Source organism: Streptacidiphilus cavernicola (assembly GCF_042510955.1).
Taxonomy (GTDB): domain Bacteria; phylum Actinomycetota; class Actinomycetes; order Streptomycetales; family Streptomycetaceae; genus Streptacidiphilus; species Streptacidiphilus cavernicola.
In genome coordinates, this window is the sequence record NZ_JBHFAB010000009.1 from 56,261 (window position 1) to 112,611 (window position 56,351).

Annotated in this window: 51 protein-coding genes, 1 tRNA gene, 1 other RNA gene and 1 pseudogene (2 of these 54 running past the window's edge); 18 read left to right on the forward strand and 36 right to left on the reverse strand. The window is 71.7% G+C overall.

Translation table 11 applies throughout. The annotated features are described in order from the left end of the window. Positions 1 to 171 carry the beginning of a hypothetical protein gene (locus ACEZDE_RS14335; RefSeq protein ID WP_380536257.1) on the reverse strand. It extends 558 nt beyond the left edge of the window, so the window shows 171 of its 729 coding nt (coding positions 1-171); the start codon lies at positions 169 to 171; its stop codon lies off the left edge, out of view. A 182-nt stretch (positions 172 to 353) separates the two neighbouring features. Between ACEZDE_RS14335 and ACEZDE_RS14340 the strand changes: the two genes are divergently transcribed. The 3 genes from ACEZDE_RS14340 to ACEZDE_RS14350 all read left to right on the forward strand — a co-directional run bounded on the left by ACEZDE_RS14340 (position 354) and on the right by ACEZDE_RS14350 (position 7,715). Continuing rightward, positions 354 to 3,575 carry an N-acetylmuramoyl-L-alanine amidase gene (locus ACEZDE_RS14340; protein ID WP_380536259.1) on the forward strand — a complete coding sequence of 1,074 codons (3,222 nt, stop codon included), beginning with the start codon at positions 354 to 356 and terminating at the stop codon, positions 3,573 to 3,575. A gap of 188 nt (positions 3,576 to 3,763) precedes the next feature. Beyond that, entirely contained in the window at positions 3,764 to 4,219 is a 456-nt protein-coding gene (locus ACEZDE_RS14345) for a tellurite resistance TerB family protein (protein ID WP_380536261.1), read from the forward strand. Positions 4,220 to 4,541: 322 nt separating this feature from the next. Continuing rightward, on the forward strand, positions 4,542 to 7,715 hold the full coding sequence (locus ACEZDE_RS14350) for a S53 family peptidase (RefSeq protein WP_380536263.1): 3,174 nt from the start codon (positions 4,542 to 4,544) through the stop codon (positions 7,713 to 7,715). A 129-nt stretch (positions 7,716 to 7,844) separates the two neighbouring features. On the opposite strand, the gene ACEZDE_RS14355 is transcribed toward ACEZDE_RS14350, so the two are convergent. From ACEZDE_RS14355 to ffs, 9 genes are all read right to left on the reverse strand, one after another. Next, positions 7,845 to 8,723: an SURF1 family protein gene (locus tag ACEZDE_RS14355; RefSeq protein ID WP_380536265.1), complete on the reverse strand. Its 879-nt coding sequence runs from the start codon at positions 8,721 to 8,723 to the stop codon at positions 7,845 to 7,847. 243 nt (positions 8,724 to 8,966) lie between these two features. Beyond that, positions 8,967 to 10,301, reverse strand: coding sequence for a hypothetical protein (locus tag ACEZDE_RS14360; protein WP_380536267.1), 1,335 nt, complete (start codon positions 10,299 to 10,301; stop codon positions 8,967 to 8,969). Continuing rightward, entirely contained in the window at positions 10,298 to 10,939 is a 642-nt protein-coding gene (locus ACEZDE_RS14365) for a SigE family RNA polymerase sigma factor (protein ID WP_380536269.1), read from the reverse strand. The genes ACEZDE_RS14360 and ACEZDE_RS14365 overlap by 4 nt, the downstream gene beginning before the upstream one ends. A 266-nt stretch (positions 10,940 to 11,205) precedes the next feature. After that, complete coding sequence (locus ACEZDE_RS14370) at positions 11,206 to 12,474, reverse strand: aspartate kinase (protein ID WP_380536271.1); 1,269 nt, start codon at positions 12,472 to 12,474, stop codon at positions 11,206 to 11,208. 196 nt (positions 12,475 to 12,670) lie between these two features. Next, positions 12,671 to 13,369, reverse strand: a complete 699-nt coding sequence (locus ACEZDE_RS14375) for a DUF5063 domain-containing protein (protein ID WP_380536273.1) — start codon at positions 13,367 to 13,369, stop codon at positions 12,671 to 12,673. Next, on the reverse strand, positions 13,362 to 13,961 hold the full coding sequence (gene recR / locus ACEZDE_RS14380) for a recombination mediator RecR (protein ID WP_380536275.1): 600 nt from the start codon (positions 13,959 to 13,961) through the stop codon (positions 13,362 to 13,364). Before recR ends, ACEZDE_RS14375 begins: the two co-directional genes overlap by 8 nt. A gap of 295 nt (positions 13,962 to 14,256) precedes the next feature. Continuing rightward, entirely contained in the window at positions 14,257 to 14,598 is a 342-nt protein-coding gene (locus ACEZDE_RS14385; RefSeq protein WP_380536277.1) for a YbaB/EbfC family nucleoid-associated protein, read from the reverse strand. A 196-nt stretch (positions 14,599 to 14,794) separates the two neighbouring features. Then, positions 14,795 to 17,197 (reverse strand): DNA polymerase III subunit gamma and tau, encoded by a 2,403-nt coding sequence (locus ACEZDE_RS14390; RefSeq protein WP_380536279.1) that lies wholly within the window; start codon positions 17,195 to 17,197, stop codon positions 14,795 to 14,797. 46 nt (positions 17,198 to 17,243) lie between these two features. Then, an RNA gene (gene ffs / locus ACEZDE_RS14395) (signal recognition particle sRNA small type) lies at positions 17,244 to 17,342 on the reverse strand. 142 nt (positions 17,343 to 17,484) lie between these two features. Between ffs and ACEZDE_RS14400 the strand changes: the two genes are divergently transcribed. Continuing rightward, positions 17,485 to 17,569: transfer RNA gene (locus ACEZDE_RS14400), tRNA-Ser, on the forward strand. 168 nt (positions 17,570 to 17,737) lie between these two features. On the opposite strand, the gene ACEZDE_RS14405 is transcribed toward ACEZDE_RS14400, so the two are convergent. From ACEZDE_RS14405 to ACEZDE_RS14415, 3 genes are all read right to left on the reverse strand, one after another. After that, on the reverse strand, positions 17,738 to 18,142 hold the full coding sequence (locus ACEZDE_RS14405) for a type II toxin-antitoxin system VapC family toxin (RefSeq protein ID WP_380536281.1): 405 nt from the start codon (positions 18,140 to 18,142) through the stop codon (positions 17,738 to 17,740). Next, entirely contained in the window at positions 18,139 to 18,417 is a 279-nt protein-coding gene (locus tag ACEZDE_RS14410) for a type II toxin-antitoxin system Phd/YefM family antitoxin (protein ID WP_380536283.1), read from the reverse strand. Before ACEZDE_RS14410 ends, ACEZDE_RS14405 begins: the two co-directional genes overlap by 4 nt. 638 nt (positions 18,418 to 19,055) lie before the next feature. Next, positions 19,056 to 19,682 (reverse strand): dihydrofolate reductase family protein, encoded by a 627-nt coding sequence (locus tag ACEZDE_RS14415; protein ID WP_380536631.1) that lies wholly within the window; start codon positions 19,680 to 19,682, stop codon positions 19,056 to 19,058. Between the two features lie 682 nt (positions 19,683 to 20,364). Between ACEZDE_RS14415 and ACEZDE_RS14420 the strand changes: the two genes are divergently transcribed. The 6 genes from ACEZDE_RS14420 to ACEZDE_RS14445 all read left to right on the forward strand — a co-directional run bounded on the left by ACEZDE_RS14420 (position 20,365) and on the right by ACEZDE_RS14445 (position 27,825). After that, positions 20,365 to 21,321, forward strand: coding sequence for a GlxA family transcriptional regulator (locus tag ACEZDE_RS14420; RefSeq protein WP_380536285.1), 957 nt, complete (start codon positions 20,365 to 20,367; stop codon positions 21,319 to 21,321). A gap of 458 nt (positions 21,322 to 21,779) precedes the next feature. Next, positions 21,780 to 22,796, forward strand: coding sequence for a type I glyceraldehyde-3-phosphate dehydrogenase (gene gap / locus ACEZDE_RS14425; protein WP_380536287.1), 1,017 nt, complete (start codon positions 21,780 to 21,782; stop codon positions 22,794 to 22,796). Positions 22,797 to 22,828: 32 nt separating this feature from the next. After that, positions 22,829 to 24,115 (forward strand): phosphopyruvate hydratase, encoded by a 1,287-nt coding sequence (eno, locus tag ACEZDE_RS14430; protein ID WP_380536288.1) that lies wholly within the window; start codon positions 22,829 to 22,831, stop codon positions 24,113 to 24,115. A 295-nt stretch (positions 24,116 to 24,410) separates the two neighbouring features. Beyond that, positions 24,411 to 25,562 carry a metallophosphoesterase gene (locus tag ACEZDE_RS14435; RefSeq protein ID WP_380536290.1) on the forward strand — a complete coding sequence of 384 codons (1,152 nt, stop codon included), beginning with the start codon at positions 24,411 to 24,413 and terminating at the stop codon, positions 25,560 to 25,562. A gap of 245 nt (positions 25,563 to 25,807) precedes the next feature. After that, entirely contained in the window at positions 25,808 to 26,572 is a 765-nt protein-coding gene (locus ACEZDE_RS14440) for a hypothetical protein (RefSeq protein ID WP_380536292.1), read from the forward strand. A 257-nt stretch (positions 26,573 to 26,829) separates the two neighbouring features. Beyond that, a complete protein-coding gene (locus tag ACEZDE_RS14445) occupies positions 26,830 to 27,825 on the forward strand; it encodes an FUSC family protein (RefSeq protein WP_380536294.1) in 996 nt (331 codons plus the stop codon). Here the strand turns inward: ACEZDE_RS14445 and ACEZDE_RS14450 are convergent. Both ACEZDE_RS14450 and ACEZDE_RS14455 read right to left on the reverse strand, forming a co-directional pair. Beyond that, complete coding sequence (locus ACEZDE_RS14450) at positions 27,806 to 28,453, reverse strand: class I SAM-dependent methyltransferase (protein WP_380536295.1); 648 nt, start codon at positions 28,451 to 28,453, stop codon at positions 27,806 to 27,808. The genes ACEZDE_RS14445 and ACEZDE_RS14450 overlap by 20 nt on opposite strands. A 20-nt stretch (positions 28,454 to 28,473) precedes the next feature. After that, entirely contained in the window at positions 28,474 to 29,700 is a 1,227-nt protein-coding gene (locus ACEZDE_RS14455) for an ATP-grasp domain-containing protein (protein WP_380536297.1), read from the reverse strand. Positions 29,701 to 30,082: 382 nt separating this feature from the next. Here ACEZDE_RS14455 and ACEZDE_RS14460 point away from each other — a divergent pair, with 382 nt between their 5' ends. Continuing rightward, on the forward strand, positions 30,083 to 30,967 hold the full coding sequence (locus ACEZDE_RS14460; RefSeq protein WP_380536299.1) for a helix-turn-helix transcriptional regulator: 885 nt from the start codon (positions 30,083 to 30,085) through the stop codon (positions 30,965 to 30,967). Here ACEZDE_RS14460 and ACEZDE_RS14465 read toward each other — a convergent pair. The 15 genes and pseudogenes from ACEZDE_RS14465 to ACEZDE_RS14535 form a co-directional block, all read right to left on the reverse strand. Further along, a complete protein-coding gene (locus tag ACEZDE_RS14465) occupies positions 30,957 to 31,427 on the reverse strand; it encodes a hypothetical protein (RefSeq protein WP_380536301.1) in 471 nt (156 codons plus the stop codon). The genes ACEZDE_RS14460 and ACEZDE_RS14465 overlap by 11 nt on opposite strands. 19 nt (positions 31,428 to 31,446) lie before the next feature. Continuing rightward, a complete protein-coding gene (locus tag ACEZDE_RS14470; RefSeq protein ID WP_380536303.1) occupies positions 31,447 to 32,487 on the reverse strand; it encodes an aminotransferase class I/II-fold pyridoxal phosphate-dependent enzyme in 1,041 nt (346 codons plus the stop codon). Next, a complete protein-coding gene (locus ACEZDE_RS14475) occupies positions 32,484 to 33,860 on the reverse strand; it encodes a nucleotidyltransferase family protein (RefSeq protein ID WP_380536304.1) in 1,377 nt (458 codons plus the stop codon). Before ACEZDE_RS14475 ends, ACEZDE_RS14470 begins: the two co-directional genes overlap by 4 nt. A 518-nt stretch (positions 33,861 to 34,378) precedes the next feature. After that, positions 34,379 to 35,017: pseudogene (locus ACEZDE_RS14480) on the reverse strand (HAD family hydrolase); the annotation flags it as partial. An 8-nt stretch (positions 35,018 to 35,025) separates the two neighbouring features. Further along, a complete protein-coding gene (locus ACEZDE_RS14485) occupies positions 35,026 to 35,694 on the reverse strand; it encodes a hypothetical protein (RefSeq protein WP_380536306.1) in 669 nt (222 codons plus the stop codon). Continuing rightward, on the reverse strand, positions 35,691 to 36,365 hold the full coding sequence (locus tag ACEZDE_RS14490) for an MOSC domain-containing protein (protein ID WP_380536307.1): 675 nt from the start codon (positions 36,363 to 36,365) through the stop codon (positions 35,691 to 35,693). Before ACEZDE_RS14490 ends, ACEZDE_RS14485 begins: the two co-directional genes overlap by 4 nt. Continuing rightward, complete coding sequence (locus ACEZDE_RS14495) at positions 36,362 to 37,624, reverse strand: MFS transporter (RefSeq protein WP_380536309.1); 1,263 nt, start codon at positions 37,622 to 37,624, stop codon at positions 36,362 to 36,364. Before ACEZDE_RS14495 ends, ACEZDE_RS14490 begins: the two co-directional genes overlap by 4 nt. Further along, the gene (locus ACEZDE_RS14500; RefSeq protein WP_380536311.1) at positions 37,621 to 37,884 is read right to left on the reverse strand and encodes a PqqD family protein; all 264 of its coding nucleotides are present in this window, start codon (positions 37,882 to 37,884) and stop codon (positions 37,621 to 37,623) included. The genes ACEZDE_RS14495 and ACEZDE_RS14500 overlap by 4 nt, the downstream gene beginning before the upstream one ends. Continuing rightward, positions 37,881 to 38,756, reverse strand: a complete 876-nt coding sequence (locus ACEZDE_RS14505) for a hypothetical protein (protein WP_380536312.1) — start codon at positions 38,754 to 38,756, stop codon at positions 37,881 to 37,883. Before ACEZDE_RS14505 ends, ACEZDE_RS14500 begins: the two co-directional genes overlap by 4 nt. Before the next feature lie 51 nt (positions 38,757 to 38,807). Next, positions 38,808 to 40,049: an ATP-grasp domain-containing protein gene (locus ACEZDE_RS14510; RefSeq protein ID WP_380536313.1), complete on the reverse strand. Its 1,242-nt coding sequence runs from the start codon at positions 40,047 to 40,049 to the stop codon at positions 38,808 to 38,810. Next, positions 40,046 to 40,969 carry a hypothetical protein gene (locus ACEZDE_RS14515; RefSeq protein ID WP_380536315.1) on the reverse strand — a complete coding sequence of 308 codons (924 nt, stop codon included), beginning with the start codon at positions 40,967 to 40,969 and terminating at the stop codon, positions 40,046 to 40,048. Before ACEZDE_RS14515 ends, ACEZDE_RS14510 begins: the two co-directional genes overlap by 4 nt. 27 nt (positions 40,970 to 40,996) lie before the next feature. Continuing rightward, positions 40,997 to 41,968, reverse strand: a complete 972-nt coding sequence (locus ACEZDE_RS14520) for an acetylxylan esterase (RefSeq protein ID WP_380536317.1) — start codon at positions 41,966 to 41,968, stop codon at positions 40,997 to 40,999. Then, complete coding sequence (locus tag ACEZDE_RS14525; RefSeq protein ID WP_380536319.1) at positions 41,958 to 42,161, reverse strand: (2Fe-2S)-binding protein; 204 nt, start codon at positions 42,159 to 42,161, stop codon at positions 41,958 to 41,960. The genes ACEZDE_RS14520 and ACEZDE_RS14525 overlap by 11 nt, the downstream gene beginning before the upstream one ends. Next, on the reverse strand, positions 42,158 to 43,102 hold the full coding sequence (locus tag ACEZDE_RS14530) for a hypothetical protein (protein WP_380536320.1): 945 nt from the start codon (positions 43,100 to 43,102) through the stop codon (positions 42,158 to 42,160). The genes ACEZDE_RS14525 and ACEZDE_RS14530 overlap by 4 nt, the downstream gene beginning before the upstream one ends. A 37-nt stretch (positions 43,103 to 43,139) precedes the next feature. Beyond that, positions 43,140 to 44,405: a hypothetical protein gene (locus tag ACEZDE_RS14535; RefSeq protein ID WP_380536322.1), complete on the reverse strand. Its 1,266-nt coding sequence runs from the start codon at positions 44,403 to 44,405 to the stop codon at positions 43,140 to 43,142. A gap of 348 nt (positions 44,406 to 44,753) precedes the next feature. On the opposite strand from ACEZDE_RS14535, the gene ACEZDE_RS14540 reads away from it, so the two are divergent. From ACEZDE_RS14540 to ACEZDE_RS14550, 3 genes are all read left to right on the forward strand, one after another. Beyond that, positions 44,754 to 45,014, forward strand: a complete 261-nt coding sequence (locus ACEZDE_RS14540; RefSeq protein ID WP_380536324.1) for a hypothetical protein — start codon at positions 44,754 to 44,756, stop codon at positions 45,012 to 45,014. Positions 45,015 to 45,027: 13 nt separating this feature from the next. Beyond that, positions 45,028 to 46,188: a flotillin family protein gene (locus ACEZDE_RS14545; RefSeq protein WP_380536326.1), complete on the forward strand. Its 1,161-nt coding sequence runs from the start codon at positions 45,028 to 45,030 to the stop codon at positions 46,186 to 46,188. 182 nt (positions 46,189 to 46,370) lie between these two features. Beyond that, positions 46,371 to 47,423 (forward strand): hypothetical protein, encoded by a 1,053-nt coding sequence (locus tag ACEZDE_RS14550; protein ID WP_380536328.1) that lies wholly within the window; start codon positions 46,371 to 46,373, stop codon positions 47,421 to 47,423. Positions 47,424 to 47,467: 44 nt separating this feature from the next. Here ACEZDE_RS14550 and ACEZDE_RS14555 read toward each other — a convergent pair whose 3' ends face one another. Both ACEZDE_RS14555 and ACEZDE_RS14560 read right to left on the reverse strand, forming a co-directional pair. Continuing rightward, positions 47,468 to 48,031: a hypothetical protein gene (locus tag ACEZDE_RS14555; RefSeq protein ID WP_380536330.1), complete on the reverse strand. Its 564-nt coding sequence runs from the start codon at positions 48,029 to 48,031 to the stop codon at positions 47,468 to 47,470. A gap of 174 nt (positions 48,032 to 48,205) precedes the next feature. Next, positions 48,206 to 48,634, reverse strand: coding sequence for an anti-sigma factor antagonist (locus ACEZDE_RS14560; protein WP_380536332.1), 429 nt, complete (start codon positions 48,632 to 48,634; stop codon positions 48,206 to 48,208). Between the two features lie 228 nt (positions 48,635 to 48,862). Between ACEZDE_RS14560 and ACEZDE_RS14565 the strand changes: the two genes are divergently transcribed. Further along, on the forward strand, positions 48,863 to 49,834 hold the full coding sequence (locus tag ACEZDE_RS14565) for a magnesium transporter CorA family protein (RefSeq protein ID WP_380536333.1): 972 nt from the start codon (positions 48,863 to 48,865) through the stop codon (positions 49,832 to 49,834). A gap of 35 nt (positions 49,835 to 49,869) precedes the next feature. Here the strand turns inward: ACEZDE_RS14565 and ACEZDE_RS14570 are convergent, their stop codons facing one another. The 4 genes from ACEZDE_RS14570 to ACEZDE_RS14585 are packed head-to-tail and all read right to left on the reverse strand — an operon-like array spanning position 49,870 to position 53,639. Next, the gene (locus tag ACEZDE_RS14570) at positions 49,870 to 50,514 is read right to left on the reverse strand and encodes a GTP-binding protein (RefSeq protein ID WP_380536335.1); all 645 of its coding nucleotides are present in this window, start codon (positions 50,512 to 50,514) and stop codon (positions 49,870 to 49,872) included. Next, on the reverse strand, positions 50,498 to 50,872 hold the full coding sequence (locus ACEZDE_RS14575) for a DUF742 domain-containing protein (RefSeq protein WP_380536337.1): 375 nt from the start codon (positions 50,870 to 50,872) through the stop codon (positions 50,498 to 50,500). Before ACEZDE_RS14575 ends, ACEZDE_RS14570 begins: the two co-directional genes overlap by 17 nt. Beyond that, a complete protein-coding gene (locus ACEZDE_RS14580; protein ID WP_380536338.1) occupies positions 50,869 to 51,300 on the reverse strand; it encodes a roadblock/LC7 domain-containing protein in 432 nt (143 codons plus the stop codon). The genes ACEZDE_RS14575 and ACEZDE_RS14580 overlap by 4 nt, the downstream gene beginning before the upstream one ends. Next, the gene (locus ACEZDE_RS14585) at positions 51,297 to 53,639 is read right to left on the reverse strand and encodes a sensor histidine kinase (RefSeq protein ID WP_380536340.1); all 2,343 of its coding nucleotides are present in this window, start codon (positions 53,637 to 53,639) and stop codon (positions 51,297 to 51,299) included. Before ACEZDE_RS14585 ends, ACEZDE_RS14580 begins: the two co-directional genes overlap by 4 nt. 329 nt (positions 53,640 to 53,968) lie before the next feature. Between ACEZDE_RS14585 and ACEZDE_RS14590 the strand changes: the two genes are divergently transcribed. From ACEZDE_RS14590 to ACEZDE_RS14600, 3 genes are all read left to right on the forward strand, one after another. Then, positions 53,969 to 55,138, forward strand: coding sequence for a hypothetical protein (locus tag ACEZDE_RS14590; protein ID WP_380536341.1), 1,170 nt, complete (start codon positions 53,969 to 53,971; stop codon positions 55,136 to 55,138). 204 nt (positions 55,139 to 55,342) lie between these two features. Then, positions 55,343 to 55,639: a type II toxin-antitoxin system VapB family antitoxin gene (locus tag ACEZDE_RS14595; protein ID WP_030253738.1), complete on the forward strand. Its 297-nt coding sequence runs from the start codon at positions 55,343 to 55,345 to the stop codon at positions 55,637 to 55,639. A 178-nt stretch (positions 55,640 to 55,817) separates the two neighbouring features. Further along, positions 55,818 to 56,351, forward strand: the 5' portion of a protein-coding gene (locus ACEZDE_RS14600) for a LytR C-terminal domain-containing protein (protein WP_380536344.1). Its footprint extends 240 nt past the window's final position; the window shows 534 of its 774 coding nt (coding positions 1-534); the start codon lies at positions 55,818 to 55,820; its stop codon lies off the right edge, out of view.

Consider the following 56,351-nt stretch of genomic DNA (forward strand, 5'->3'; position numbering starts at 1 on the left):
GTAGCGCCAGAAGTCCAGCACGGTGAACGGCTCCGCCGTACCGACGAACGTCTCGTCGCCGAGCAGTGCCGGGAGGGACGGCGCGGTGGTCCAGGTCGAGTCGGCCCCGGCCCCGGGCTGCGGCTGCGTCTGCGTCGGAGGCTGTGACTGCGGCGGAGGCTGTGACTGCATGCCGGTCAGCTTTCCACCCCCGCCCCCGGCCCGAGGGCAGCCCCGCCGGGTGCCCCCGCTGTCGGGGCGCGCGGGTCCCGCTGCTAGCCTGGCCCACCATTTGGCATCAGCACGTGTGCGATCGGCCCGGGGGGTCGATCCAGGACGCCCGCGCACAGGGCGTACGAGGTAGGGGCATCGCGTTGACAGCAGCACGGCACGGTCGTAAGAAATCGCGGATCTGGGCCGGGGCCGCCGCGGCGCTCGTGGCCTCCGCACTGGTGGTGGGGGCGGTCGCCGAGGCGGCGACCGGGGGTGACTCGGCCGCGGCGAAGACCGCCGACGGCGCGTACACGCTGCAGGGCGAATTCACCGCCGCGGCGGCCGAGTTCCACGTCCCGGCGAGCGTGCTGCTCGCGGTCTCCTACCAGGAGACGCTGTGGGAGTCGCACGGCGGGCAGCCCAGCAGCACCGGCAACTACAACGTCATGGGCCTGACCCAGGTGACGCCGACCGACCTGAACCCGGTCAGCAAGGCGGAGAAGCTCGCCGACCTGAACGCCTTCGGTGACGGGAGGAAGCACCACGAGCCGTCCGCCGCCGTCCTCGCCAAGGTCGACACGGTGGACACCACCGTCCCGGCCCTGCACACCCTGGACGCGGCGTCGGGCCTGCTCAAGGTGTCCGGCTCGGAACTGCGCACCAGCACGAAGCAGAGCGTGCGCGGCGGGGCGGCGCTGCTCGCCTCGTACGAGAAGAAGCTGCACGGCTCGCTGCCGACCGACGCCGGCTCCTGGTACGCGGCGGTCGCCGAGTACGACCAGGCCACCGACAGCGCGACCGCGCAGCAGTTCGCCACCCGGGTGTTCGACACGATCCGCACCGGCGCGGCCCGGACCACGAACGACGGCCAGGTGGTGACCCTGGACGCGACGCCCGCGGTCGCCCCGCAGACGACCCAGCTGCGCTCGCTCGCGCTGGCGCCCGCCGCCGCGGGCACCGCCACGGCGAACGCCGCCGCGGCGACCCCGAAGCCGTCCTGCCCGAGCGGGATGGCGTGCACCTTCGTCCCCGCGAACGCGGACAACTACGACGCGGCGAACCGCCCGGCCGACAACGACGCCATCCGCGACATCGTCATCCACGACACCGAGGCGTCCGCCTCCTCGACGATCAACACCTTCCAGCAGGACGTCGGCCTCAGCGCGCACTACGTGATCTCGGCCACCGGCGCGGTGACGCAGATGGTGCCGCTCACGGACACCGGCATCCACGCCGACAACAAGACGATCAACATGCACTCGATCGGCGTGGAGCACGAGGGCTACGCCCTGAAGAACGGCAGCTGGTTCTCGGTCCAGGAGTACGAGACGTCCGCGCAGCTGGTGAAGTACCTCGCCGGGCTCTACAACATCCCGCTGGACCGCGACCACGTCATCGGCCACGACGAGGTGCCGTACGTCTTCAACGATCCCTCCCTCGGGAAGGACAACCCGGTCGTCAGCCAGCACTTCGACCCGGGCACCTACTGGGACTGGCGCTACTACCTCGGCCTGCTGGGCGCGCCGATCAGCGGCAACGGCCAGGCCGTGGTCGGCGGGACGGTGACCATCGCGCCGCCGGACACCAGCGCCAACGAGCCGGTCGTCACCGGCTGCGTCACCTCCACCGCGACCTGCACGGCGCACCCCACGAACTTCGTCTACCTGCGCACCTCGGCCTCCGCCAGCGCTCCGCTGATCGGCGACGCGCTGCTGAAGTCGGTGGGCATGTCCTCGGGCAGCACCAACGGCGGTGACGTCAGCGACAAGGCCGACTACGGGCAGACCTTCGTGGTCGCCGGGGTCTCCGGCGACTGGACCGCGATCTGGTTCGGCGGCCAGAAGGCCTGGTTCTACAACCCCGGCGGAGTGAACGCCTACGCCAACAGCTCCGCCTCCCCGACCCTGGTCACCCCGGCCGGGAGCGCGGCGGTCCAGGTGTACGGGCGCACCTACCCGGAGCAGGGCGCCTACCCCGCGTCGCAGGCCGCGTTCGGCGCCACGGCCGGGCAGGGCATCGACTACAAGAAGCTGCCCTACACCATCCCGGTCGGCCAGGCGTACACGGCGCTGACGACCCAGATCCCGGGCGACTACTACCAGTACAACGGCGTCTACACGGCCTCGGACACCACCTGCGCCGCCGCGGCCGACCAGTGCATGATCACCGGCAGCACCATGTACTACCAGATCCGCTACAACCACCGGATCGGCTACGTGAAGGCGTCCGACGTGACCACGGTCGCCGCCGCCACCCCGCCGACCGGGACGTACGTGTCGGCGGGTCCGCAGCGCATCCTGGACACCCGGTCCGGGCTCGGCGCCCCGAAGGCCGTGGTCGGGCCCGGCAAGCACGTCACGCTGAAGATCGCCGGGGCCAACGGCCTGCCCGCCTCCGGGGTCACCTCGGTGGTGCTGAACGTCACCGTCACCAACCCGACGGCGACCGGCTACGTCAGCGTCTACCCGGACGGGCAGAGCCTGCCCACCGTCTCCAACCTCAACTTCACCGCCAAGGAGACCATCCCCAACCTGGTGACCGTCCCGGTCGGCGCCGACGGATCGGTCGACCTCTACAACCGCGCGGGCACCGTCAACCTGCTGGCCGACCTGAACGGCTACTACACCAACGGCGGCGGCGGGTCGAAGCTGGTCAGCACCAGCCCGGCGCGGATCCTGGACACCCGGTCCGGGCTCGGCGCCCCGAAGGCCGTGGTCGGGCCCGGCAAGCACGTCACGCTGAAGATCGCCGGGGCCAACGGCCTGCCCGCCTCCGGAGTCACCGCGGTGGTGCTCAACGTCACCGTGACCAACCCGACCCTGGCGAGCTACGTCAGCGTCTACCCGGACGGGCAGAGCCCGCCCACCGTCTCCAACCTCAACTTCACCGCCAAGGAGACCATCCCCAACCTGGTGATCGTCCCGGTCGGCAGTGACGGATCGGTCGACCTCTACAACTACCGGGGCAATGCCGACCTGCTGGCCGACCTGAACGGCTACTTCACCAACACGGGCAGCGGCTCGGTGTTCCACACCGCCGGTCCGGTGCGGGTGATGGACACCCGGTCCGGGCTCGGGGTCCGCAAGGGCGCCGTCGGTGCGGGTGCGACGGTGACCCTGCCGGTGGGGGCAGCCAACGGGGTGCCGCTGAACGCGACCGCGGTGGTCCTCAACGTCACCGCGACCGTGCCCACCAGCAGCGGGTTCGTGACCGTCTACCCCAACGGCAGCAGCCTGCCGCAGGTGTCGAACCTCAACTTCAGCAAGGGCGAGACCATCCCCAACCTGGTGGTGGTGCGCGTGGTGAACGGAAAGGTCAACTTCACCAACAAGGCCGGCAGCGTCCAGCTGATCGCGGACCTGACGGGGTACTACACGGGGTGAGAATCGCGCGAGAATCGCGCGAGCGGTGCCACTGACCACGGGATCGCTGGAACGGCCTTCGGGGGCCGCGCCCAACGGCGCGGCCCCCGAAGCTTTTTCCCTCTTTTCGCCGGGCACGTCGCGACGCAGCCGACCGTTGTCGCTGCGGGCAGCAGTTTCCGCGACAGACGCGACAGAGGAGAGCACGGATGGCCCTGTGGGACCGCATCAAGGACTCCGCCAACACGATGCAGACGCAGCTCAACGCCAAGAAGAACGATCTCAAGAGCGGCGCCTTCCGCGACGCCAGCATGGCGATGTGCGCGTTGGTCGCCGCTGCCGACGGCTCCATCGACCCGTCCGAGCGGCAGCGGGTCGCCTCGCTGATCGCGACCAACGAGGTGCTGAAGAACTTCGCCGCCGACGACCTGCAGACCCGGTTCAACGACTACTGCGCCAAGCTGACCGCCGACTTCGACTTCGGCAAGGTAAGCGTGCTGCAGACGATCGGTAAGACCGGCAAGAAGCCGGTGGAGGCCCGTGCGGTGATCCAGATCGGCATCGTCATCGGCGGCGCCGACGGCAACTTCGACAAGACCGAGCAGGCGGTCGTCCGCGAAGCCTGCTTCGCGGTGGGGATCGCGCCGTCGGAGTTCGATCTCTGAGCCGGAGTGGGGAGTGGGGTTGGGGAGTTGGGGTTGGGGAGTTGGAAAGTCGGGGGGAGGTCTCCGGCAAGGGGCGCCTCCCCTCCCCCTCCCGTCCCTCTTCAGCGCTGACCCCCGGCGACAGCAGTTGACCGCTACTGATAGAAAGTGCCTGTAGTCCGTCATGCTCGGGGGTTGTTCCGGTGCGCTTCTGCGCACCGAAGCGAACAGATCGCATGCAGCTGCGCCAGTCTCGCGGGCGTTCCGACGCCGGTGATCGACGGCGCCTGCCTACGTACGCTCTCGTTGCACGGCTCCAGGCCAGCAATCAGGAGACAACTGCATGACCGACCAGGTCACTGCTGCCGAGAGCAGTCGAATAGACGAAGCCGCGCCGAAGCGCGCGGCAACCGGACCGGGCCGCCGCCTGGGCAGGACCGGCGTGATCGCCGTCGCCGCCACCGCGGCGCTGCTGGCCGGAACCATCGCCGCGGGGGCGACCCCGCTCGCCGGTGACGGCGCGGGCGGCCACGGAGCGTCGGCCTCCGCCACGCCCCAGCGCCTCGGCGCGGTCCCGCACCCGCCGAAGGGCGCGGTCAGGATCGGCGCCACCCCCGCGGACACCGCGGTGAAGCTCAGCGTCGGCCTGGTGCCGCGGGACGAGCAGGCGCTCAAGGACTTCATCACCGCGACGACGACCAAGGGCAACGCCCAGTACCACCACTACCTGGCCAAGGGGCAGTTCGCCTCGGTCTTCGGCCCGACCCCGGACACCGTCGCCAAGGTGACCGCCGCGCTCAGGGCCGAGGGCCTGAAGCCGGGCAAGGTCAGCGCCGACGGCCTGGCCATCCCGGTGACGACCACGCTGGCCAAGGCAGCGCAGGTGTTCAGCACCGGCTTCACCTCGTACCGGCTGAGCGACGGCAGCACCGGCTTCGTCAACACCGCCGCCCCGCAGGTGTCCGGCAGCATCGCCGCAGACCTGTCCGGCATCACCGGGCTGGACACGGTCGCCCGTCGGCAGACCATGAACAGCACGGCGGCGCCGTCGGCCGGGACCGGGACGAGCGGCACCGGCGCCGACACCGGCACCACCGTGAAGCGCCCCGACCTGACCACCGGCGGCCCGCAGCTCTGCGGCGGCGCCGTGACCGCCCTGGCCGCCAACCCGCGGTACAAGGGCGCGACCGACGGCAACGGCTACCTCAGCGCAGCCACCCTCGCCGACACCTACGGCATGGACCACACCGGCACCAGCGGCGCCGGGATCACCGTCGGCGTCCTGGAGCTGGAGAACTTCTCCAGCACCGACCTCGCCGCCTACCAGGCCTGCTACGGCACCCATGTGACCGTCACCAAGCGCACCGTGGACGGCGGCCCCAAGGAGCCGGTCTACCCCGCCAAGATCGGCGGGAAGGTCACCGAGAACGGGATCGAGTCGCTGCTCGACCTCGAGGACATCGCCTCGCTGGCCCCCGGCGTCAAGATCATCGCCTACCAGGGCGTCGACGTCGACAAGGCCACCGAGGCCAACTGGCTGCACACCTACCAGGCCATGGTCACCGACGACACCGCCCCGGTGCTGTCGATCAGCTGGGGCAGTTGCGAGAAGGACACCCCGCTCGCCGACATCCAGGCCGAGGGCATCTACAACGAGGAGGCCGCGGCCCAGGGCCAGACCATCCTCTCCTCCTCCGGTGACGACGGCGCGACCACCTGCATCAACGACACCGGCTCCAGCTACCAGAACGTCGCCTCGGTCAGCGACCCGGCCAGCCAGCCGTATGTGACCGGCGTCGGCGGGACCACCCTGTCCGGCGGCAGCACCGGCAGTGCGGCTACCAAGCGCAGCGCCTGGGGCATCGCCGACAGCGCCACGGTCAACGGCGAGGGCAGCGGCGGCGGTACCTCGGCCGTGTGGTCGATGCCCAACGCGGGCAACTTCCAGAGCGGATTCACGGGCAGCGGCTTCAGCAGCACCGCCTGCAAGCACGACACCGGCTACACCTGCCGCCAGGTTCCCGACGTCTCGGCGGACGCCGACCCGCACTCCGGCTACCCGGTCTACTACGGCGGCGCCTGGCAGCTCATCGGCGGCACCAGCGGCGCCAGCCCGACCTGGGCCGCACTGCTCGCCATCGCCAGCGCCCAGCCCGCCTGCCAGGCCGGCGGCCGACTCGGCCTGATCAACTACGCGCTCTACCAGGCGGCCAGAGACGACTACACGGCGAACTTCACCGACATCACCACCGGCAACAACAAGGCGTTCAAGAACATCGGCTTCAACGCCGGCCCCGGCTACGACCTGGCGACCGGCCTGGGCGAGCCCAAGGCGGCGGCGCTTTCGGCGACGCTGTGCGCCGGGCTCACCCCGGCGGCGACCGGCCCCGGCACGTTCCACTCGGTCGCCCCGACCCGGCTGCTCGACACCCGCAACCGCAGCGGCAACGACAAGGGCCCGCTGCCCGCTTCGTCCGTCTCCGGGGTCCAGATCGAGGGCAACAAGGCCATCGCGGGCGTGCCCGCCACCGGCGTCACCGCGGTGGTGCTGAACGTCACGGTCACCCAGACCAGCAGCGGCGGCTTCCTGACCGCCTGGGGTGACAACACCCCGCGTCCGACCACGTCCAACCTCAACTGGGTCAAGGGCCAGACGGTCTCCAACCTGGTCACCGTCGCGGTGCCGGGGGACGGCGCGATCGACTTCCTGAACAGCGCGCCCGCCCAGGTGATCGCCGACGTCCAGGGGTACTACACCGCCGACACCAGCGGGCAGACCTTCACCGGACTGAGCCCGCAGCGGCTGATGGACACCCGCACCAACCACAAGACCGCGCTGCAGAACGCGACGGTCAGCCTGCCGGTCAGCAGCGGCAGCAACCCGCGGGTGCCGGCCGGCGCCACCGCGGTGGTGCTCAACCTCACCGCGGTCAACACCGTCAACGCCGGCTACCTGGAGGCCTGGCCGGAGCTGAAGGGCTCCAAGCCGCCGACCGTGTCCAACGTCAACTGGAGCGCGAGCAAGTCGGTCCAGGCCGGTCTGGCCGTCGTGCCGATCGGCTCGGACGGCAACGTGAGCATCATGCTGCACGGCACCGGCCAGTTCATCGCGGACGTCTTCGGCTACTACACCCCGAACAGCAGCGGCAAGGCGTTCAACGCCACCACGCCGACCCGGATCCTGGACACCCGCGCCGCGGTCGGGATCGGCACCAAGACCCCCATCGCGGGCGGACAGACGGTCAAGCTCCAGGTCGTCGGCAGCCCGGCCGGCGTCCCGGCCGGGGCCAAGGCCGTGGTGCTCAACGTCACCGTCGCCAACGTGGTGAAGGGCGGCTTCCTGACCGCCTGGGCCGACGGCTCCAGCACGCCGAACACGTCCAACCTGAACTGGTGGGCCGCGGGTCAGGCCATGCCGAACCAGGTGATCGTGCCGATCGGGGCCGACGGGAAGGTCGACCTCAAGGTCAGCTCCTCGGCCGCGGTCATCGCGGACGTCTTCGGCTACTTCAACTGAGGGACGTCCCGGGGGTCCGGGCCTGATCCCGGACCTGGGCCTGATCCCCGGGCGGCACCACTGACGGGAGCCCCGTCGACCGTGAGGTCGGCGGGGCTCCCGTGTCTGTCCGTGTGTCTTGTCCGCGGCTCAGGTCGCGGTGAGGCCGAGGTCGCGGTCCCGGGCCACTTCCACCTCGCGGCGCACGAAGCGGGCCCACATGAAGATCACGAATCCGGCGAAGACGAACCACTGGAGGGTGTAGCCGAGGTTCTGGAACGCCCGCAGGGTCAGTCCGGCGCCGCCGGTCGGCTGGTAGGTGGGGACGGCGGTCAGCCCGTCAGTGCTGGTGGCCGCGGCCGAGCTGCCCGCGGGAGCGGCCGGGGCGGCCGTGACCGCCGGGGCGGCCGTGCCTGCGGGCGCTACCGCGTCGCTGCTGGTTTCGCCGCCCTTGTCCAGGGCGATCCAGCCGTCGTAGACGGTGTACGGCAGCACGTTGACCAGGGTGGACGGGCTGATCATGCCGACCTGCCCGGCAGGAAGGCCGCCGCTGCCGATGACCTCGGGCGAACTCGCGTCCTCGGAGGTCTGCAGCCGCCCGCGCAGCTCGACGGTGCCGACCGGCGCGGCCGGGACCGCGCTCGCCCTGGCCGTCCAGCCGCGGATCACCGGGATCGGCAGTCCCCCGTCGGCCGGGCGCAGCGGCGTGAGCACGTAGTAGCCGGAGCGGCCGTCCACCGTGCGCTTCGGGACCAGCAGCTGGTGGGCGGTGTCGTACCGGCCGCTGACGGTGATCTCCCGGCCGACGTCGGCGGCGGTGACCGTCTGCGCGTCCGGCCCCTTGAGCAGTGGCGCGAGCGGGACGGCCCGGTTCAGCGCCGCGACCTCGGTCGCGGCGTGGCTGCTCGCGTGGCTGTGCAGCTCGAAGCGGCTCAACTGCCAGACGCCCAGCCAGATGCACGCAGGCACGGCCAGCACGGCGAACAGGTGGATGCCGAGCCAACGCGGGGTGAGGAGGAACCGGTACACACCCACCACGGTAACCAGCCACCCCCGGCCCCCGGCACGGGGGTCCGCCCCCACGGCAGCCCGGCCGGTGAGGGCAGGCACGGGCCCGCGGCGGTGGCCCGCCGGGGGTGGCGGGCAGCGTCTGGGTGCGTCGGCCTTCTTACGTCGGCGCAGACTCAGCCCCACCTGCGTGGTCCGCCCGGTGCGTGGCCCAGCCCTGCCGCGGGCCTCACCCCGCCGTGGGGTTCAGCTCACCCGCAGGACTCACCCCGCCGGGGGGAGGGGGTCGGTGCGGTAGACGGTGCCCGCGCAGGCGTTGGCGATGACCGCGCTGGCCGCGGTGCTGCCGCCGGCGCCGGGGGTGTGGCCCAGGGTGATCGACGGGGAGGTGCCGCCGCCCGGGGCCGGGGTGCCGGTGTCGCCGGTGCCCGTGTCCGAGCCGGTGCTGGCGTCCTGCGCCGCGGGTGAGGGGCTGCCGGGCGCGGAGGAGGCGGCGCAGCTGGGCGCCCCGGCACCGGTCGTCGGCACCCAGGCGAACTCGACCAGGTAGGAGCCGCCCGGGGCGAGCAGCACCGGGTACGGCGTCGCCGCGGGCTGCGGAAGCCCGCCGGCCGGGTCGCCGACGGTGTGCTGGGTCACCGAGACCCAGGACTTGTCGGTACCGGACACCGCGAGCACCGAGACCGCCCCCGGCGTCGAGACCTTGCAGCTCGTCGTGGAGATGTTGGTGACCTGGAACGTGCCGTAGACCACCCCGGCGGCGTCCGGTGTGCCCACCGTGTCCGCGCCGTCGCCCAGTTGGCCCCGGACGCACTCGGCGACCGGGGCCGAGGCCCCGCCGGACGTGCCCGCCGAGCCGCCCACGGTGAACCCGCCGCCCGGCGCGGCGCCGGGCGGACGCGTCAGCGACGGATCCGGGTGCCCGGACGACTCGGGCCCGGCGGAGTCGCCGCCGCCCTGCCCGGCCGCACCCGCGCCGAAGGAGCTGCCCACCCCGGGCAGCAGCTGCCCGGGACCGATCGGGACCTGCGTCGGGCTGGCGGTGAGGTCCACGCCGGGACGGTTGGGCGCGGCGCTCGACGAGTCGCCGTAGGGACTGCCCTGCGGACCCGCGGCCGAGTCGATGGACACCCCGGCCGAGTGCAGCGCGAGGGTTCCGAGCGAACAGAGCGCGACCGTGGCGACGACCGACCCGACCGCTCGCCGCCTGCGCTGGCGTCGGCGCGGGACGGCACGTCGCAGGTGCTCCAGCGCGCCCGGCATCGGCGCGAGGTCGGCCACGGACCGGTGCAGCAGGTCGCGGATCTCGCGCTGCTCGGAGGTGAGTTCGGCCTCGGGGTCCTCCGGCCGGGTCCCGGACTCCGGCCGGATCCCGGTGCCGAAGCCCGGGTCGCCGGGGGCGGCAGCTCCCGGAGCTTCCGAACCTCCTGAAGCACCTCCCGACCCCGCGCTTCCCAGCCACGGCGGGAGCGACGTCGGCGGGGCCATCGGCATCGGCGGCGGCGCCTGCGGTGCGGCTCCCCGCCCGGAGGCGTTGCCACCCGGGCGGACGACCCGGACCGCGGCCCGCGGTTCAGGGGACAGGTCGTTGCCGCTCATGACGTGCTCTCCATCGCGATCCGCAGCGCCGCAAGACCCCGCGAACCGTAGGCCTTCACCGACCCGATCGAGATCCCCAGGCTGTCCGCCACCTGGGCCTCCGTCATATCGGCGAGGTAGCGCAGCACCAGTACCTCGCGCTGGCGCCGCTGCAGCCCGCGCAGCGACCGGCGCAGGTGGTCCCGCTCCAGCGCGTCGTACGCGCCCTCCTCGGCGCTGGCCATGTCCGGCATCGGCTTCGGCAGCAGCCGCAGGCCCATGATCCGGCGGCGCAGCGTCGACCGGGAGAGGTTGACCACGGTCTGCCGCAGGTAGGCGAGGGTCTTCTCGGGGTCGCGGACCCGGCTCCGGGCGGCGTGGACGCGGATGAACGCCTCCTGGACCACGTCCTCGCAGGAAGCGGTGTCGTCCAGGAGCAGCGCGGCGAGGCCGAGCAGTGAGCGGTAGTGCGCCTGGTAGGTCTCGGTGAGCTGGTCGACGCTGGTGCCCTCGGCGGCTGCGGTCACCACCGAGGCGGCGTCGATCCGGTCGGTCGCGTGGCGGTCGCTCGCATGCCGGTCGGCCGCGTGGCGGCCGGTGTGCCGATCCGTCGCATGGTCGGCCCCGGCTCGGCGTATGTTCGGGAAAGGCGCGGTCACAGCACTGCCCCCCAGTGCTGCCAAGCTTCCCATCCGTTCCGCCAGGATTGTCGCCACGAAGGTTTGACGTGCGACTCCGGGTGAAGGTTGTACGGAACCGCGGAGCAATTGTCATGCCCGCTGCTCATCCGTCGCCCTCCCGTATCCGTTGACGGTCCCAAGGTACGGGTCGGCGCTACCCGCGTCACCGGATTCCCGACGACTTGCACAAAGCCCACCCGCAAAGGAGCGGGTGGGCCTGTTCATGCCATTTCTACGTGTGCGTTCTAGCGGCCGGTGCCGCCGTAGACCACGGCCTCGTCGGTCGCGCTGTCCAGGCCGAATGCCGAGTGCACGGCGCGTACCGCCTCGTTGACGTCGTCGGCGCGGGTCACCACCGAGATGCGGATCTCCGAGGTGGAGATCAGCTCGATGTTGACGCCGGCGTCGGACAGCGCCTCGAAGAAGGTGGCGGTGACCCCGGGGTTGGACCGCATCCCGGCGCCGACCAGCGAGATCTTGCCGATCTGGTCGTCGTAGCGGAGCGACTCGAAGCCGATCCCGCCCTGCACCCGCTCCAGCGCCTCGATGGCCTTGCGGCCGTCGGCCTTGGGCGCGGTGAAGGAGATGTCGGTTAGACCGGTCGCCGCGGCGGACACGTTCTGGACCACCATGTCGATGTTGACCTCGGCGTCGGCGATGGCACGGAAGATCCGCGCCGCCTCGCCCGGCTTGTCGGGGACTCCGACGACGGTGACCTTGGCCTCCGACGTGTCGTGGGCGACCCCGGAGATGATGGCGTGCTCCATTGCGCCCCCTTCGGGCTGGTTGCGGACCCACGTCCCGACGTGTCCGGAGAAGGACGACCGTACATGGATGGGCATGTTGTAGCGCCGGGCGTACTCGACACAGCGGGCGAGCAGCACCTTCGAACCGGACGAGGCCAGTTCGAGCATGTCCTCGTAGCCGATCTCGTCGATCTTCTGGGCCTTCTTCACCACCCGCGGGTCGGCGGTGAACACGCCGTCCACGTCGGTGTAGATCTCGCAGACCTCGGCGTGCAGCGCGGCGGCCAGCGCGACCGCGGTGGTGTCCGAGCCGCCGCGGCCCAGCGTGGTGATGTCCTTGCCCTCCAGGGAGACACCCTGGAACCCGGCCACGATCGCGATGTTGCCCTCGTCCAGGGCGGTACGGATCCGACCGGGCGTCACATCGATGATGCGCGCCTTGTTGTGGACCGAGTCGGTGATGACCCCGGCCTGGCTCCCGGTGAAGGACTGGGCCTCGTGACCCAGCGATTTGATCGCCATCGCCAGCAGGGCCATGGAGATGCGCTCTCCGGAGGTCAGCAGCATGTCGAGCTCGCGGCCCGCAGGGAAGGGCGACACCTGCTCCGCGAGATCGATGAGCTCGTCCGTCGTGTCGCCCATGGCCGACACCACGACGACGACCTCATGGCCGGCCTTCTTGGTGTCGACGATTCGCCTGGCGACTCGCTTGATGCCCTCGGCATCAGCGACGGAGGAGCCGCCGTACTTCTGCACGACAAGGCCCACGTGCGCTCCTCGTTCTGTACCTGGTTGTGCGGTCGGCCCAGTCTATCGAGCAGGCAGGAAGACCCTAGTGCATTCCGCATGGTGGGATTTGGTGCCCATCAGGCGAGATCACCGGGAATTTTGCGGTCCGGGGCGGATTCGGAGGCCGTTACGGCGCCGCGCGGAGATCCGGGGCCGCCTGGGGATCCCGCCGCGCTCAGTTCCCGTGCAGGCCGAGTTCGGCGGCCATCAGCGCGCCCGCCTGCTGCTCCAGCTGCTCGTCGGTCAGGCCGTCGTCGTCGGTGTCCGCGCCGTCGACCGGGGCGCCGATCGGGCTGTCCAGCCGGACGTGGGCGACCAGCGAGTGCAGCGCGCGCAGCACAGCGGCGGTGGTGGAGCCCCAGTTCGCCAGGTAGGAGAACTGCCACCACCACAGGGCCTCGGAGATCCGGCCGTCCCGGTAGTGCACCAGGCCGTGCTCCAGGTCGGTGACCACGCCGGACAGGTCGTCGGAGATCCGGCAGGCCACCGGCTTGTCCACCGGCCCGTACGGGTCGAAGACCTCGTGGTAGACGTCGATCGGCGCGAGCAGCTCGGACAGGCGCTGGCGCAGCTCGTCCTCGTCGGCGTCGGGGCCGGTGTCCGGCTCGTAGCGGTCGTCCGGCAGCACGTCGTCGATCGCACCGAGCCGACCGCCGGCCAGCAGCAGCTGCGAGACCTCCAGCAGCAACAGGGAGATGGCGCTGCCGGGCTCGTCGCCCTTGGCGATCTCGTGGACGGACAGCACGAAGCTGTCGACCGAGTCCGCGATCTGCACCGCGAAGTCGTCCGGCTCCTCCGGGCGGAAGGATGCGGTCACGTCAGCGGCGGTGCCGGCGGCGGCCGTGGTGCTGGTGTCCGTGGTGATGTCAGACATCGAGAAGTCGTCTCCCTTCGAAAGCGCGCCCGAGGGTGACCTCGTCGGCGTACTCCAGGTCTCCCCCGACCGGCAGCCCACTGGCCAGACGGGTCACTTTCAGGCCCATCGGCTTCAGCAGCCGGGCCAGGTAGGTCGCGGTCGCCTCCCCCTCAAGGTTGGGGTCGGTGGCCAGGATCAGCTCGGTGACCACGCCGTCGGCGAGACGGGTCATCAGCTCCCTGATCCGCAGGTCGTCCGGGCCGACGCCGTCGATCGGACTGATCGCCCCGCCGAGCACGTGGTACCGGCCGCGGAACTCGCGGGTCCGCTCGACCGCCACCACGTCCTTGGGCTCCTCGACGACGCAGATCACCGTCGGATCGCGGCGCGTGTCCAGGCAGACCCGGCAGCGCTCGGACTCGGAGACGTTTCCGCAGACCGCGCAGAAACGCACCTTCTCCTTGACCTCGTTCAGCGCGTTCGCCAGCCGGCGGACGTCCACGGGGTCGGACTGCAGGATGTGGAAGGCGATCCGCTGCGCGCTCTTGGGACCGACGCCGGGCAGCCTGCCCAACTCGTCGATGAGGTCCTGGACCACGCCTTCGTACACGCTTCCGTCCCTGCCCTTCTTCTGTCTGCGGCCTTGGTTGCTGCTGTTGCTGCTCTCGCGGTTGTCGCGCTGTCGTGGTTCTGGTTCTCGCGGTCGTCGTTGGCTGCGACTCGGCCGCTGACGCGGCGGCCGCGGTTGCCATCATCCTCTGACCGCGACCGCAGCCACAGCCTCCCGACACAGTCACACCCACGCGCCGGGGCGCATGAGCCGCCGTGGTCCGCGGGCCCCGCCCGCCGGGCCGCGACAACCGACGACCGGAGACCGACGACCAGCAACCCCGCGGTCGACGACGTCAGAACGGCAGGCCGGGCATCCCGCCGCCGCCGAGGCCCTGGGCCAGCGGACCGAGCCGCTCGGCCGCGAGCTTCTGCGCCGCGGCGGTGGCGTCCCGTACCGCGGCCAGGACCAGGTCGGCCAGCGTCTCGGTGTCCTCGGGGTCCACCGCCTTCGGGTCGATGACCAGGCCCTTGAGCTCGCCGGTACCGCTCACCACGGCCTGCACCAGGCCACCGCCGGCCGTGCCCTGCACGGTCGTCTCAGCCAGCTCGGCCTGGGTACGGGCGAGCTGCTGCTGCATCTGCTGGGCCTGCTGCAGCAGCGCCTGCATGTCGGGCTGTCCACCACCGGGGAACATGGCTCGCTCCTGTCCTGAGGGTCTGCTCGTCACATGGATATGAATAGAGAGGGAGGCGACGCGATGCGGCACATCCGCAACGGACGCTTCGCGCTTGAGCCTACGTGGTCGCACCGACCGTCCGCCGCAGTTGCCCCGGTTACCCGGGACAGGTCGCACAGGCCGTACAGCTCCGCCCAGCTCGCACAGCTCGGCGTCAGCGATCGTGCTCGATCTCCTCGATCACCGTCGCGCCCAGCTCGCGCATGATCAACTCAGGCCCGGAGACCATGCCCTGGCCGTAACCGGCCTCATCCTCCGGGATCGTCTCGTCATCCGGCGACATCGGTTGCAGGCCTGACCCGCCACCCGACGCAGCCCCCTGCGCCGCAGACCCGGACGACGCAACCGCCGCCGCCCCCCCGGAACCCGCGGACGGCCGAGCCGAAGCCTGTCCCTGCATCGACGACGGCTGAGCGGGCGGCGACTGCTGCTGTTGCTGCTGTTGCTGAGGCTGAGAAGGCTGAGCCGGAGGCTGCTGCGTCGGCGAGGCCTGAGACGGCGAAGCCGCGAAGGACGGTGCCTGCTGCGCACCCGCCTGCCCGAACCCCTGTCCCTGCCCGGCCCCTTGTCCCTGCCCTTGCCCGTACCCCTGCTCCGGCCCGTATCCCGACCCCGATCCGAACCCCGGCCCCGACCCTCCCCCGCCCGGTGCGAGGTTCGACCCCTGGCCAGCCGCCCGGCCCCCCGAGGGGTCGATGATGCAGTCGATCCGCCAGGACACGCCGAATGCGTCCTGCAGCGCCTGCCGCAGGATGTCCTCGTGGCCGCCGTTGACGAACCCGTCCCTGCTGCCCGCGTGCTCGAAGGACAGTTGGAGCGTGCTGCCGTCGAAGCCCGCGACCTGTGCCTGCTGCACCAGCATCCAGGTCACCCGCCGCCGACCCTTCACCGCCTCAAGCACCTGCGGCCACATCTGCCGCACCTGCCCGAGCCCACCCCCGCCGCCCCCCTGCTGCGGGGCCTGCTGCGTCGGCGACGGCACCACCGAAGCCGGGGCGGGGGTCGGCGTCGGCGCAGCCACTGGCTCCGACGCCTGCGGTGCCTGCTGCGCCTGCGCCACCTGCGCCACCTGCGGCTGAACGCTCTCGCCCCCCGGCGCGAAGCTCCGCGGCACCGGCCAGGCCCCCCGCGGTGGCGCCACCGCCGCCACGTCCTGCACCGGCGCAGCAGCGCCCGCCGTCGCCACCGACGGCTGACCGCCAGGCACCACCTGCGCGGCAGCCTGCTGCGACTGCTCCCGCTGCTCCCGAACGACAGGCGCTGGCGCCGGCTGCGCGACAGGCGGCTGAGCAGGCTGGTGATACTGCACCGGCGACGCCTCCATCACCGGCATCACCCCGGTCGCCGCCCCCACGGCCCCCACCGTCCCCCCTGTGGGAACACCCCCGCCGAAGGACGCCGCCGCCCGCCGCTCCAGCTTGTCCAGCCGCGCCTGCGTGGACCGCTCGTCGTCGTACGCGCCGGGAAGCATCACCCGTGCGCAGATCAGCTCCAACTGCAGCCGGGGCGAGGTCGCCCCGCGCATCTCGGTGAGCCCGGTGTTGACGATGTCCGCCGCACGGCTCAGCTCGGCCGGGCCGAACTTCCGTGCCTGCTGCTCCATCAACGCGATCCGGTCCGCGGGCGCGTCGATGATGCCCTTCTCCCCCGCGTCCGGCACCGCCGACAGGATGACCAGGTCGCGGAGCCGTTCCAGCAGGTCGGCGACAAAGCGCCGCGGGTCGTGGCCGCCCTCGATCACGCGGTCGACGATGCCGAACACGGTTGCCCCGTCCTGCCCGGCGAAGGCGTCCACCACCTCGTCCAGCAGCCCGGCGTCGGTGTAGCCGAGCAGCGCCGTCGCCATGGCGTACGTCACACCGCCGTCGTCGGCCCCGGCCAGCAGTTGGTCCATCACCGACATGGAGTCACGGACGGATCCGGCCCCGGCCCGGACCACCAGCGGGTAGACCGAGTCCTCGACCGGGATGTTCTCCCGTCCGCACACGTCCGCGAGGTAGTCCCGCAGCGTCCCCGGCGGAACCAGCCGAAAGGGGTAGTGGTGGGTGCGCGAGCGGATCGTCCCGATGACCTTCTCGGGTTCCGTCGTCGCGAAGATGAACTTCAGGTGCTCAGGCGGCTCCTCCACCACCTTGAGCAGGGCGTTGAAGCCGGCCGTCGAGACCATGTGGGCCTCGTCGATGATGTAGATCTTGAAGCGACTGGACGCGGGCGCGAAGAACGCCTTCTCCCGCAGGTCGCGGGTGTCGTCGACGCCACCGTGCGAGGCGGCGTCGATCTCGATCACGTCGATCGAGCCCGGCCCGCCGCGCGCCAGGTCGGTGCAGGACCGGCACACCCCGCAGGGTGTGGGCGTCGGCCCCTGCTCGCAGTTGAGACAGCGCGCCAGAATCCGCGCACTGGTCGTCTTGCCGCAGCCGCGCGGCCCGCTGAACAGGTACGCGTGATTGACCCGGTTGTTGCGCAGCGCCTGCTGGAGCGGACCGGTGACGTGCTCCTGGCCGATGACCTCTGCGTAGGTCTCGGGGCGATAGCGGCGATAGAGAGCGAGCGACACGTCACTGACCCTAACGGTCCCCACCGACAAGCGTGGGTCCCTGAGAAACGACAGGACCCCCCGTGCACCCGCCAGAGCCCACTTACCCTTGCTGCCTTCCGGCCCTGGGGGGGTTCAGCGAGATAGCGCCACACGAGGGGCTGGTAAACAGCGTAGCGGATCGCCGACACCCCCCGTGACCACCCCCACCCCGCTCACCCTCCCCGCGGCCTCCTCACGCCATCCCCAGGTCAGCTCACCCGGATCATGTTCGCGAGCACCCCCAAACGTCTAGTAGGCTCTCCCACGGAGGATTCGCCTAGTGGCCTAGGGCGCACGCTTGGAAAGCGTGTTGGGGGCAACCCCTCACGAGTTCGAATCTCGTATCCTCCGCACCCGCCCGCCAGGGCAGATGAAGGGCCGGACGCATCGCGTCCGGCCCTTCATCGTTGTCGCCCACCCGTCGTTGTTCTGTGCTTTGTCCACACCGGGTCGGCCTCCAGCGCCCGCCAGGACTGCACTCCGGGCTCGCGCTCCCTGGCCCGGACAGCTCACCTCGGCTCACACGGGGATGACAGTGACGCCTTGTTCCAGCCCCTTGAAGTCGTCAGCGTTCCGCGTGAAGAGCGGGAGGCCCTGCGCGGCAGCGGTCGCGGCGATCATCAAGTCCATTCGACGGGGACGGGGATCACGTTTTGCTTTGACGGTGAGTGCGACGAGCGTGCCGAACCTTCGGGCTGCCTCACGGTCGAAGGCGACGGCCGCGAACTCCGCTTCGACGTCCGCCAAGCGCTGGGCCCGCGTCATCATCTCCACCGGATCCTTCGTCATCGCGACGCCCTGCGCCAACTCCGCGAGGACGATCGACGAGACAGCCGCCTCCACGGGCAAAAGACTGACATCGATCACCGGCAGATCGATGACGACGCACGTGTCCAGCATTCCGTGCGACAGCCTCCTGGTCATGCGCGCTCCCACGGATTGTCACTCTCACCAACGCGGTCTTCGCTGCCGAAGAACTCGTCGGCCTCCGCACGCATCCGTTCCGCGTCGATGCGCGGCGCATGCTGCCACTTCCGCTGAAGCTCCTCCACCGGGACGAAGCGGCGGCGGGCTCCCAGCGGGCGCACCTCGGCAATCTCGGTGCCATTTCGAGTGATGTGGTAAGTCTCACCTGCTTCCACATCGTCGAGTACGGCCTTGGAGCGGGCGGCAAGTTCCCGCTGGGAGATGGTCTTCATGGAGCCAGCGTATCGCGGCGTCATACATTGCGCTACGGCTAGGCCGGGCGCTCTACAAAGCCCGTACGACCGAAGTAGCACCTCGCCCCGGCCGCGCACCCAGTCGCGAGACTGCGGGGAGGGTTGCAGTTCGGGTTGCACGCAGCCTCGTTCACCAGGGTCCGACGGCTACGCGACGGTGAACCGATCCGCAGGTCAGGACGCCACCGAACCCACTCGGCCCCCCGGACGAACAGTTGGAAAGCGTGCTGCGGGCAACCCCTCACGAGTTGGAATCTCGTGTCCTCCCCTTCCGCCCGATTGGGCAGACGAGGGACCAGACCGCACTGCGGTCGGGTCCCTCACCGTTCTCCGGGTCACCGTTCAGACACGGCCTGCACCATCGGGTCGGCGACGTCTTCCCGGACGTCGGCCACCCTCAGGGCCCTGGCGAGCTGATGCGCTGGGGCGTTGCCGAAGCGGAACAACAGTGAAAGGGCTGCTGCGACAGATCGCGAGGAAGTGGTTGAAGACCTCGTAACCACCGAGGGCAGCCCCTCGTACCGGGGGTCCGCAGGGGTGACTCGCCCGCAAGCTGTGCATTCATCTGCTGGGACACTCGTGCCGGCCGTGCTGCAGTTCCCGCATCGTCTGGCTTGTCATTTGCGCCAGAAGAGGTGGTGGGCCACGCCGCTCGGGCTGGGTACGACCTCCAGGTGGAACCGGTCCAGTAGTTGTTCGGGCGAGTTCCACAGGCGCAGCCCGGACCCGAACGTCACCGGTGAGACGGCCACGTGCAGGGTGTCGACGAGGTCCGCGTCGAGGAACGCCCGGACGGTGGTCACGCCGCCGCCGAGCCGGACGTCCATGCCCTGCGCGGCCTCCCGTGCCTGGGCGAGAACGGTGGCGGGGTCGCCGTCCACGAAGTGGAACGTGGTGTCGGAGAGCGTGATCGACGCACGCTTGTGGTGGGTCAGGACGAACACCGGCATGTGGAACGGCGGCTCGTCACCCCACCAGCCGCGCCACTCGTCGTCGCGCCACGGACCGCGCTGGGGTCCGAACTTGTTGCGGCCCATGATCTCGGCGCCAATGTTGTGGCTGAAGTCCCGGGTGAGATAGTCGTCCAGGCCTCGGGTTCCGCCGGGCTCGGTGCGATTGGGCCAGCTCGCCGTAACGCCGGCCCAGGCGAAGAGCTTTCTCGGATCGATGTCATGGCCGAAAGGCCGCTCCAGGCTCTGGTCCTCGCCGGCGGCGACGCCATCGCTCGAGACGGTGGGCCACAGCCATGCCCACGACCAGCCCGAACAACCAAAACGGCCCGCCGAGCAAACCGACGGACGTCACGAAACATCGAGGCCAGAGCCACCTACTGACCGAGAGGACCGGGCATGGAATTCTCCTGTTCAATGTCCTGCCGCAGCAGGTAAACGAGCCCGCGGACGTCTTGATCACGGTAGGCCGACACGTACTTGTCGATCCGATTACGGACTTGCAGGTCAGACGGCGCGACGACGACGTCCTCAGATGACGCAAGCTGCTGGAGCCGGGCCCGTGCACGCTGCAAGGCGCTCTTCACACCTGCCTCTGCTGTTGCATCCTCCAGGCGAGTGCAACCGAACCGGTACGTCTTCGCCTCCGACGTGGGTGACCGGCCGGCACCAGTTGCCGTTCCCAGCGCCTCAGCCGCCTTCGACCTGGCTCGATTGTCGGGGGATCTCGCATCCGCAGCAGTTCGGAGGGCCAGCACGGCTTCGTCGGTGCTGGCCCTACTGCATGTCCCGGCTCAGTTTCGGCCAAGATTGAGCTCGCTCGGACGCGTACGGACCTCGTGCTCCTCGCGCGGTCTATTGCCTGGACCAGCGCTGGGGAACCGCCTCGGCCTCCTGGGCCGAGCCGAGCCGCGCAGCGCAGGCTGTGTCGTGCCGCGGGGCTGCTCCGGGGGTTGTCGGTCGTAGGCTCTCCTGTGTGTCCGACTCCCCTGCTCGCCGCGTTGCCGTGCTGGTTCTGGAGGGGGCGAAGCCGCTGGATGTCGGGATTCCGGCGCAGGTGTTCACGACGCGGGCGAGCATGCCGTACGAGGTGCGGGTGTGCGGGGCGGCGCCCGGGCTGGTGGCGGGGGGTGACGGGCTGTCATACGACGTCGCGTACGGGCTCGACGCGCTCGGCTGGGCGGACATCGTCTTCATCCCCGGCTACCGGTTTCCCGACCGGGAGGACCCGCCGCAGGCGGTGGTCGACGCGCTGCTCGCGGCACACGCTCGGGGGGCGCGTCTCGCCGCGATCTCGACCGGCGCGTTCGCTCTCGCCGCCACGGATCTGCTCGACGGCAGGCGCGCCACCACGCACTGGCACTACACACGGGTGCTCGCGGCGAAGCACCCGCTCGTCCGGGTCGACGAGAACGTGCTCTTCGTGGACGAGGGCAGCGTGCTGACCTCGGCCGGCGCCGCCTCCGGCCTCGACCTGTGCCTGCACATCCTGCGCGGCGACCTGGGCGTGGCCGCGTCGAACCACGCGGCCCGACGCCTGGTCGCAGCCCCCTACCGGAGCGGAGGCCAGGCCCAGTACGTGCCGCGGAGCGTGCCCGAGCCGGGCGGGGAGCGGTTCGCCGCCACCCGCGAGTGGGCCCTGCACCGGCTCGGCGACCCGCTCACCCTCGACACGCTCGCCCGGTACGCGGCGGTCTCGCCCCGTACCTTCTCGCGGCGCTTCACCGAAGAGACCGGATACACGCCCATGCAGTGGATCATGCGCGCCCGCATCGACATGGCGCGCGAGCTGCTGGAACGGTCGCAGTTCGGCGTCGAGCGGATCGCCGCCGAGGTCGGTCTCGGCACGGGCGCGAACCTGCGGGCGCACTTCCAGCGCATCCTCGGCACGACGCCGAGCGAGTACCGGCGGACGTTCACGCGGGGTGAATAGACCCTTCGGGGAGACCGTTCCCGTGGGTGGGGAGCCCGCGGGGCGGGCGGTGGTCCGCGGGGCGGGTGGTCCGCGGGGCGGGCGGTTACCCGTAGGGCGAGTGCCTCCGGGGTGGGTAGCCCGCGGGGCGGGCGGTGACCCGCAGGGCGAGTGCCTCCGGGGCGGGCGGTGGCCCGCGGGGCGAGTGGCCCGCCGGGCGGGCAGTGACCTGCGGGGTGGGTAGCCCGCCGGGCGGCCGATGACCCGCGGGGCGAGTGCCCCCGGTCCCCCGGGGCAGGTAGCCCCGGACCCGCGGGCGGCCCAGTGGCACGCAGGCTCGGCAGGCCGCCGATGCCCCGGAGGGCCCCGCGGCCGTGGCGTGATCCTTGCGGACCATGGCGATCTCGCCGCTGTCACGCCCCGATCTGCCGCGCGAACCTGGAGGTGAAACCCGAACCCACCCGGAGGGACACCCGGTCATGACCCGCATCGCCATCAACGGATTCGGCCGCATCGGACGCAACGTGCTGCGCGCGCTGCTGGAGCGCGAGACGGGGCCCGGCACCGGCTCCGGCCTCGACGTCGTCGCCGTCAACGACCTCACCGAGCCCGCGACGCTCGCCCGTCTGCTCGCCTACGACACCACCGCGGGCCGACTCGGCCGCCCGGTCACCGTCGACGGGGACACCCTCGTCGTCGACGGCCGCCGGATCAAGGTGCTGGCCGAGCGCGAGCCCGCGCAACTCCCGTGGGCCGAGCTGGGCGTGGACATCGTGCTGGAGGCGACCGGCCGCTTCACCTCGGCCAAGGACGCCCGTGCCCACCTCGACGCGGGGGCGAAGCGGGTCCTGGTCAGCGCTCCCTCGGACGGCGCTGACGTCACCCTCGCCTTCGGCGTCAACACCGACGCCTACGACCCGGCCCTGCACACCGTCGTCTCGAACGCCTCGTGCACCACCAACGCGCTCGCGCCGCTGGCGGGGGTCCTGGACGAGCTGGCCGGCATCGAGCACGGCTTCATGACCACCGTGCACGCCTACACCCAGGAGCAGAACCTCCAGGACGGTCCGCACCGCGACCCGCGCCGGGCCCGCGCCGCCGCCGTCAACATCGTGCCGACCACGACGGGCGCGGCCAAGGCGATCGGACTGGTGCTGCCGAGGCTCGACGGCAAGCTGTCGGGCGACTCGATCCGGGTGCCGGTGCCGGTGGGCTCGCTGGTCGAGCTCAACACCACCGTCGCCCGCGACGTGACCCGCGAGGAGGTGCTGGACGCCTACCGCACGGCCGCGGACGGGCCGCTCGCCGGCGTGCTGGAGTACTCGGACGAGCCGCTCGTCTCGTCCGACATCACCGGCAATCCGGCCTCGGCGATCTTCGACTCGGCACTGACCCGGGTGGACGGACGCCACGTCAAGGTCGTCGCCTGGTACGACAACGAGTGGGGCTTCTCCAACCGCGTGATCGACTCGCTGCTGCTGCTCGCCGCCCGCTGACCGACTTCCTCTGGAGAGACGAGAGACAAGAGATGACTGCGATTCGCCGCGTCCTGGGACGCGAGATCATGGACAGCAGGGGCAACCCCACCGTCGAGGTCGACGTCCTGCTGGAGGACGGTTCGCTGGGCCGGGCGGCTGTCCCCTCCGGGGCCTCCACCGGCGCGAACGAGGCCGTCGAACTCCGCGACGGCGACCCCGCGCGCTTCCACGGAAAGGGCGTGCGCAAGGCGGTCGACGCCGTGAACGGCGTCATCGCCGAAGCGCTGCTCGGCCTCGACGCCGAGGAGCAGGCCCTGATCGACACGACCATGATCGACCTCGACGGCACCCCCGACAAGGGCAACCTCGGCGCCAACGCGATCCTCGGCGCCTCGCTGGCCGCCGCCAAGGCCGCCGCGGCCGCACACCGGGAGCCGCTGTACCGCTACGTCGGCGGAGTCGGCGCACGGCTGCTGCCGGTGCCGATGATGAACATCATCAACGGTGGCGCCCACGCCGACAACGCCCTGGACTTCCAGGAGTTCATGATCGCCCCGATCGGTGCGGAGAACTTCTTCGACGCGGTGCGGATGGGCTCCGAGGTCTTCCACACCCTGCGCGCGTCGCTCTCCGACGCCGGTCACAGCACCGCGGTGGGCGACGAAGGCGGCTTCGCCCCCGCGCTGCGCACCGCGGACGAGGCCCTGCGGTTCGTGGTGGACGCCATCGAGAAGTCCGGCTACACCCCGGGGGAGGACATCACCCTGGTCATGGACCCGGCCACCTCGGAGTTCTACCGGAACGGCGTCTACGACTACGCGGGCGAAGGGGTCGAGCGCAGCGTCGAGGAGCATGTCGAGTACCTGGCCGGCCTGGTCTCCCGCTACCCGATCGCCTCGATCGAGGACGCGATGGCGGAGGACGACCTCAAGGGCTGGAAGCTGCTCATGCAGGTGCTCGGCGACCGCTGCCAGCTCACCGGTGACGACGTGTTCTGCACCAACGTCGACCGGCTGCGCGACGGCATCCGCGAGGGGGTGGCCAACTCCGTCCTGGTGAAGGTCAATCAGATCGGTTCCCTGACCGAGACGCTGACCACCGTCGACGCCGCCCACCAGGCCGGTTACACGGTGGTCATGTCGCACCGCTCCGGGGAGACCGAGGACACCACCATCGCCGACCTCGCCGTCGCCACCGGCTGCGGGCAGATCAAGACCGGGTCGCTGTCACGCTCCGACCGCACGGCCAAGTACAACCAGCTGATCCGGATCGAGGAGGAACTCGGCGCCCAGGCCCGGTACGCGGGCCGCTCGGCACTGCAGCTGCGCCGCGGCTGACGCGTCGGGCCAAGGGCGGGAGCGGGGTGCCGCTGAGGGGCCGTCGTCGCGTGCCGGATGATAGAGGTCCGGGGGCGGGACAGCGGACGTGAAGGGCGGCGCAGTGGCAGACAGCGGATCCAGCGGGTCGGGGTCGAGGTCGGGGTCGGACCTTCGGACGGACGGCGGGGGTCGGAGTACCGAGACCCCGGCCACGGCTGCGGGCGAGACCCCGGACGCAGGCGGTAACGCGGGCGAGAACGCAGGCCCAGGCGCCCGCACCCGCCCCCGGCGGTCGTTGCCTCGGCGGCTGGCGATGATCGTCCTCGTGCTGCTGGTGCTCTGCCTCCCGCCCTGGTGGACGCTGTTCGGCTCCGGCACCGACTGGCCGTTGCCGGTCTTCGTCGTCGGCACGGTCGTCTTCGCCTGCTGGCTGGTCTCCTTCCCGTTCCTGATGGTCGCGGGCCACGGGCCGCGGCGGGACGACCGGGCCGCCCGCGTCGCGGACACCAGCCTCGGGACGGTCTGGGTGCTGTTCACCTGGTCGGTGCTGGGCAGCCTGGTGCACCTGGTGCTGATCGGGCTCGGTGTCGGCGGTGTCGGCGGCGCCGACCGGGCCAGGATCGTGGCCCTGGCCGTCGCCGCGGTCTCGGCCGGGCTGCTGGCCTGGGGGCACTACGAAGCCATGCGGGTGCCCCGGGTGGCGCGGCTGGACGTCCACCTCCCGCGGCTCGGCCGCGGCCTGGACGGGACCCGGGTCGTGGTGCTGGCCGACACCCACTACGGGCCGATCGACCGGGCGGCCTGGTCGGCGCGGGTCGCCGAGGCGGTCAACGCGCTCGACGCCGATGTCGTGGTCCACGCGGGCGACATCGCCGACGGCACGCCGGTCCAGCGCCGGGAGCAGTCCGCGCCGCTCGGGACGATCCGGTCCCGGCTGGCCAAGGTGTACGTGACGGGGAACCACGAGTACTCCAGCGAGGCCCAGGGCTGGCTGGACCGGATGGCCGAACTGGGCTGGGAGCCGCTGCACAACCGCCATGTCGTCGTCCAGCGCGGCGGGGACGCCCTGGTGCTCGCGGGCGTGGACGACGTCACCGCGGAGTCCTCCGGTCTGGCCGGACACCGCGCGAACCTGCTCGGCGCGCTGGCCGGGGCGGATCCCGCCCGACCCGTCCTGCTGGTCGCCCACCAGCCCAAGTACGTCCCGCAGGCCGCCGCCGCGGGCATCGACCTGCAGGTCTCCGGGCACACCCACGGCGGCCAGATCTGGCCGTTCAACTTCCTCGTCCGGATCGACCAGCCGGTGGTGCACGGCCTGAGCCGGCACGGGGAGCGGACCCAGCTCTACACCAGCCGGGGCACCGGCTTCTGGGGGCCGCCCTTCCGGGTCTTCGCACCGAGCGAGATCACGCTGCTCACCCTGCGGTCGGGCAACGGCGACAGTGACGGGGCGGCAACCGCGTAGCCGCTGCCGTACGGCCGCGCGTCGCTAACTACCTGACTTTCCTTAGGAGTTGCCCCGCCGGTCCTGGCACGCCCCTGCCCCTTTCCGTGTCGCGTTCCTGACATTGTCGGGCCTCGCTCCTCCGCCGCCGCCCGAACGCCCCTACGGTTCCTGCACATCCCGGCGGCAGCGACTCGCGGCTCGTCCGCGCAGCACCCCTGCATGTCCCGCCGGGCAGCGATCACCCGCTCACCGAAGGGATCGACATGAGGAACCCCCACCCCCTTGTCCGCAGGCTCCTGGCCGGGGCCGCCGTCTCCGCGCTGGCCCTGGCCGGCGCGTTGACGCCCGGCGCCGCCCACGCCCAGTCGACGCCGCAGGCAGCCTCGGACGTGCAGCGGGTCTGCGCGGACGCGTCCCCCGGCTGGGCGACCTGCCAGGCCGAGCGGCGTACCGACCTGGCCGGAGGAACCGGCATCCGACCGGCAACCCCTTCCGGCTACGGCCCTGCTGACATCAAGTCAGCCTATGCGCTGCCCAGCGGGGGCAGCGGCGCCACGGTGGCGATCGTGGACGCCTACGACGACCCCAACGCGGAGAAGGACCTGGGCGTCTACCGCTCCCAGTACGGCCTGTCCGCCTGCACCACGGCCAACGGCTGCTTCCGCAAGGTCAACCAGAGCGGCGGAACCAGCTACCCCCAGGGCGACTCGGGCTGGTCCGCGGAGATAACCCTCGACCTCGACGCGGTGTCGGCGGCCTGCCCCGACTGCCACATCCTGCTGGTGGAGGCCACCGACAACAACGACCCCAACCTCTACGCCGCCGACGACGAGGCGGTCAAGCTGGGCGCCGTATTCGTCTCCAACTCCTGGAGCGACTCCGAGAGTTCCTCGCAGACCAGCGACGACAGCCACTGGCGGGTGCCCGGTGTGCTGTTCGCCTTCGCGACCGGTGACAACGGCTACTCCGGGGGACCCAGTACCCGGCCTCCTCCTCGTACACCCTCGCGGTCGGCGGGACCTCGCTGAGCAGGTCCTCCACCACCCGCGGCTGGTCCGGTCGGCCTCGGGCGCAGCGCTCCGTGCGGCCAAGCTAGCCAACGCGCGCTATGCGGCACATGACCCGTTCGTCCACCCAGCCGTGCCACTTTCGACACAGCCCCGCTCGGCCGCTCACTCCCGCTCACTCGCTCGGACCCGTCCCGGGTGCCCGGTGGCCGGGGGCGGGGTGGACTGGGGTCAGGGTCAGGAGTCAGGTTCCGCGGCAGACGCAGGGGGCACGCACGGTGGCATCGGCAGGGTCGGGGCTGGTGTGGCGCTGGGACGGCGCGCTGCGCGGCCTGCTCTACGCGCTGCCCGCCGCGGCGGTCGCTCCGCACGACCCGTCGCAGAGCATGTCCCTGGCCGTGGGGCTGCTGCCCGCGGTGGCGATCGGGCTGCCGCCGACCCGCCGGGGGCGGTTCGCGGTGCTGGTGGTGGGGGTGTGCGCGGCGCTGTCCATCCTGGCGGGCTCGCTGCTGGTGCAGCTCCCGTGGCTGGCGGTGGCCGGACTGTTCGTCCTCGCCGTCGCCGCGGCGCTGCTGGCGGCCCGGCGCCGGGTGGGGGTGCTGGCGATGTCGCTGTGCCTGCCGCTGGTCGGCGCCGGCCTCAGCTACGACGACGTCTCCTCCGCCCTCGGCGTCACCGCCCTGATCGCCTGCGGCTCCCTGTACGCCTACCTGCTGTCCCTACCCTGGCCCCTCCCCACCCAGCCCCCCGCCACCGCACCCACCGCCACCGCCCCGCGCCCCCCGCTCGACCGGGACCACGCGCTGGACTACGGCCTGCGCCTCGGCGCCGCCGGGGCCGCCGCCGCGGCCTGCGGACTGGCCCTCGCGCCGACCCACCCCGGCTGGCCGGTCGTCGCCGCCCTGATGGTGATGCGCCCGGTGGCGGACATGCAGCGGCTGCGCAGCGTCGGCCGCGTCCTCTCGGTCCTGGTCGGCGGTGTGGCGGCACTGCTCCTGCTCCGCGCCGACCCGCCGAACCCGGTGTACGGCCTCGCCGTCCTGCTGGCGATCGTCGCCGCGACAGCCACCCAGGCCAGCCGCTGGTACGTGCTCCCGGCCGTGCCGACCTTCCTGGTGCTGCTCCTGCTGCTGCACACCGACCCGGCCCAGGCGCATGGACGCTTCAACGAACGCGTCGGCGCCACCGTCGTCGGCGTCGCCCTCGCCTACCTCTTCGGCCTGCTGCTCCCCCGCTGGACCCGCCGACGGCGGGTCAGTCCACCGCGGGCTTGACCGCGTAAGCGTGAATCCAGGTCAGGTCGCGGTAGCCGGGACCGAACCGCTCGAACTCGTTGGAGCGGTCCACCGCGGCCACCCGGTACCCGGCGTCCTGGAGCATCGTGGTGACCCGCGGCACGGTCTGGTACCGGTAGAAGCGGGCGCCGTCGCTGCTGAACCGCTCGACCAGCTCCTCCTCGCCCTCCCCCTCCTTGAAGCTGGCGAACAGCGCCCCGCCGGGGACCAGCACCCGGAGGAACTCGGCGAACGCGGCGGCGACGTCCTCGTCCCTGAGGTGGAGCAGGGTCGCCTGGCACCACACGCCGCCGAAGGTCCGGTCGGGAAAGTCCAGGCTCCTGGCGTCCATCCGGCCGAAGGCCAGCTCCGGGTGCAGCTGCCGGGCCCGTTCGAGGAAGCCGGCCGACAGGTCCACCCCCTCCGCCCGCAGGCCCCGTTCGGCGAGCAGCGCGGTGTCGCGCCCGAAGGCGCAGCCGACGTCCAGCACCCGGGCCGCCGGGTCGGGCAGCAGCGCGAGGAACGCGTCCAGCTCGGCGACCGGGGTCATCGCCCCGGTCGCCTCCTCGTAGCGCAGCGGGTTCCGGTCGTAGGCGTCGATCGTGCCGCTGAGGTAGTCGTCGTGCATGTCCGGTCCTCCGGGTGGGTTCAGCCGCCGGCCGGGGCGACCTCGACGCTGTCATGGAACCAGGTGCCGAGCCCGGTCACCCGTTCGGCGACCTGCCGCAGGTCGGCGCCGGTCAGCACGGCCTGTCCCGACCGGATGTGGCTGGCCGAGTTGAAGTCGGGTGCGACGGCACCCGGGACCAGGTAGATGTCGGCCTCCACCACGCCGGGGCGGGCCAGGGTCTGCTCCAGTGTCGGCACCGAGACCACGACGCCTTGCGGGCACTGCAGGTTGAGGCCGCCGAAGCACTCCGCCGACCGCACCGGCTCGCCCTGGATGCCCGACGGCAGGTCCAGTGCGGCCAGAGCCCACTCGTCGTGCAGGTTGATGCCGAAGGTCAGCTCGAAGACCCGGTCCGCGCGTCCGCCGCCCACCCGGGCCGCACACTCGCCGAAGACCGCTTCCTGGCCGTCCCAGAAGACTTCCAGGTGGAAGACGCCGTCCTGGAAGTCCAGCGCCTTGAACGCGGACTCGGCCAGGGTCCGGGACTCCGCGTACAGCTCGGGCGCCTCGCTCTCGGTGAGAGTCTGGTAGGCGACGACGCCGCCGCCGTGGCACTCGATCATGTTCTGGAAGTACCGGGACAGCGAGAACGCGAGCACGCAGCCGTCACGGACCACGCCGTCGACGAAGAACTCCTGGCCGGGGACGTAGTCCTCGAACAGCCAGGGGCCGTCGGCGACCTGACGGGCCGCCGCGACCGCGTCCCGCAGTTCCTCCGGGTCCCGCACCACGACCGTGTGCATCGCACCGGCACCGTGCAGGGGCTTGATCACCTGAGGCAGCGCGAGCGTGTCGGGGTCGAACCGCTCCAGGCTCTCCACCAGGGTGTGGCCCGCGGTCCGCAGGCCGGCCCGGCGCAGCAGGTCCTTCTGGACGAACTTGTCCCGCATGGCCAGCGTGCGCGTCGATCCGGCACCGAGCGCCCCGCCGACCTCCGCTACGGCCGCCGCCTGCACCAGGTAGAACTCGTTGGCGCTGCAGACCGCGGCGAAGTCGGAGGGGGCGAGCGAGTTGCGGGCCAGACCGCCGAGGATGTCCTCGACGCTGCCGGGGTCCGGCACCACGATCGCGGCGGCTCCGGCCGCGCGGACGCCCGGGGCGTCCTTGGCCGGCACCACGCAGGTGACCTCCGCGCCGGCCCGGTGCAGGGCGCCGATCGGCCGCGGGTCCCAGCCGATGTGCAGGACCGGGTTCAGTTTCTCCATATCAGATCCTCATTCTCGGTAAGAAATCGTCACGGCGACCCGGACGCTGCTTTCACGCCCCCGGCTGCGTCACCGAGTTCCAACCGACATCCGCCGCCTGCCGAGTGGCCGACTGGTGGACTCCCGCACCGGACGCGGCCACGGCGCCGAACCCGGCAAGCGCGACCAGGGCTGCCACGGCTGCCTTCCGCGCGACTCTCCTGGTTTTGTCAGCCATGGCCATTTCTTACTCCGTGATCCTCGTGGGGGGCGTCCCGCACTCACATGATTCGAGTGAGGAACGATATAGTCCGAACACCGAAGATTATTGCTGAGGCCGGATCCAGGACCAACCCACACCATGGTTCATGATCTTGCATCGCACAGACATGAGGGGTCCAGCATGGACAAGAAGGTCACAAGACCGACGTCTTGCCCCCACTGCCAGGCGCCCAAAGCACCGGACATTCCCGTGGTCAGAGACCTTCTCGACGCGCTGAGGGAGACCGCCGTGCTCGCGGCCGAGCAGGCCGCCGTACTCGACCAGGCGCTTGCCCGGCGCCCCGCGGGAGCCTCCGCCGCGGTCGGCCCGGGGGTGCCCTGGGGCGAGGAGATATCCGGCCTGCCCAATATATCGGCCGCGATCGATGCAGAGGTGGATTCCGCACGGAAGGAAATCCTCACGGCCCAGCCGGACGGCCCGCGCCCGCCGAGCACGCTGACCGACGCACTTGCCTCCATAGAAGACAAAGTCAAATCCGGCGTCACTATGCGGACACTTTACCAGCACACCGCCAGATTCGACGAGGCGACCAAAGAATACGTGCGCTCGGTCACCGAGATAGGCGCCGAGGTCCGCACCCTGAGCGAATTCTTCGAACGGCTTCTGGTATTCGACCGGCGGGTCGCCTTCATTCCCTGCACGGCCGACAGGACCCGCGCGCTCAGAATCACCCACCCTGCTCTCGTCGGATTCCTGAGCGACGACTTCGGCCGGGCCTGGGACCGGGCCGCCGCGTACCCGTTCGTCCCCAACCACTCCGCGCTGGCGGCGGCCGAGGTCCTGCCCGACCTCAGGTACTCGATCAAACGGCTGCTGATACGCGGACACTCGGACGCCGCCATCGCCCGGCGGCTCGGCATCAGCTCGCGCTCGCTGCAGAGCCACATCCAACGGATCAAGCAGGACCTCGGCGCCGTCAACCGACTGCAGCTCGGCTTCCTGCTCGCGCTGGAGGACCGGGCCGCCTTTGACGCGTCGGCGCCGGCACCCGACCTCAGTCCGTGAAACCACTGCGGTCGTGCAGGATCCGCCGCCGGCCGGAACAGCAGTCGGCACGTTTTGTGCCGAGCAGGTATTCCACCCCGCCCGCCCCCGGGAAGCGGCCGACCAGGTCGAATCCGGCGCGGTCGAGCAGGGGGACGGCCGGAGCAGTTCCGTCGAAACCGACGGCCAGCACGCCGTGCGGGACCAGGAGCTCGTGGAATCGGCGCAGCGGAACCTCGACATCCGTCCACGAGGAATGCAGCGGCACACCGCGGCACCAAATTCCGGGCAGCGCCGACGCGCGGGCAGCGGGCACCTCGGCGCTATTCACCGGCGTCCCGCCGTCCGCGCACTCGAAAACCCGCACCTCCTCGCGCGCCAGCCGGGCGTGAAACGTCTCCCCAGCCGGGTGGAAGGGCGCTGCTCCCGCCGCGGCGTAGCGCGGGAGCAGCGCGAAGAAACGCTCGACCAGAAACTCCATGCCCAACTCCTGAGTGGTGTCAGCCCTGGAACGCGTCCGGGGGCCGTAGACGGAAACCGGTCCGCTCGACGGCCCTGGCGATCCGCTCGGCCGCCTCGCGGGCCTGCGGCGCGGAGGCGCCGGAGAAGGCCAACCGCAGCGAGGACACCGGCATCCCGAAAGCGGCGCCCGGTGAGGCGGACACCCCTGCCGCGGCCAGCGCGGCCAGTGCCCCGGCCTCGGCGCCTGCGCCGCCGACAGCCGCGGGCCCCTCGGCCGGCTCCGGGTCGACCAGCACCACCGAGGGCCCGGCACCGGCGAACTCCCAGCCCAGCAGCTCGGCCGCCCGAGCGGTGAAGGCCTTCCTGGCGTCCAGGGTCGGTTCGACGCAGGAGGCCAGCAGGCCGGCGACGACGCGCCCGCTGAGGAAGTCCGCCCAGGCCCGCTGCCACACCGTGGACGGTGCGCAGGCCCGCAACGCGGCGTCGCAGGGTCCGGCCGAGGGCGCGACCGCCCAGCCCAGCCGGCTGCCGCCGCCGCAGAGCTTCGCGAAGGAGGTGACCGTCCAGACTCCTTCCGGCACCGGCCCGTTCGGGGCGAACCAGCGGTAGACCTGGTTCAGCACGACCTGGTGCCCGGCTTCGGCCGACTTCGCCAGGTCCGCGAGCGCGGCGCCGTCGAGCGACCGGCCGTCCGGGTTCCGCGCCGGGGTCGTCAGCCACAGGGTGGCCGGTCCGGCCGACTCGGCGGCGGCCCCCGCCATCCGGTCCCAGGGCTCGCGCCGCAGCGGTCCGACCCCGGCGAGGATCTCCGGCACCTCGGAGAAGCTCGGCCGCTCGATGATCGCGGTCGCGGTCCGGCCGGCCCAGGCACTGGCGAAGGACCGCACTCCGCCGGTGACCCGGGTCCGGCCCTCCGGCGCCCCGAACAGCTCGCCCAGCCGGTCGAGCAGCGCGGGGTCGCCCGGGGACTGCGGCGTGCTCCAACGGTCGGAGCAGGCCAACGCCCTGGCGACGGAGTCGCCGAAGCCACCGGCCAGGGCTTCTGGCCAGGGACGCGGAGGGCCGGTGAGATCGATCATGCCAGCGCTGCCGACTCCCGCTCGGCACCGGCGATGACGTCGGGCGAGAGCTCGTACCAGACGGTGGCCACGAACACCTCGTCGGCGATCCGGACGAAGGTGCCCTCCGGCAGGTCGACCCGCTCCACGTCGGGATCCCCGGCGATGGCCGTACGCCGCTCCGGTGCGGACCGGCCGTCGGCCCGGTCCGCCGGGACCGGCGCTCCGTCCAGCAGGCGCCGGGCGAAGGGCACCGGGACCAGCCGGACGCAGGACCACGGGTTCAGGCCGATCACCGGGGCAGGGGCGGAGTCCGCCCCGGCCAGCGACAGCACCAGCGGCCCCCGGTAGTAGTCGTAGGCGTCCATCGACGTCCTCAGCGCCGCCGTCCGGCCCTGGCCCTCGTGCGCGGCGAAGGTGTGCACGACGGTCGCCAGGCAGCGCAGCTCCCAGTCCGGCCGGTCCGGCCTGGGGCTCGGCTCCAGACCGGCGACCGCCGGGAGCCGGTCGAACCGCTCCTGCTGTTCCGGGGTCAGCACGGACGAGGCCTTCAGCTCGGCGCAGATGAAGCCGAAGAACGCGTCGAGTCCCGCCTGCTTCAACCGCAGGGCCAGCCGCTCGATGTCCAACTCGGGCTGGGAGAGCGCCATCAGCAGGTCGTTGGTGTCCTTGGCGGTGACGAAGAAGTCACCCGCCGCGTTGTTGACGACGCAGGCCAGGTTCTCCTCGACCGGCACCGTGTGCAGGCCGGGCCCGCGGTCCGGGAGCGTCGGGGTCAGGCCCAGCCGGCTGCTGTAGCGCACCGAGTAGTCGCCGAAGTGGATGTCGACGTTGAGCAGGTCGGTGTCGCCGTCCGGGGCGACCAGCGGGAACTGCCCGTAGAGCAGCTCCTCCTCCGGGTCGTACTTGAACCACGGCAGTTCCCGGTCCAGGTACTGGTAGCCGAAGCCGTCGCGCAGCGCGTGGACCAGCCGGGTGGCGTCGGCCCGGGTGCGCACGAAGATGTCCAGGTCGCTGAAGTCGCGCACCGACGCGTCGGCGTAGGTGGCACGGGCGCCGAGCCCCTTGCCACCGAACAGCTCGATGCCGGCGTCCCTGCCGATCCGGTCCAGCCGGGCCAGGTTCTCCCCCAGCACCGCGTGCATGTGCCGGATGCTGTCGGCCTTGGGGCGCATGGCCGCCATGCAGGCGCGGACCTCGGGGTGGTGCTCCTGGAACGGTGCCAGTCGGCGCATCACCAACGAGCGCATCCGCAGCAGTTCCAGGAAGCCCGCCGCGGCGACGCCGCCCACGGCCTCCACCGCTGCCACCGACTGCTCGACCGGGAGCAGCGGCTGCAGGCTCGACAGGCTCCGCAGCGCCGTGAGTCGGTCCTGGTTCATTGGTTCGGACATCTTCGTCACATCCTCGTCTCGTTCTCAGGCAGCCCGCGCACGGCGAGGCTCTGGTTGCGGAATGCTGACGACCCGGTGACCTCGCGGCCGAACCAGGCCGGCGGCTGGAAGGCCTCCGCCGCGGCGACCGACCCGAACTCCACCTCGACCGTGCGCAACCCGGTCAGGGCCTCCGCGTAGACGTCCAGGTGGGCGGTGTGCTCACCGACCGCGACGGTGTAGCGGTGCTTCACCACCCGGGCGCCCTCGGTCGCGGGCCACAGCACCGCGAAGTTCTCCGCGGTGACCTCCGTCTCCAACTCGGTGCGGACCAGGCCGGAGCCACGCTTCAGGGTGAGCAGACGGGTCTCGCCGCCGGACTGCCGCAGCCGGATCTCGGTGCTGTCGGCGGCATCGGTCAGATAGCCCTGCGCGATGAACCGCGGCAGGCTGCCGGGCAGCGGGTGCCCAGCCTCGACCAGGAACTTCCGCTCGATCTCCAGGGGCATCCGCAGGTTCTCCTCAGGGGTGCTGACGGGGGCTCCGAGCAGGGCCGGAAGGGCGCGCATGTCATTGATGACCACCGTGCCGGGCCCCTCCAGCCAGGCACCGGGGGTGACCCCGCCGGCGTAGCCGAAGGCCCGCATCCCCGCCGCACGGGCGGCCTGGACGCCGGGGCGGCTGTCCTCGACCACGGCGCACCGGGCCGGATCCGCACCCATCCGCTCGGCCGCGTACAGGAACAGGTCGGGGGCGGGCTTGCCCCGGGCGACCTCGGTCGCGCTGAAGATCCGGCCCTCGAACCGCTCGTAGAGGCCGGTCCGCCCCAGGGTGTGCCGGATCTTCTCGTGGCCGCCGCTGGAGGCGACGCAGCACGGCAGGTCGATGGCGTCGAGTGCCGCCACCACGCCGTCCACGGCCTCCAGCTCCCGGTCCACCGCGATCTGGTGCCGGACCCGGAACTCCTCGTCCCAGTCCTGGGCCACCCGGGCGCCGAGCCTGGCCCGGATCTTCTCCGCGATCGACATCGTGGAACGTCCGACGAACTCCTCGACCACCTCGCGGTCGGTCATCGGCCAGCCGTACTCGGCGCCCAGGGCGACATGGGTCCTGACCGCGATCCGCTCGCTGTCGACCAGCACCCCGTCGCAGTCGAAGATCACCAGCTCGACCGGCAGTTCGGAGGTCACCGGATGACGCCCTGACGCTTGAGCAGTCCGCGGATCTCCTCGACCTTCACCGCGCCGAGCTGCCGCTTGGCGACCTCCTCGGGGTCCTCGACCGGGTGGCCGTACTGCCACCACGCCTCGCCGGTGTCCCGGTTCGACACCACGAACCGGTCCTTCTCCGCCGGTCCGCGCACGATCAGCGAGGTGGTCTCGGGGACCGCGCCGACCGAGTGCAGCAGCGTGTGGCGGATGACGTAGCCGGTGCCGGGCAGCTCCTCCCGGACCAGTACCGGGGCCAGTTCCCTGGCGTCGGTCGCGGGCGACAGGTCGGGGTAGTCGCCGAAGAGGTAGTGCGTGTAACTGCCGGCCAGGATCCGGGTGCCGAAACTCCAGCGGTGGTTGTGCGGACGGTCGAAGAAGCGCTCGCGGAACACGTGCAGCCGGATCCGGACGCCGCTGGCCTCGTCGTTGACCAGCACGACCCGGTCCAGTTCCTGCAACCGCTCGCTCTGCACCAGCAGCTCGGGGGTGGCCAGCACATGGTCGATGGCGTCGTTGAGCCAGGTCGGCGAGGTCGCCAGTTCCTCCAGCAGCCGGTCCAGCTGAGGGTTCAGCCTGGCCATGTCCTTCCAGTCGAGTGCGGCCAGCCGGGCCGGGTCGACCAGCGGAGAGGTGGTGGTGCTCATGTTTGTGCCAGCTCCTTCTTTTGTTGGGCGGCGATCCAGCGCCGCGCCTTGTCCTGCGCCTTCGGCAGCATTTCCGGCGCCTCCAGCAGGCGCGGCAGCAGTTCCGGTTCCTTGGTCAGGGCACGGAGCATCAGGTTGACCGTGATGCCGTGGCCCGGCCGGTGGCTGATCTCCACCGGGTCCCCGGCGCCGACGTCGCCGTCCCGGAGTACCCGGAGGTAGGCCCCCGGCGCGCCGTTCGCGATGAAGCGCTCGACCAGGTCCGGTACGTCCCAGAAGCCCGCGAAGACCCGGCACGGCTTGCGCGGCCGGATCACCTCGAACTCCGCCGTGCCGATCCGCCAGCGCTCGCCGATCTCGGCGCGGGTGACGTCCACGCCCTGCAGGGTGAAGTTCTCCCCGAAGTTCCCCGGGCCGATCTCCCGGCCCAACTCCGCGGCCCAGAAGGCGGAGTCCTCCGAAGCGAAGGCGTACACCGCCTTGTCGGGACCGCCGTGGGCCCTGGTGTTGACGATGAGGTCCCCGATCAGCCCGTCGCGGTGGGCCTGGACCCGCCGCTGCACCGGGCGCTTGTCGATGCCGCTCCGGCCGAGGCCGTAGGTCCACCAGCCGGTCCGTTCGACGCCGAGGTTCACCGTCCTCAGCACCCCGGCGGCCGTGCTCCCGCTCATGCCGCCACACCGGTCTCCGCGAGCGCGACCGGCGCCATCCGCCGGGACCGCCGGGCCACCAGCAGGTGGGCCAGCACTGTCGCGGCAGCCAGCAGGGCCGCGTACAGCGCCCAACCGACCCATTCCGCCTGGACCATGACCACGAACAGGGTCGGCCCGCCGACGTTGACCAGGGCCATGTTGAGGTCGAACGCCGCCAGGTAGTGCTTGTTCCGCTCCGGCGGGGCCAGTTCGAAACTGATGGTCCACCAGGCCGGGCCCTCGAACAGCTCCCCGACCGTCAGCAGGGCCCCGGCCAGCAGCACCGCCACCGTGGCCAGTACCGCGTTGTGCACCGCGGACAGGCAGAACAGGGCGGCCATGCCCGCGAACCCGGCCAGCGAGATCCGCAGTGACCGCAGGCTGCCGGCCAGCGTCTTCGCCCCCTGGGAGCAGCGGTGCTGGAGCAGGATCACCATGGCCGTGTTGATGACGACCACGACGCCCACGGTCCACTCCGGGACGCCGCCGATGCGCAGCACCCAGAGCGGCAGCGCGACGCTCAGCACCAGCAGCGAGCTGGTGAAGACCGCGGAGGAGGTGATCAGTCCCAGGTAGTCCAGGTCCCGCAGCACCGACCAGTCGAACCCGGTCGGCTCCTGCGCCGCGGCCGGGGCCGCCGGGACCCGGGACACCAGTGCCGCGCCCACCGCGTAGGTGACCGCGTTGACCAGCAGGCCGGCCACCACCGTGCTGCCGGAACCGGTGCTGAGCAGGACCGCGCCGACGCTGCCGGAGACCAGGTAGCCGATGTTGCGAAGGGCCCGGATCGCGGCGAACATCCCGGTCCTGTCGCCGGGGACCGCCGCCGCGACGAGGCTCTGCATCAGCCCGTTGTTGCCCGCGCGCAGCGCGCCGAGCAGGACCGAGAGCACCAGCAGCGCCGTGAAGTCATGGGTGAGGACCAGGCCGAGGTAGCCGGCCGCCCGGCCGACCCGGGTGAACACCGAGTACGGCCGGAGGCCGAACCGGCCGGCGAGAGCGCCGGCCGGAACGGCCACCAGCAGTTCGGTGACGCCGCCGGCGGTGAGGACCACCGCCAGCTGCGCGTTGCTGAAGCCCGCCACCTGCACGAAGTAGAACGGCAGGCAGATCACGCTCAGGCCCATGCCGGCCGCGTCGACCAGGCCGTTGACCCCGAGCAGTCGCGAGGTGCCCGGCTTGGCGAGTACGTCCCACCAGCCCAGCAGCGAGAAGAAGGACTTCAACCGTCCGGTCACTTCAGGAAACCCCGCTGCTGCAGTTCCTCCAGGAAGGCCGACACCGTGTCGCGCACCTCGTCCGGCTGCGCCTGGTACTTCTCCGCCGTACGCTCGACGATCTCCCCGGCGTTCAGGCCGATGCCGCACTGGGACCAGATGAACGCGCCCACGTGGTTGGTCTCGTAGGCGTCGTGGTAGGTCTCGATCAGCGTGCCGGTGTCCGAACGCCGGGTGAACAGGCCGGTGGTCCGCTGCGGGATCCAGTTCTGGTCGGTCATGCCGTCTTCTCCTCGACCGCGATGAGCAGACGGGTCGCCACCGCCGCGGCGTGCTCCGCCCAGGCACCGGGCTGCTCGTAGCATCCCTTCATGGTGATCAGCTCCCAGGCCTCGTCCTTGCTGATCTCGGCCGGCTGGGCGCTCAGCACCCGCTTGAAGTTCCACTTCGGCGAGACGCCGTACTCTCCGTACAGCGCCAGCAGGCCGGTGAGGCTGCGGTTGAACGCCTCGCGGGCGGCGATGACGGCGGCGTGCTCGTCGCCGGAGGCCAGCAGGCCGGCCACGTCCTCCAGGAAGCCCTCGGCGTCCAGCTTCTTGCTCTCGGCCAGCCAGGAGCCGAACGAGCCGGCCCGGATCGCGTCCCTGCGGGCGGCGAACCAGTCGTCGCCGGCGATCGGGGCGCCGCTGACCAGGCGGTGCAGCATGTCGTGCTCGGACATGCCGATGTCCGGCACCTCCTGGTTGGGCACGCCCTTGGCGAAGCGGTCGATGATCTCGTCGACCTGCTCCTCGCGCCAGATCTCGATGTCGGTGCGGAACGGGCCGAACTCGCCGAGGGTGATCCAGATCAGCGGGTCGGCGGTGGAGACGTGCCGCTCGAAGGTCTCCATGCCGGGGCCGGCGACGAACGGCTCCTTGGAGATGACGTAGAGGTCCAGGTCGCTGTTGGCGTGCGCCCATCCCCAGATCAGCGAACCGCTGACGAAGATGCTGCTGGCGTCGACGAAGGCCGGGTACTTCTCGTGGACGTCGGCGGCGGTGGGCAGTTGGAGCTCGGCGAGCCGGCCCTTCAGGAGCGCCTCGCGCCCCTCCGCGGACGCCTCGCGCCCACTGCCGTACTTGAGTGTGAGCGACGGTGCCTCGAAGGCCATGGTGTTCCCTTTCGGTTCGGACGGTGCTGGGCGGCGGGGGTAGCTGCCGCGTCAGTTCAGGTAGAGCCCCTGCTCCTCGTGCGCGCGCAGCAGCGCGTAGTCGCGCTCGACGTCGGCGGCGCGGTCGGAGACCAGGTAGGCGAAGCCGGGGGAGACGGTCAGGCCCACGGTGACCGGCACGGTCTGGCCGACCGCGACCCCGGACACCACCTCGGCGCAGCTGGGGAGCGAGCCGAGCCAGGTCCGCCAGTCGTCCGAACGGGCCACGCCGGCCACCGGGTTGATGAACGACACGTTCCGTACGTGCTCGGACCAGGCCACCCGGCTGTCGTCGAAGCCGCGGAAGGCGGACGGGTCGACCAGCGCCGTGGTCAGCAGCCGGGTCTGCGAGACCCCGCAGAACTTCTCGACCAGCCAGGGCGTCGTCGCGCCGCCGAGCCTCGCCCCGGTCTCGATCAGGACCGGTCCTTCGGCGGTGAGGATCACCTCGGTGTGGGCGGCGCCGTTGCGGATGCCCAGTGCGGTCAGTGCGCCGCGGACGTGCGCGGACACCTGCCGGTACTCGTCGGCGCCGACCGGCACCGGCTCCTCGTAGTCGTAGACCGGGGACATCCCGGGCCCAAGCCGCTTGGTGTACCGCCACATCTCGGCGATCTTGTGCTCGCCGTCGACCGAGACCGTGTTGGCGTAGAACTCGGGCCCGAACACCCGCTCCTGGACCAGGGCGGTCACATTGCGCGCGCCGTAGAGGTTGTGCCCGGCCAGCACCACGGCGGTCGCCTCGGCGACCTCGTCCGGCGAGCCGCAGAAGTGGACGTTGTCCGATCCCGCGCTGTCGACCGGCTTGACCACGGCCTCGGTGACCCCGCGCTCGACACACCAGGCACGGGCCTGCGCGGGCGAGTCCACCCGCAGCCCGAGCGGGGCGCGCACCCCGGCGGCGAGCGCGGTCTCCGCCATCAGCGGCTTGGACCGGCGGGCCTCGCTCAGCGCCGGGTCGTTGCCGGGGGTTCCCAGCAGGTCGCCGAGCCGGTCGGCCAGCAGCACACCGGACTCGGTACCGGGCAGCACCGCCGACACCCCCAGCTCGCGCAGCCGGTCGGCGGTCCGCCGCGGGTCGGCGTCGTGGCCGAGGTCGGCGATGTAGTTCGAGGGGTCGTGCGAGGAGCTGAAGTACGCGGGCATGTCCGACTGGCTGGCCACGTGCACGCACTCGGCGCCGGAGTCCCTGAGCTGCCCCACCAGGAAGCGGCCGGTGGAGTAGCCGTCGACGATGCCGAAACGGAGGGTCATCGCTGCTCCGCCCACTCGACGTCGACGTTGGGCACGGCCGGGACGACTCCGGGCACGTTCATCACGTCGAGCAGGTGGGTGACCACGGTGAGCAGGTCCCAGCGGTAGGAGGCGTCGAGCGGGACGTCGCGGACCACGTCCAGCACCGGGCGGATACCGGTCTCCGCGCCGGCCGCCCGGCGCCGGGCCAGCTCACCGGCCGGCCCCGGCACCGCGGTGAGCCGCTGCCAGCTCAGTTCGAGGTCGAAGTCGTGCTCCGGGTGCAGCCGCTCCAGGTCGTCGAAGATGCCGAGGACCTCGGACCGGGCGTCGTGGCGGGCTCTGATCCGGTCCCGCACCCGTTCGCGCCGCGGCTCGTCGCAGAGCACGGCGATCTCCCGGATCACGTCCACCGGCTCGTCGGAGATGTGCAGGAAGTTGAACAGCCCGTTCACCACACCGAGCCCGTGGCGCAGGTGCTCGGGGCGGCGCAGCGACGGATCAGCAGGCCCCTTAAGGGAGTTGAGCCGCACCGCGGCCGGGATCCGGCCCGGCTGCCACTGCTCGTCCCAGAGCACCAGGCAGACCGTGTCGGTGCTGGGCAGCACCGCGTCCATCGCCTCGACCCGCTCCCGGGTGGCGAGGTTGAACTGGTAGCGCCACACCTCGCGGATGGTCTGCCGGTTGTGCCGGAACCGCACCACGTCCACCGGGCGGAAGCCGCGGTCGGCCAGCGCGTCCAGCCCCTTGCGCAGCCGGCGGCCTGCGGTGGCCTCCGACTTCATCATGCACAGAGCCACGCCCAGGGTGTCCGGCAGGTCGCCGGCGAAGGTCCAGCAACCCTCGCGGAAGTAGCTGTCCAGCGCGTAGAGGTCGGCCTTGAGGGGTGAGCGGGTGACCTCCCCCCGCACCTCGGGGGGGATCTCCGTGAGCTGGTCCACGGGCGGACAGTGAGCGAGGAGCACGTCTTACCTTTCTTGCCAGAATGCAGGCACGGCGGGACCGGGGTCGGCGAGCACCCGGGCGAGGAACTCCACCTCGGCCAGGCGCTGGTACGGATTGGGCTCCGCGTGCCCGGCGAGCGGCCAGGTCCGGAGGGACTTCTCACCCGCGTAGCGGTCGTACGCGGCCAGGCCGGTGCCGGGCGGGCAGCGGTCGTCGCGGCCGGCCAGCGCGAACAGCGCCGGGCAGTGCGCGAAGCCGGCCATGGCCGCCGCGTCGAACCAGGCGACGGTCGCCAGCGCCGTCTCCGCCAGCTCCGGGTGGAACCGGCAGAACCGCAGCAGTTCCCGGTACGGCTGCTGGTCGGGCAGGTCGGCCGGGCCGGTCACCGCCGCCAGGAACGGCGACTCCACCAGTGCCGCCGCCACCAGCGGGTTCAACGCGGCGGCGGCCAGGGCGAGCTGACCGCCCTGGCTGCACCCGGCGACCGCGATCCGGCGGCCGTCGACCGCGGGATGTGCCCTGGCCGCGTCCACGGCGCGGGCCGCGTCGACGTAGGCGTCCCGGTAGTAGTACCCGTACCGGTCGAGCACGCCACGGGTGACGAAGCCCGGGACCTGGGGGTGGACCAGCCCGACCGGGTCCGGGGTCGCCCCCGGGCGCAGGCCGCTCCCGCCCTGGCCGCGGGTGTCCACCACCAGCGTCGCGTAGCCGGCGGCGGGCCAGAGCAGCCAGTCCACGGCATGGCCCCGTCCCTCGCCGTAGCCGAGGAACTGGACGACGCAGGGAATCGGTCCGGTCCAGCGGGCGGGCAGCACCAGCCAGCCGCTGATCCGGTGGCCGCGCGAGCCGCTGAACGCGGCGTCGAGCACCCGCAGCCCGGTCAGCGGTGTGGCCTCCGGGGTGAAGACCGGGTCGAGCGGGTGGACTGCGGCCTGCGCGAGGGTCTCCGCCCAGAAGTCGGCGAAGCCGTCGGGAACGGCGGGGTCAGCGCTCATCGGGCGGTCCCTCCGCGCTGACGTCCTCCAGCAGTTCCTCCAGCGACTCGTGGCAGTCGCCGCAGCCCTGGCCCGCCCGGCACATCTCGCCGAGGTCCTCGACGCTGGCCGCACCCCGCCTGATCCAGCCGAGGATCTCGTCCTCGCCGACCTGGTAGCAGACGCAGACGCTGGCCCCGGTGAAGGCACTCACGCCGCCCCACCGTCCGGGTCCTCCTGCCAGGCGGAGAACATGACGTTGGGGAAGATCCGCCCGATGCCCGGGGTGTTGAACTCGATGGTGTGGGTGATGACGGACAGCAGGTCCCAGTGGTCGGCCGGTTCGGCGAACGGTGAACGCGCCGCCGCCATCACGTCCGCGAGCGGGACCTCGCCGCCCTTGGCCCGGATCCTGGCCAGTTCCCCGACCGGCGCGGTGGAGCCGGTGAGCCGCTCCCAGCTCCGTTCCAGGTCGAGGTCGTGCTCGGGGGTGCCCGCCTCCAGTTCGGCGAAGGCGGCCTCGGCCTCGGCCAGCGCGTCATGGCCGGCCCTGATCCGCTCCCTGACCGCCTCGCGCCGCTCGGACCCGGTGAGCACCGACAGCTCCCGGATGACGTCGATCGGCTCGTCCGAGGTGTGCATGAAGTTGAACAGCCCGTTGACCGCGCCGAGCCGCTGCCGCAGGTGCTCGGGGCGGCGCAGCTCGGGGGCCGAAGGGCCCTTCAGGTCGGTCAGCCGCACCGAGGCCGGAGTGCGCCCCGGCGCCCACTGCTCGTCCCTGACCACCAGCAGCACCGAGTCGATGGTCGGCAGTACCAGGTCCATCGCGTCCATGCGCTCGTGGGCCGCGAAGTTGAACTGGTAGCGCCAGGTCTCCCGGATGGTCAGCCGGTCGTGCCGGAAGCGCAGCACGTCCACCGGATGGAACCCGTTGTCGCGCAGCGCCCGCAGCGCCACCTGGTACCGCCGGCCCGCCGCGGCCTCGGGCTTCAGGACGCACAGGGTCACCCCGAGCACGTCGTCCAACTGCTCCGCGAAGGTCCAGCAGCCTTCGCGGAAGTAGTTGTCCACCCCGTAGAGAGCGGCCTTGGCGGGTGAGCGGGTCACCGCGGGCAGGACGTGCGGGGGGATGTCGTGCAGGGGCGCTGTGCTCATGGCAGTACCTCGTTCGTGTTGCTGGGACGGCACCGGGTCAGGGCAGGACGATGCGCCGGTGGTCCGCCGTCACGAGTGACCCGATGCCGACGACGGGCGCGGTCAGGTCGATCCCGGGGAAGAAGGTGCGGTAGGCGGTGAAGGAGACCAGCCGCCAGATGTCGTGCTCGCTGACGCCCAGTCCGCGCACGTTGGCGATCTGCGCGTCGATCGGCAGGGTGCCGGCCGCGACCACGCCCTCCTCCTGGTACCAGAGGTTGGAGTCCTCCTCCTGGTGCAGGTCCTGGCCGGCCAGCCGGGCGGTGTCGCTGCGGTCCGTCATCAGCATCATGTTGTGCGCGCCGACGATCTCGATGGCGCGCTTGGCGATGGCGTAGTCGACGTGCTCGCCGTCGAAGTTGAGGCAGGCGGCGATGCGTCCCGCGTGCGCGCCCCGCATGATCGCCGCGGGCACCGGGCCGACCTGCTCGTGCAGGTCCGCCAGGTTCCACGAGGGCAGGTCGTAGCCGGCCAGCACGGCCTCGCGCCCGGCCCGTGCCCGGCGGGTGCGGAACGCGTGCTTGATGAGCAGCGGCATCTCGTTGAACAGGTGGTCGGTCACCACCCGGACGCCGGCGTGCGGGCACTCGGCGGCCTCGGCCGCGGCGAGCACCACCTCGACGCAGTCCGCGCCCAGCTGCGGGTCCTCCTTGGCGAAGTGCCCGAGCGCGGGCCGGACGCCGCTCTCCACCAGCCGGGTGACGATCCACTCCAGCGACGGGTGGTCCCGGGTGAACTGCGCGGCCAGGTAGGAGCTGGACTGCAACGCGTCCGGCGAGAGCATGATGTAGACCAGGCCGAGCGGCCCGCAGCTCGCCAGCTTCTCCCACTCCGCCTTGGACGGGGCCCACACCGCGTTGGCCGGGGTGCCGCCGAAACTGGCGACCAGCGGGCCCTCCAGGGCGATCGCCGGGACGAACAGCAGTTCGCCGGCCGCCCGCAGCTCGGCGTAGCCGCGCATGAACTCGACGAAGCCGTCCAGTCGTTCACGCCGCAGGTAGAGCGTCGGGATACAGAGCACGCCCTCGGCCGCGGCGACCTTGTCCAGTTCCCTGAGGTCGATCGCCGCGAAGTCCGAGAAGTCGATGGGCCCCATTCCGTGGCAGTGCACCTCGACGGGAAGCGCCGGCACCACGTACGGAGCACCGTCCGGCAGGACACCCGGTTCCGCCGCCGTGTCCTCACGGGTGATCCGGCCGTCGGCCCAGGAGACCCCGGTGTTCACCGGCCCCTGCGGTCCGAGCCAGAATCCGGTCGATTCCATCGTCACATCCACGAACACCCTCACATCTCCTGTTGCTCTCACCGACCGCTGTCCCAGGTCGCCCTGACGGCTGTGACCACGGCCTTTGAACGACTCTCGCTGCCCGTCGGCGGCCGGACCAGCGCCTCCGGGGTTCCAAGTTGCGCATTGCGACGAGTCGAGGCATCACAATCGGCATCACCCCGCCAATCACGGAAGACGGGACGATTCGCCCGTTCCGGGGGAGGCGCGCGCTGCGCCTGATCCACCCGCGCCGCCGCTTCCCGGTGCGCCGATCACTGGGCTGCCGGGCGGCGGCGCGCTAGGGTCGGGCTCTCGGGATCAGGACGAAATGGGGGGCGGCCGTCGATGGCGCCGGACGAAGCCGTGGTCGGTTGTAGCGGAGTGCTGCTGGTCGGCACCCGTGGCGTGGCCGGGCCGGGTGAGGTGCTGGCCCGGGTGCGCGGTGGTTCTGAGACCTTCCTCGCCTGGTCGCCCGAGCCCCTCGCGAAGGGGACCCCCGTACTCGTGATCGAATCACGTGGCAACCGCCAGGTCGACGTGGTCGCCTGGGCGGGGCCGACGGATCCATTGGACGCGTTGACCGGCGACCCCGGCGACGCAGGTTGAGGAGATGTGACGGATGTTCGGATACCGGGTTCCGGCCCCTGACGAGGCCATGCTGATCTCGGGTGGCAGACGCGGCATGGGCGACGCGCCGTTCCGGGTGGTGACCGGACACGGCGCGTTCGTGCTCCCGGTGTTCCGGAAGACCCGGTTCCTGACCCTGGCGATGTGCGAGGCGGAGGTCGCCGAGACCTGCGTGACCAAGCAGGGGATCGCGCTGACCGTGCGCGCCGTGATCGCCTTCAAGGTCGGCAACGACAAGGAGAGCATCGTCAACGCCGGCCAGCGGTTCCTCTCCGACCAGGACCAGATGTCGATCCTGACCGGCCGGATCTTCGCGGGCCACCTGCGCTCGATCATCGGCTCGATGACGGTCGAGGAGATCGTGACCGAGCGTCAGAAGCTGGCCTCCGAGGTGCTGGCGACCTCCAAGACCGAGATGGGCACGATCGGCCTGACCGTCGACTCGCTGCAGATCCAGTCGATCGACGACGGCAACACCGGCTACATCGCCGCCATGGCTGCCCCGCACAAGGCCGCGATCCAGCGGCAGGCGCAGGTCGCCCAGGCCAACGCGACCCAGCAGTCGGTCGAGGCGCAGCAGGTCGCCGAGCGGAACCAGGCCGAGTACGCCCGGCAGACCGCGGTGGTCCGGGCCGAGTACTCGGCCGAGATCGAGAAGGCGCAGGCGGTGGCCTCCCAGGCCGGCCCGCTGGCGCAGGCGCACGCCCAGCAGGAGGTGCTGGCGGCGCAGACCGAGCTGGCCCAGCGCGCGGCCGAGCTGCGGCAGCAGCAGCTGGTGGCGGAGATCGTGAAGCCGGCCGAGGCCGAGGCCGAGCGGATCCGGGTGCTGGCCATGGCCGAGGCGAACCGGATGAAGATCCAGGCCGAGGCGGCGGCGTCGTACGACCGGGTGGCGCTGGACCGGATGCTGATCGACCAGCTGCCGCAGATCGTCAAGGAGGCCGCGGCCGGGCTCCAGGGCGCCAACGTCAACGTGCTGAACGGCGCGGACGGCCTGGGCGAGATCGCCGCCGGGCTGGTCGGCCAGGGGCTGACCATCCTGGACTCGGTCCGGCAGAACCTGGGCTCCCCGCAGGCCCGCTCGGCGCAGAAGCGCGAGGAGGAGGACCGTCGGCGCGGCAACGGCGGCAACGGCCCGATCGAGATCGAGTAGCGGACGGCGGGTCAGGCAGGACCGGCAGGGTCCGGCGGCAACAGGGTCCGGCGGCGGAGCGGATGCGCTCCGCCGCCGGACCCTGTTGCATGGCTGTGACGTGGAACACACGGTTCCCCGACGTCCGGGTGCCAGCCTGGAACTGTCGCGGAACCGCGCCGCCACTGCCCCTGGGAGCCCCCATGCCCGCCCTCACCAGCACCGGAACCCGTCGCCGCCGCCGCACCGCCGCGGCGATTACGCTGACCGCGGCCGTCACCGCCGGGGCGACCCTGCTGACCGGCTGCGCCTCCACCGTCAGGGTCGGCGCGGGCGCCCCGGGCACCGCAGGCAGCACGCCGAGCCCCGCGCCGAGCGGCAGCGGCTCCGCGACGCCCATGCCGTCCGCGCCGCCCGCCCCGAGCGGCGGCAGCTCGGCCGTACCCGTGCTGAACGGCACCGCGAACAGCCGGCTGACCGTCAGCAACGGCACCGCGACGGTGGTGATGAACGGCGGCACGGTCGACTTCGGGACCGTGGTCAGGGACCTCTCCTGGAACCCCGCGGGCACCAAGGCCGTGTTCATCGACGGCGCGGGCAACCTGGACACCGCCAACGCGGACGGCACCGGACGGGTGCTGGTCGCCCGCGCGCCGAGCGGCGAGACCTGGTCCCACCCGACCTGGCAGGTCACCCCGTACCGCAAGGCCTACGGCGTCCCGGCCAGCAGCCTGCTCTACTTCGCCGCCTCGAAGGGCGGGGTGCAGCAGCTGGAGTACCTCCCCTCCACCTCCGTGAACGGCACCCCGAAGGTGCTCACCGGCTACGGGTTCCCCGGCGACGCGCCGGTCCCGAAGACCGGGAACGCCTGGCCCGGAGCCGGCGGCGGCTTCGCCAGCATGGTCTTCGCCAACGCCGGCACCGGCGAGGTCTACCTCCGCGACGACTACCTGCGCGAGCAGACCGCGGCGTTCGCCCAGGGCTCCGAGCCGAGCCTGTCCCCGGACGGGAACACCGTGGCCTTCGTCCGCTCGGTCGACGGGCACGACCACCTGTTCACCGAGTCGGTCCAGCAGAACGGGGCCGCCAAGGATCTCACCCCGAACGCCGGCACCGACTACACCGAACCGGCCTGGTCGCCGGACGGGAAGACCATCGCGGTGCGGCTCCCGAACGGCATCGCCACCCTCCCCGCCGACGGCTCGGCAGCGCCGGTCCGGGTCTCCTCGGCAACCGGCCTACCCGCCTACCGCTGAGCCCGCTGAGCCCGCTGAGCCAGCCGAGCCGCTGACCCGCTGGGCTACCGCCCGGACCGGGCCAGCTCGGCCTCCAGCTCCGGCAGGTGCGCGTCGGCGACGTCGTGCGGCAGGAACTCGACCACGTCGAGGAAGCGGAACAGCACCTGAGAGCCGGTGACCGCGAACTCGTACTCGCCGAAGCCGACCACCGCGCCGTTCCCGCCGCGGACCGCGCCGCGGACCACATGGGCGGTCAGTTCGTCCGGCCGCGCGGCGGACATCCCGCGCCGGGCGTTGGGCCGGGCCAGGTAGGGGCAGACCATCGAGGCGTAGAGCATGCAGGCCCGGTGCCCGGGGCCCTCCAGGGTCGGCGCCATGTTCCGGTACGGCCGCCCCGCCGCCAGCGCGTCGGCGATCGCCGCGCTCTCGGCCGCGCCGACCACCCGCCACACCGGCCCGCGCGGCATCAGGGTGTCGCAGACCGAGCAGAGCCGCTGCTGCGCGCACGCGGCGCTCTGGTCGTAGCCGGTCAGCGCGAACTGCGGCTCGCCGTCCTCCCAGGGGGTGATCGCGGGGACGGGGTAGCCGCGGCTGTCCCGCGGTCGGACCGCGACCGGCGGCGGCATGGGGACTGAGTCAAAGCGCACAGTCCATCCCTACCAGCAGCCGCCCCCGCCGCACCACCCCCGTCCGACCGGCCCCGCCGCGCCCCGCCCACGCCCACACCGCGAGCCGGCCCCGCCCGTGCCGCGCCGACCACGCCCGCCCCGCCCCCCGCGCCCCCGCGCCAGCGCCCGCGGCTACCCCGCCGGGCTCTCCTGCCAGCCGGCGCTGCGCCAGTTCTGGTTGCGCTGCCGCGCGGCCGGGTCCGCGGTCCCGCCCGGCTCCGGCGCAGCCGGGTGCGCGGCCAGCGCCGCGTCCAGGTCGAGGTGTACCGGTATCCCGCTCAGCTCGGGTATCAGCGCGCAGCCGTCCCCGCTCGGGACCGCCGCCAGCTCCAGCGTCCGCCGCGCCTCGGCCAGCCGCAGTACCGCCGCGCCGACCGCGGCCTGTCCCTGCGGGGACCAGCCGAGCAGCGCCTTGAGGTCCACGATCAGCGGCCCGGTGCCGCGGGCCAGGGCCCAGCCCACCGCCCCGGCGAAGCGGGGCACCGAGTCGGCGCCGAGGTACCCGGAGACCTGGAGCACGCCCACCCCGGACCCGTCCTGGAAATGCCACTGAATAGTCATGGAGCCTCCGGCGTCGGGGACGGACGAGAACGAGGACGGGACGGACGAGACGGACAGGACGGACCGTCAGTGGTTCCGGCCGCCGAAGGAGAACAGCAGCAGCCGATCACCCTCCGAACCGTCGTCCACCGGGGATCCCGCCTCGCTCATGGCCGCCGCTCTCCTCGGGTCCTTCCCGGAGGGTAACCCACCCTCGGCCGGCCCGGGACAGCCCTCTACCCTGGCCGAATGGCTCGCACCCGGCTCTATCGCAACGGCACCCTGGAACTCAAGGACTTTCCGGTCCACGAGATATCCGACTACGTCTGCGAGCCCACCTGCACGGTCTGGCTCGACCTCTGCGACCCGACCTCGGACGACTTCGAGATGATCGCCGAGGAGTTCGGCCTGCACGCGCTCGCCGTCGAGGACGCCGGGCACGAGCACCAGCGCCCCAAGCTGGACCGCTACCGCACCCACCTCTTCCTCAGCGCCTACGCGGTCTGCGCCGAACCGGACGGCAGCCTGGACACCACCGAGATCGCGGTGTTCATCACCCCCAACGCGCTGATCACCATCCGCAAGGGCGAGCGCTTCGACATCCAGCAGGTGGTCGACCGCTGGGACGAGGCCGCCGACCTGGCCGAACACGGCGTCGGCTTCCTGCTGCACGGCCTGCTCGACTACCTGGTGGACGGCCACTTCAACGCGGTCCAGGACCTGGACGACCGGATCGAGGCGCTGGAGGACCTGCTGTTCGAGGACGGCAGGGACGAGATCCGCACGGTCCAGCGCAGCTCTTACGAACTTCGCAAGAACCTGGTCCGGGTGCGCCGGGTGGTGCTGCCGATGCGCGAGGTGGTGAACACGCTGCTGCGCCGGGACCTGCACGTGGTCAGCGAGCCGATGCTGCCGTACTACCAGGACGTCTACGACCACGTGCTGCGGGCCACCGAGTGGACCGAGTCACTGCGGGACATGGTGACCTCGCTGATGGAGACCAACCTCACCATCCAGGGCAACCGGATGAACCTGATCATGAAGAAGGTCACCAGCTGGGCCTCGATCATCGCCGTCCCCACCGCGGTCACCGGCTTCTACGGCCAGAACGTGCCCTACCCCGGCTTCGGCACCCATGCCGGGTTCTACGAGTCGACCGCGGTGATGGTGGTGCTGTCGGCCGTGCTCTACGTCAGCTTCAAACGCAAGGACTGGATCTGACGGTCTGAGCACGGCCGACTACCGCACGGCGGGGATCAGCGCGCCAGCGCCGACTCCCGCCGTGCGGAGCCGCTGAGGTGGCGGTTGATCACCTGGTCCATCAGCGCCACCAGCACATCCCGCACCGACGACCGGTCCCGGGCGTCGCAGTGCACGATCGGCACCTCGGGGCCGAGCCCCAGCGCCTCCCTGACCTCCTCCAGCTCGAACGCGGCCGACCCGTCGAAGCGGTTCACCGCGAGGACGAACGGGGCGGTCCGCTCCTCGAAGTAGTCGACCGCCGGGAAGGAGTCCTCGATCCGGCGGGTGTCGACCAGCACCACGGTGCCGAGCGCGCCCTCCACCAGGTCGTCCCAGAGGAAGGAGAAGCGGTCCTGGCCCGGGGTGCCGAACAGGTAGAGCACGAGCGAGCTGTCCAGGGTGATCCGGCCGAAGTCCAGGGCGACCGTGGTCGTGGTCTTGCCGTCCACCCCCTCCAGCGAGTCCACGCCCACCGAGACCTCGGTGATCGCGGCCTCGGTGTACAGCGGCTCGATCTCCGAGATGGCGCCGACGAAGGTCGTCTTGCCCACTCCCAGACCGCCGCTGACCACGATCTTCACCGCCGTCGGCACCTCGGCGGCGGAACCGCGGTCGCGCTCGCGCTCGCGGTTGCTGCGGTTCTCAGAGCGCCCTGACATGGTCCCTGATCCTTTCCATCACGGAGAGCGACATCTCCTTGGGCTGGTGGCAGGCCAGCAGGTCGGCCGCGACCAGATCGCCGATCAGCACCTTGGCCACGCCCAGCGGCACGGCGATCCCGGCCGCCACCTCCGCCACCGACTGCGGCGTCTGGCACAGCGTCACGATCCGCCGACGCTCGAACTCCAGCGGGGCGAACAGCGACCCGGGCGCCGCGGTGACCAGCGTCTCCAGCCGGAGCCCGTCCTGGACCGAGCGGACCCGGCCGCCGGTCATGATGAACGGCCGGACGAACAGCTGGTCGTCCGGCACCTCCTGCTGCTGACCGTCCCGGTCGTGGCTGTCGTCCGGGTTCATCGTGGCAGTGCCTGCCTCAGGTCGGCGATCAGCGCGGGCGTGAGCAGGTCGCCCGCGCGCTCGGCGAGGACGGCCATCTCGTAGCCGACCAGGCCGAGTTCGGCGGTGCTGTCGGCCAGCACCCCGACGCAGCTGCCGTCCCGGACGGCCGAGACCAGCAGGAAGCCCCGCCGCATCTCGATCATCAGCAGCTTCATCCCGTCGAAGTCGTAGCGCTTGGAAGCGCTCCGGGCCAAGCTGGACAGCCCCGAGACCACCGCGGAGAGGTGGTCCGCGTCGGTGCGGCCGAGCCCCTCCGAGACGGCGATCAGCAGGCCGTCCGAGGAGACCGCGACGGCGTCCCTGACCCCGTCGGTGCCGCGGACGAAGTTGGCGAGCAACCAGTTGAAGGTCATGGTGTCGCCGGGCTGGGCGGTGGTGGCACTCATCGCGTCTCCTCACTCTCGGAACTGTCGGCGCCCTCGGCGCCGTCGGGACCCGCGGCGCCGGTGGCCACCGCGGCACTCGTCGCGAGCGTGCTCTCGGCCCGCTGGTGGGCGGAGCGGAAGGCGGAGAGCATCGACCGCACCTCCTCCGGCGAGCGCTCGGGGGTGCGCTCCTCGCCGGCCTGCCAGCGGCCGGAGAGCTCGGTCATCGCGGACGGGATGGACGTCCGCTTGGGCCGCTTGACCAGCCCGTTGCGGGTACGGGCGGCGGACGCGGTCATCCGGTCGTCGTAGCCGCCCTTGCCCCGGACCGGACTGCCGACCGGCTCCGGCTCCGGGTCGGCGACCCGCTGCTTGATGATCCCGGCGGTGCGCACCGGCGGCAGCGCGCCCATGTCGATCTCCCGCTGCAGCTCCGGGGCGTCGTCGGCGGGGAGCACCGCGCTCGCCGCGGACCGGACCGCCTCCTGCGGGGCGGCCTCGGCCAGCAGCGCGTTGGGCAGCAGCACCCGGGCCACCACCCCGGCCGCGGGCGCGTCGCCGAGCCGCACCTCGATGTTGTGCCGCCGGGCCAGCGAACCGACCACGAAGTGGCCCAGGAAGCGGGTGGGCTCGGCCATGAAGCTGGCCGTCCCGGACAGCCGGACGTTGGCCTCGGCGAGCGCGTCCGGACTCATCCCCAGACCGTGGTCGACGACGGCGACCAGGTAGCCGGCGCTGGTGCGGCGGCCCTCGATCTCCACGTCCACGTCCGGCGGGGAGAAGCTGAGCGCGTTCTCGATCAGCTCGGCCAGCAGGTGCGCCACCTCGGCGACCACCGCGCCGGTCAGCTTGACCGGGTCGACCCGGCGCAGGGTGACCCGCCGGTACTCCTCGACCTCGGACAGCGCGGCCCGGATCACGTCGGTCACCCCGAGCGGGGTGGCCCACGGGCGCGGGCTGGTCTCACCGGCCAGGACCAGCAGGGATTCGGCGTTGCGGCGCATACGGGTGGCCAGGTGGTCGAGTTCGAACAGGTTGGCGAGCTGGGCCGGGTCGGCGTCCTCGTGCTCCAGCTTGTTGATGAAGCCGATCTGACGGCGGACCAGGTTCTGGTTCCGGCGGCCGAGGTTGACCAGCGAGTCGGTCGCGTTGCGGCGCAGCACGGTCTGCTCGGTGGCGAGGTCGAAGGCGACCCGCTGGACCTGGTCGAAGGCGTCGGCGACCAGCCGCACCTCGGCCCCGGCCCGCCTGGGCACCTCGACCGGACGCGGGGCCGGCTGCTCGCCGCCGCCCGCCTGGACCAGCGCGACCGCGTCGGGCAGCCGCCCGGTGGCGATCTCCCCGGCCTCACGGGCCAGCGAGGCCAGCGGGCTGGAGATGGAGCGGACGCAGGCGACGGCGAGGGCGCCGATGACCGCGAAGCTGGCCAGCGCGAGCAGCCCGAACAGCAGCAGCTGCTGCTCGGCGTCGGTCTGCAGGCTCTTCGCCCGCATGGTGATGTCCTGGCTGTAGCTGACCTGGACCGTGCGCATGTCGTTCACGGTCTCGGTGAGCACCTGGTACCAGAGCGGGTTGGGGATGGCCTGCGGGTCGAGCTTCCCGCCGCCCTGGGTGGCCAGCAGGTCCCACTTCTGCATCTGCACGGCGTAGGGCTTGGTCCAGATCGCGTCGACCTCGGCCTGCTGGCGCGGGGTGGCCCAGAGCTTCAGCGTGTCCAGGTTGACCAGCCGGCCGGCCCTGGAGACGGTGAACTCGGTGTACCAGTCGGACGGGAAGTGGCCGAGCGGCAGCGCGCCGGTCATCAGCGCGCGCTCCTCGCCGGTGTCCTCCTTGGCGTTGCCGAGGGCCAGCAGCGCCTCGATCCCGGCGTGCAGCTGGGTGTCCTTGGCCTTCTCCAGACCCAGCGTCAGCGCGGTCAGCGCCTTGTTGGTGTCGGTGAAGTAGGCGTAGGTCTTCAGCAGGTTGCCGTGGCCGTTGTCGGCGGCCTGCCGGATCGCCGGCAGCCGGTCCACCAGCTTCAGCCCCTGGCCGACCTCCTCCGAGGCGGCGTCGGTGCGCCCGGCCACCAGGGCCTTCACCGTGGCCAGGGTGGTGTCGGTGGCCTTGCGCTGGGCCGGCATCTGGGCCCAGAAGGAGGTGGTCCCGCTGATGACGCCGTCGGTCAGGCCACGCTCCTTCTGGTGCTCGTGCACGAAGTTCTGCAGCGCGATCAGGAGTTTGACCTCCTGCACGGTGGACGTCGCCTGCCGGTAGTTTCCGATCTGCTGGGTGGCGACGACCCCGAGCAGGAGCAGCACCAGCGCGAACGCGATCGCGAGAATACGAACAAGCTTTGCCCTTACCGTCGCGGGCGCGAGCACGGAACTCCGCAGCCGACCACGCGTACGCGGCCGTGTCTGCTTGATTCCACCTGCGGGTTCACGTACTTTTAACATGCGCTTCGGTGCATTCACCGATCCTCCGGTGCAGTCGATCAGCCGTGATGGAGCGAAATAAACACGCTACCGGCAGATCTGCGGCGAAAGTCCGAAGATTCCCGCGAATGAATTCTTTTCGGTGAATCGCCGTGCCGAAAACACATGCGAAATACGCCGGGGCGATCGAGCCGGGGCATTAAGGTCTAGACCAATGGCGGGTGGCACGGCTACGGTGGCTGCCACACCGCCGCCTCTTCCCGCCGGAGCACCCCGTGCAGTCGTCCGTCCTCGCCTTCGCCACCGACCTGATCGACGAGGGCGCCGACCGCTTCTTCGGCAACCTCACCGACCGCGCCGGCGTCGGCGGGCTCACCCTCGCCTCGGTCTACCACGAGGCCCGCGACATCTTCCCGCACCACCCGAACCGGGTGGTGCGCTACCTGGAGCCCGGCGCGGCCTACTTCCGGCCCGACCCGGCCCGCTGGGACGGCGCGCGGCTCCGCCCGGTCCCGTCCACCGCGATCGGCGACGGCGACCCCTTCGCCGACGCCGCCGCCGAGGCCCGGCGGCGCGGGCTGAAGCTGCACGCCTGGACCGTGTTCCTGCACAACGACCGGCTCGGCTTCCAGCACCCCGACTGCGCCCCCGCCAACGCCTTCGGCGACCGCGCCCTGACCGAGCTGTGCCCGGCCCACCCGGAGGTCCGCGGCTACGTCAGGACCCTGGTCGCCGAGCACGCCCGGTACGGGGTGGACGCGATCAGGGCCGAGTCGCTGCACTTCCACGGGCTGCGCCACGGCTACCACCACGAACGCTACTTCGAGCAGCTGGGCCCGGTCACCGAGGCGCTGCTCGGGCTCTGCTTCTGCGGGCACTGCCGGGCCGCGGCCGACGCCCTGGGCGTGCCGTCGGACCAGGTGCAGCAGACCGTCCGGGCCGAGATCCGGTGCCGCCTCGACTCCGAGGACACCGCCGCCGAGCCGACCGTACTGACCGACCTCGCCGACGGCGCGCTGGCCGCGTACGTGGACGCGTCCGCCGCCACCGTCGGCTCGCTGGCGGCCGAGGCCGCGGCGGTCGCCGAGCAGCACGGGATGCGGCTCACCTTCATGGACCCCGACGGCCCCGGCAAGGGCTGGCTCTCCGGCGTCGACCTGCCCGCGCTGGCGAAGTCGGTGCACGGGATCGAGACCCTCGGCTACGCTCCGACACCCGAACAGGTGCGCGAAAAGGTCGCCGCCTTCGCCCTGCACGGGGTGGACCCGTCCGGGCTCGCGGTGATCCTGCGCCCGATGTCGCAGGACTGCGACGGCCCGGAGAACCTCGCGGCCAAGATCCGGGTGCTGGAGCAGCTCGGGGTGCCGGAGGTCGAGTTCTACAACTACGGCCTGATGCGCCTCAGTTCGATGGACCGGATCGGCGCCGCGCTGGCCGCCCTGTGACCGCGGCCGGGCCGCAGCGGCCGCCCGGCGCGGACGCAGGACCGCACCCGGCCGACCCGCACGAGTGAAGAAACCCACGGGAACCGAGGCAACCTTTCCGACCGCCCGGCAAACCCGCTGGTGACAGCTTCCCGTCAAACCGTGTCAGGTCACGGCCTGTCATCCTTGCTGCGACGCACCCCCGCGGACGGGTAGTCTCTGCGTGTGATCTTCAAGCGCATCGGCAACGGGCGGCCCTACCCGGATCACGGCCGGGTCAGTACCCGCCAGTGGGCGGACGTGGCCCCACGTCCGGTACGCCTGGACCAGCTCGTGACCACCAAGGGGCAGCTCGACCTGGAGACCCTCCTCGCGGAGGACTCCACCTTCTACGGCGACCTCTTCGCGCACGTCGTGAAGTGGCAAGGGGACCTCTACCTGGAGGACGGCCTGCACCGCGCCGTACGCGCCGCGCTGCAACAGCGTCAGGTGCTGCACGCGCGCGTGCTGGAGATGGACTGATCGGCCTACCCGGCACCCGTTAGGGTGTCCCGGTAGCCCAGATGATGATCCTTTAGTACGCAGAGTGCCCGGTCGGCACTAGCCTGGGGAGCATCAAGCAGTCGCGGTCCGACCCGCAGCCCGATCGGCGGTCCGACCAGCACTGGAAGCCCGGCGCGCACCTAGGGGGCAACCCGCGATGAGCATGCTGACTCCCCCCGGTCTCAAGGGAAAGCAGTACCGGATCACCGGCACGGCCTACCCCCGGCTGGCCCGGCCCAGTCGCCGCCGCCGCTACACCCTGCTCGCCGTCGTCGGCGTGACCGCGCTCGCGGTGCTCGGCTGGGGCAGCGTCCAGCTGTTCGGCGTCTTCGGCGGCGGCAAGGCCGACGCGTCGGCGCTGGCCTGCGGCCCCAAGGCGTCGGCCGCACCGTCGGGTTCAGCGGGAGCGGGGGCCGCGGCGGGAGTCCCGGCAAAGGCCGCTCCGGGTGACGCGGCCTCAGCGGCTGCCTCCGGCGCAGCCTCGGGCGCGGCCTCCGGCGGGCCCTCGGTCGCGCCGTCGCCGGTGGTCGCCGCGTTCGCGTCGCTGGCCGGGGTGGTCGCGCCGAAGCCCGGCACGATCACCGTGAACGTCTACAACGCCACCGACCGGGCCGGCCTGGCCGGGCAGACCGCCGCGCTGCTCAAGCAGCGCGGCTTCACCATCGGCAAGATCGGCAACGCTCCGGCCGCG

Coding starts and splice junctions, on each gene's coding strand:
- ACEZDE_RS14345 (WP_380536261.1), top strand. CDS start 3,764: ATGGCCCTGTGGGACCGCATCAAGGACTCCGCCAACACGATGCAGACG.
- ACEZDE_RS14350 (WP_380536263.1), top strand. CDS start 4,542: ATGACCGACCAGGTCACTGCTGCCGAGAGCAGTCGAATAGACGAAGCC.
- ACEZDE_RS14360 (WP_380536267.1), bottom strand. CDS start 10,301: ATGAGCGGCAACGACCTGTCCCCTGAACCGCGGGCCGCGGTCCGGGTC.
- ACEZDE_RS14375 (WP_380536273.1), bottom strand. CDS start 13,369: ATGTCTGACATCACCACGGACACCAGCACCACGGCCGCCGCCGGCACC.
- ACEZDE_RS14385 (WP_380536277.1), bottom strand. CDS start 14,598: ATGTTCCCCGGTGGTGGACAGCCCGACATGCAGGCGCTGCTGCAGCAG.
- ACEZDE_RS14405 (WP_380536281.1), bottom strand. CDS start 18,142: ATGACCAGGAGGCTGTCGCACGGAATGCTGGACACGTGCGTCGTCATC.
- ACEZDE_RS14410 (WP_380536283.1), bottom strand. CDS start 18,417: ATGAAGACCATCTCCCAGCGGGAACTTGCCGCCCGCTCCAAGGCCGTA.
- gap (WP_380536287.1), top strand. CDS start 21,780: ATGACCCGCATCGCCATCAACGGATTCGGCCGCATCGGACGCAACGTG.
- eno (WP_380536288.1), top strand. CDS start 22,829: ATGACTGCGATTCGCCGCGTCCTGGGACGCGAGATCATGGACAGCAGG.
- ACEZDE_RS14435 (WP_380536290.1), top strand. CDS start 24,411: ATGATCGTCCTCGTGCTGCTGGTGCTCTGCCTCCCGCCCTGGTGGACG.
- ACEZDE_RS14440 (WP_380536292.1), top strand. CDS start 25,808: ATGAGGAACCCCCACCCCCTTGTCCGCAGGCTCCTGGCCGGGGCCGCC.
- ACEZDE_RS14450 (WP_380536295.1), bottom strand. CDS start 28,453: ATGCACGACGACTACCTCAGCGGCACGATCGACGCCTACGACCGGAAC.
- ACEZDE_RS14455 (WP_380536297.1), bottom strand. CDS start 29,700: ATGGAGAAACTGAACCCGGTCCTGCACATCGGCTGGGACCCGCGGCCG.
- ACEZDE_RS14460 (WP_380536299.1), top strand. CDS start 30,083: ATGGACAAGAAGGTCACAAGACCGACGTCTTGCCCCCACTGCCAGGCG.
- ACEZDE_RS14465 (WP_380536301.1), bottom strand. CDS start 31,427: ATGGAGTTTCTGGTCGAGCGTTTCTTCGCGCTGCTCCCGCGCTACGCC.
- ACEZDE_RS14470 (WP_380536303.1), bottom strand. CDS start 32,487: ATGATCGATCTCACCGGCCCTCCGCGTCCCTGGCCAGAAGCCCTGGCC.
- ACEZDE_RS14475 (WP_380536304.1), bottom strand. CDS start 33,860: ATGTCCGAACCAATGAACCAGGACCGACTCACGGCGCTGCGGAGCCTG.
- ACEZDE_RS14485 (WP_380536306.1), bottom strand. CDS start 35,694: ATGAGCACCACCACCTCTCCGCTGGTCGACCCGGCCCGGCTGGCCGCA.
- ACEZDE_RS14490 (WP_380536307.1), bottom strand. CDS start 36,365: ATGAGCGGGAGCACGGCCGCCGGGGTGCTGAGGACGGTGAACCTCGGC.
- ACEZDE_RS14500 (WP_380536311.1), bottom strand. CDS start 37,884: ATGACCGACCAGAACTGGATCCCGCAGCGGACCACCGGCCTGTTCACC.
- ACEZDE_RS14505 (WP_380536312.1), bottom strand. CDS start 38,756: ATGGCCTTCGAGGCACCGTCGCTCACACTCAAGTACGGCAGTGGGCGC.
- ACEZDE_RS14510 (WP_380536313.1), bottom strand. CDS start 40,049: ATGACCCTCCGTTTCGGCATCGTCGACGGCTACTCCACCGGCCGCTTC.
- ACEZDE_RS14520 (WP_380536317.1), bottom strand. CDS start 41,968: ATGAGCGCTGACCCCGCCGTTCCCGACGGCTTCGCCGACTTCTGGGCG.
- ACEZDE_RS14530 (WP_380536320.1), bottom strand. CDS start 43,102: ATGAGCACAGCGCCCCTGCACGACATCCCCCCGCACGTCCTGCCCGCG.
- ACEZDE_RS14535 (WP_380536322.1), bottom strand. CDS start 44,405: ATGGAATCGACCGGATTCTGGCTCGGACCGCAGGGGCCGGTGAACACC.
- ACEZDE_RS14540 (WP_380536324.1), top strand. CDS start 44,754: ATGGCGCCGGACGAAGCCGTGGTCGGTTGTAGCGGAGTGCTGCTGGTC.
- ACEZDE_RS14545 (WP_380536326.1), top strand. CDS start 45,028: ATGTTCGGATACCGGGTTCCGGCCCCTGACGAGGCCATGCTGATCTCG.
- ACEZDE_RS14550 (WP_380536328.1), top strand. CDS start 46,371: ATGCCCGCCCTCACCAGCACCGGAACCCGTCGCCGCCGCCGCACCGCC.
- ACEZDE_RS14555 (WP_380536330.1), bottom strand. CDS start 48,031: ATGCCGCCGCCGGTCGCGGTCCGACCGCGGGACAGCCGCGGCTACCCC.
- ACEZDE_RS14560 (WP_380536332.1), bottom strand. CDS start 48,634: ATGACTATTCAGTGGCATTTCCAGGACGGGTCCGGGGTGGGCGTGCTC.
- ACEZDE_RS14565 (WP_380536333.1), top strand. CDS start 48,863: ATGGCTCGCACCCGGCTCTATCGCAACGGCACCCTGGAACTCAAGGAC.
- ACEZDE_RS14570 (WP_380536335.1), bottom strand. CDS start 50,514: ATGTCAGGGCGCTCTGAGAACCGCAGCAACCGCGAGCGCGAGCGCGAC.
- ACEZDE_RS14575 (WP_380536337.1), bottom strand. CDS start 50,872: ATGAACCCGGACGACAGCCACGACCGGGACGGTCAGCAGCAGGAGGTG.
- ACEZDE_RS14580 (WP_380536338.1), bottom strand. CDS start 51,300: ATGAGTGCCACCACCGCCCAGCCCGGCGACACCATGACCTTCAACTGG.